Source organism: Hathewaya proteolytica DSM 3090 (assembly GCF_900142225.1).
In the GTDB taxonomy this organism is placed as follows: Bacteria; Bacillota; Clostridia; order Clostridiales; family Clostridiaceae; genus Hathewaya; species Hathewaya proteolytica.
This window is the reverse complement of the sequence record NZ_FRAD01000007.1, coordinates 115,343-161,114: the sequence shown is the minus strand read 5'-3', so window position 1 is coordinate 161,114 and position 45,772 is coordinate 115,343. Positions and strand designations below refer to the sequence as shown.

The following is a 45,772-nucleotide window of genomic DNA, read 5'->3' as shown; positions in this document are numbered from 1 at the left end:
GGAACGTTTTAAAATGATATGGTATCCTTTAAACCGTCCCAGTTGGTCGGGAGTTCGAATCTTCTCTGACGCACCATAAACTATTGAAATGACTAGCTTTTAAGAGATTAGAAGCTAGTCATTTTTATTGTTTTGCCCCTCTTTTTGCCCCTTATAGGGTTTAACACTACAGCCAATGTTATATCAACTTTACTTTTGTTACAGATAACATTTTCTCATTTTCTTCATAGCTAAGATAATCCTTAGTTTTTATTGTTACAACTATAGTACATTATAGGGCTACTTGTAGATATAGTGAAAAATACTTATAATAAATAATATTGCGATAAGAATGGTAAATTTAAAGGGGTGAATAAGGTATGGAAGCGAAACTTAGATTTAATGAGGATGAGAAGAATTATGATAGGTGGAGACCACATTATGTGACGGATTTGTTTAAGGACATAATAAGTTTCTCCAACATGGGCCCAAATTCCAATGCGCTTGAAATTGGAATAGGCACGGGGCAAGCAACGCAACCTTTTTTAGAAACAGGATGTCATGTAACAGCTATAGAACTTGGAGATAAATTGGCATCATATACTGAGAAAAAGTTTTTTCAGTATAAAAATTTTTCAATAGAAAATATGTCTTTTGAAAAATATAGTGGTAGTGAAAGCAGTGTGGATATAATATATAGTGCTACAGCTTTTCATTGGATCCCGGAGAAAATAGGGTATGAAAAAGTTTACAGACTTTTGAAGAAGGGCGGTACAGTAGCATTGTTTTGGAACCACCCATTTGTGGCTATGAAAGAAGAAAAGCTTTTTGATGCCATACAGTCAGTATATGATAAGTATAGACCATCATCTAGAAAACCAATATCAATTAATATAGAAGATTGTACAACTATACCTAAAGAACTAAAAAAATATGGATTTAAGGATATTAGCACAAAATTATATCATGGCATAAGAACTTTTGATGCAGAGAGTTATATATGCTTATTAAATACATACTCAGATCATAGAGCTATTAAGGAAGAAAAGAAAATACTTTTTGAAGGGGAACTGAAGGATACAATAAATAATTATGGTGGATACATAAATGTATATGACACTATAGATTTGTATCTTGCAAAAAAATAAATAAGTCTTGGGATAATGATATGATCCCTCTAAAGTAGACAATGTAAATACACAAAACTGCTTTGGAGGGATATTTTTAACGAATAAAACATATTAATAAACAAAACATATTGACAAATAAAGCATATTAAGCGATAATAATTATCATAAGTATTTTAAAAAAATTAATTTAGTAATAGTATTTACAAAAAATACTGTTGACAATTTCATTTTAGTAAACTATAATTTATGAGAATAGAAGTATTATTATGGTAGTTGTTGTAGTATTTTAACAATGAACCTACGTTTTATTTAGAAACGGATTAAAAACACGATAATGGCAAAACACATGAAAATGTGTGACGCAAAGCAATAGGGTCTAAACGCTAATACGCGCATGGCAGCCTGACACCGAAATTAATATTTACCGTATCTGGATATTATAAACTCAGATGCGGTTTTTTTATGGAAAAATGCGGAGTGTTATATTGGTGATATGTGTTTGCTACATTGTGATGTAATAAAGTTCGTGGATGGTGAAGTGATGGGCTTGTTTAAAAAAGATAGATTTCAAAATACAAAATTAAGAAAATTAAGCAAGATAGAACTTTTAGAAATTATGAAGAAACAAGAAGAAGAAAATGAAAAATTAAGGCAACAAATTCAGTTGTTGACAAATGAACTCCAAGAGCAAAAGATGAAGTTTTCTTCTGTTGGATCCTTGGCTGAAGCAGCTATAGGTATTAGTGGAATAATAGAGGCCGCTGAAAAGGCAGCAGATATATACGTTAATGGAGCAAAGAAAATGTATTATGAACAGCAAGAGGCATATGCTAGATATCAACAAAAGGTGTTGAATATAGATGATAAGAACAGGGAATAGAGATAGAAGTAGAGATAGAAGAAAAGACGCTAAAAATGATTTAAAGCAATATGGCTTTATGCCTTCTCTTGAAGAAATAAATATGGAATTGAAGAGAAGGACAGAAGCTTCGGATAGATATAAAATATACAAAAAGTTTCTGTCTAGCCTTATTGTAGTTGCTGCTTTTACTGTGTTAATCGCTACGTTGTGGTTGCCTGTTATGAAGGTTAATGGCACGAGTATGGAACCTCTTTTAATTGATGGAGATATCATTGTGGCGGTAAAGGATGTGAATTTAATTAAGCATGGAGATATTATTGCGTTTTATTATAATGATAAGGTACTGCTTAAACGTGTTTTGGGACTGCCTGGGGATACTGTGATGGTGGACAAATCAGGAAAGGTTTATGTGAACAATAAGTACATTGATGAGCCTTATATTTACGAAAAGTCACTGGGCATATGCAATGTAACCATGCCCGTGAAGGTACAAGAAAATAGTTTTTTTGTTTTAGGTGATAACAGAGCTGTTTCTATAGATAGTCGTTCCGCAGATGTTGGAAATATTCATTTTGAAAGAGTGGTCGGCAAAATAGTTTTAAGGGTATACCCTTTTCAGCGCATGGGATCTGTAACAAATTAGTTGAGAGTTATACTAAGTATGGTAAGGAGGTAGAGTGGAATGAGAAGTTCAAGAAATATGATTGCTCGTATGATGGCACAAAAAAATAGAGAAAAAAAGAATAGAAATCGCATTGTTGCAATATCAATAGTTATTGTATTTGCTATAATTTCACTCACCGTTACTCCTGCTATAACTTTAGTAGGCAATAGTGGTGAAAAATATCTGGATGATTTATCCTCTAAACCGGCGTTGCAAGCTATGGAAGGTCAAGTTGGTGAGGCTAATTATATAGAGCCATCTAGTTCTATTCAAGGGGTACAATCTTTTAATGGTCGCCCGTGGAATTATTCATCTGATCCTGGAAGTTCTAAAATTGAAGCTATGTTTACTGGTGTTGCTTCTGATGATGGAAAGGTATTGGCAGATAAGTCAGTTACGTATGGAAAGGATGATTATAATGCATTTAACAGTTATGAAAATGGAACTTTTGGTGTTTCCTTGTCAGCTTTAGCACAGCAGTACAATATTTTTAATGGTGAGAAGGTGGACATTCCAGCTGATGTTGTGTTTATCATGGATACATCTGGTAGTATGAAAGCTAATAAAGTTGGAGAAGTGACTCGTGCTGAAATTATGGTAAATTCAATAAATCCAGCCATTAGGCAAATCATGACTTTAAATCCCAACAATCGCATAGGAATTGTCAATTTTTCTGATGGGGCATCGAATTTTCTTGCTCTTGATAGGTACACAACGGGAGATGTAAATAATAAATACTTATGGTATACAGAATATGGAGAGATTGAAACTGTTGAAGGTGGGATTAAGGATTCAAAAGGACAAGTAATACAGAGATCCACTGTAAATCAAAGTGAACTTCGAAATTGGAGTGGAACGTATACACAGGCGGGTATTGCATATGCAAATAATATGCTTCAGCAAAATGCAAATACTACTTATACAGATAGCAATGGATACACAGTGAAACGCAAACCTGTAGTAATTTTATTGTCCGATGGAGAGCCTACATATTGTACAAGCAATTACAATGACGTTCTTAATGGACCTCATTATGGAAATGGGTATTCAGCTACTCCTTCCAATAATCAAGGTGTTCTAGGTTATTATACAATTCTGTCGGCCAATTATTATAAAGGTGAGATTGGGAGGCATTATGGAAGAGATTCGGGATTCTACACTATTGGTATGGGTATAAATGAAACAGGTGAGGGCAGTGCTACTTCAGGGTCTATAACTGGCGATGATTATAAGCGGACAGTGCTAGATCCAACGCCGGAAAACATTGTAAGTCTTATGAATAGTACAGCCTATTATAATGAATATACGGGCTTACAAATGTGTCATTTGCTTAATGACGAGTATGGATATTCAACTATTGTAGTAGATAATGCATATGTTGAGCCGTTAGGATGGACAAATAAAGATGTGCCCGTTATCTCAAATCCATACAAGGACACGGGTTATAATTATTCCGAAAGCTCTTATTTTGGAAACATGACAGAAGAACAATTAAATGAGGTGTTCAATAGCATTATTCAGGAAATTGTGGACAAGGTGGAATATGGCTTTGCCGTTATTCAGAATACATCAGTTAATATCACAGATCCCATAGGTCTTGGTATGGAGGTAAAGGGAGCACCTGTTTTAAGGTATAATGGTAAAAACTATGTTTACACATCCCAAGTTGAGGATAATTCTAGTGGTTCCTTAGTAAAAAAATATACTTATAAATATACTGCATCTGATGACAATACTAGTAGAACTACAAACTTAGAGCAAATTGATGTAAGGGTTACTACTGATTCTATTGGCAATCAAGTGGTATCAATGAGTGTACCTGATAATTGCATGCCAGTTTATGCTTTTGATAGATATAAAGGTGTTTATTGCGAAGATCTGCCAATACGACTTATTTACAAAGTGGGACTCACAAAACAAGCGATGTCCAATGCGAAAAATGGAGATTTGTTTTACACCAATCGATGGGATGGTCACACTGCAAAGGCAGAGCTATATCCTAGGATAAACAATCCATACTACCTGGATGGTGGTGGATACGTTAATAATTCAGTGAATAAAACGGAAAATGCCACAGAGACCATAGGAACAAGTAGTTCATCAATTAAAGAAAATAGTAAAATAGTAATTACACTTGGAAATAATGGAAGATTGGTTGCCGGTGAGGAAAAAGCTAATATAGCCATAGAAGTTATAAAGAGATGGCAAGATGTTAATGGTGTATATGTGTCAGATGTGTCGCTTATGCCAGGTGTCACAGTAACACTTTACAGAAAAACTGGAGTAGAGGGTGCTACGGCTCAATATGTAGAACAGTCAATTTTAAATAATTCAAATGGGTGGAAAACTATTTTTAATGAATTGCCTAGCAAAGATGAGCGTGGAGATCCATTTGTATATTACGTGGAAGAAAATCCTGTCGATGGATATACAACTATGGTAGGTAGTTCTGTTACTCTTGAAGATGGAACAATTACTGTAACAAATAGAGCTATTCCTGAAGAAGGAACTATTACTATAAGGAAAGTATGGCAAAATTATTTTGGAAATCCTATTCAAGATACAAGCTTGTTTCCACATATTAATGCAGAGTTATGGAGACATGTTAGTTATACAGATTTAGACCCTGTGTCACTTACAATTTCCTATGGAGGAGAAACAGAAGTTATAAAAGTTCCACCTGGCACAGATGTTACATTTTACGTTAGGGCATATTATTATGGCGATTGGGCAAATTTTTCACAAATATACAAAGACGGCAAGCCCACTGATGATGTGGAAACAGATACAAGTACAGATAGAGAACAAAGCAGCATACGTACTACTAGTTTACAAACTATTACTGTAAATAATGATATGACGGTCACATATTATTCCCTATCTCCTGATTATGGGAACAGTATATATGCAAATAGTCTAGAATTACTGAACTTAGAATATGTACAACCTGGAATTGGAGAAGTCACTGCAGCACCAGATGAATTGTATGAGAGTGTTGTTTTAAATCAGAATAACAACTGGCAGAAGTTTTGGAGTGATATACCCACTGAGGAAGTGAAGGACGCCAAGACCTATACTTACAAATACTATCTAAAGGAAATAAGTGTTGTGCCTGGATATGATACGACATATAGTGCCGAAAATAGTGTGGGAATAGAGGCAGGGACATTGGAGATCATAAATAAATCTAAAACTGCCATGGATGTACTTCCCAAAACAGGTGGAAAGGGTACAAGGAAATATTCAACCCTAGGCATATCATTAATTGTTTTTGCAACTTTCGTCTGTATTTATAGAAAAAAGAAGTGGTGGGGGTGATTTAAAATAAAAATTTTTTAAAATCCTTATATTAAAAATGCAATTAAAAAAAAATAAAGAATTTAAGGGGAGAAATAATCATGAAATCAATTAAGAAAATATTTGCGTTGCTTATGTCCGTTATTATGGTATTCAGCATGTTTTCTACGAGTATTTTGGCAGCAACGGATGGGAAAATAACAATTAGTAACACAAATTCAACAGTTTCTATGAATGGGCATAAGTATACAGCATACAAAATATTTGACGTAATTTACGACGCATCAAAGACAAACTATAGTTATTCTATAACTAATGAGTTTAAATCTTTCTTTAATAGTAAAGGGTACAATACAGATCAACAAGCTTACGATTATGTAGCTAACTTATCTGGTGATGAACAACTTCAAATTCTGGCAAAAGAATTATATGCAGCTAAAGGTGCAGCAGTTGGAAAGAGTGTAACAGCAACTTCTGCCAACCAAGCTATAATAGATGGTTTGGACCATGGATACTATCTTGTTTACGATGAAGGTAACAGTGGGGCTACTAGTGAGGGTGAAAAAACAGTTGCGGCAGCTATTTTGACTACGACTAATCCAGAAGTCACTGTAAATTTAAAAGCTGATGCTCCTACTATGGACAAAAAAATAACCGGTGTTTCCCATAGTGCATCTAATGAAGTTGGATCTTCCAATACAGAAGCTGTAGATGCTCAGATAGGTGAACATATACAATTTAAGCTTACTTCCAAGGTTCCAGATCTTACTGGATATTCATCTTACACATATACAATAAGTGATACTTTAAGCAAGGGTCTTACTTTTGATAATAATGTAAAAGTTATGATTGGTGCTAATGAGAGCACAACTCAATGCACTATCATTCCAAATGGACAAACTTTCACCGTGACAATTCCATATTCAATATTAAAAGCTAATAATAAAGGCGATGCAATTGTTGTAACTTATTCTGCTACACTAAATAAGGACGCTTTAGTATACCCAGATGGTACAAATACAAATACGGCCAGCTTAAAGTATAGCAATAATCCCAATGATGGTAGTAGTGTAGAAAACACTCCTTCAAAGGAAGTAAAGGTATACACTTTCCAGCTAGATATAACAAAGCAGAACAGTAGTGGCGGAGTGTTAGGAGGAGCGGAATTTACACTTAAAAATTCTGATGGAAGTTATATAGCTCTAGTAAAAGATGGGGTGTCTGGAAAATACATTGTAGATCCAAGCACTACGGGTACTGAAACAAATTCTCTAATAGTTTCCGATGGCAGTGGTAAGATTTTTGTAGTAGGGCTTAAAGCCGGCAATTATACTTTGACAGAAACTAGGGCACCAGAGGGATATAATCTTCTTAGTGAACCTATGGTTGTTACAATTGCAGCTACTTATAATGGAGAGCATACTGAACTTGTAAAGGTAGAAGGGAATACTCCAGTTGTAGTTAATAATACGGGATCACTACTTCCTACAACAGGTGGTATTGGTACCACAATTTTTGTTGTAGCTGGTATTGGTATTATGGCACTTGCAGTTGTTCTTATGATTATGAAAAAGAAAAAGCATGGAAAAGAATCATAGAAAAGAATTATAGAAAACAGTAGTTATCACGGAAGACATAGGGGGGATTAGATCCTCTCTATATCGGATGTGGTAGTAAGCTAGGATAGTACACAAGGAGGAAGCCTATGATAAAAAAACACATTTCAACAATAATATTGGTTTTTGTATTCCTCTTAGGTCTTGGTTTACTACTGTACCCGACGGTGAGTGATTTGTGGAATAAATATAGACAGTCCAAGGCTATTGCAGATTATGAAGATAAAGTTCACCATATAAGCAAAGAAGATTATTCAAAAATCCTTACTAAAGCACAGAGCTACAATCAAAGGGTTTCTTCTAATGAATTTCCTGCTACGGAAGAGGAGGTTATGGGTGGCAAGGAGTACAATGATATCCTTAACCTAAATGGAAGCGGCATGATGGGATATATTAAAATAGATAAGATTGATGTGCGATTGGCTATCTACCATGGGATTGGGGAACCGGTGCTACAGGCTGGAGTTGGTCACATGCCATGGACATCTCTGCCAGTAGGTGGTAACAGCACTCATGCTGTTTTGTCAGGACACAGGGGATTGCCATCAGCCAAACTGTTTTCAGATTTGGACAAGATGAAAATTGGAGACATATTTTATATTTATGTATTGGATCAGGTGCTTGCCTATGAAGTGGATCAGATTAAAACAGTGGAGCCTACAGATACAGAAGAGCTAAAAATTGTACAAGGTAAAGACTATATGACTTTGGTTACTTGCACACCCTATGGCATAAATACACATAGGCTTTTGATTCGAGGTACTAGAGTTCCCTATGAAAAAACCATAGCAGAAAAAACCAGTGCGGGAAGGGATGCTACCGTGATAGCTCCTGTTAATGTAGCTGCTGCTATTGCTATACCAATTATTATGGTTATTGTTCTAATATTTTTGATAAGAAAGAGGATGCATATTATGAGAGCTAGGAAAGGGGATGAAGACAATTTATGAAAAAAATAATTGGTGTTTTAGTATGTTGCTTTTTAATATTATTTTGTTTTTACCCATTCCATGCCTTTGCAACGGAGCTGGACTATGCTTCAAAGAAGATTGGCGACATATCAATTACAGTTAAGACTCCGGATACTAAAAAACCTGTTAGTGGTTTCAATGTATATATATACAAAATAGCTACAGTTGAAAATTCCCCTAATGGAATGAAGTACAAAATTACAGGAGATTTTAAAAATGCGGGATTAGATCCTGGCAGCGATAATGATCAGTGGCAAAGCATGGCCAAGGCTTTGACGGAGTATGCTGATATAAACAAGGTGGAACCCATAAAGCTTCTTACAAATGAGAGTGGAAAGGCTACACTGAAGTCTTGCAATTTGGGGGTGTATCTTGTAACCTTTGACAAGATAATGCCAAAGGAGTTACCTTATAGTGGAATCAACCCTTTTGTTTTATCTATTCCCTACACTAGTGAAGATGGTAGAACCCTTATATATAAAGTTGAAGCTTTTCCCAAAGTTGAGGTAACTATAGAGGAGCCTAACAACCCCTATGACCCCAATGATGACATTGATAAGGATAAAGATAAGGATGATTTTCCAACAGATGATAACCCTGATCCAGACCATACTCCAGACCCTAAATTACCTCAAACGGGTATTTTAAAGTGGCCCATTCCGGTTTTAGCTGTTTCCGGTGTTTTGATATTTTCCCTTGGATGGGCAGATGTGTTTTTAAGGAGAAAAAAATGAAGCATAATAAAAGAGGAATATGCCTTATGATTTTGGGCAGTATGCTTTTACTTGGTGCCATTGCGTTGTTTTTGTACAATGGTTGGCAGGATAAGCAAGCTGAGAAAATATCTAAAACCACTGTTAATATGTTAAACAATGAAATACGCAAAAATATAGATTCAACTGATAAAGTGGTGATTCCAAAAGCCATGGGCACCATTTCAGTTGGAAATAAAGCTTACATAGGTACTATTAGTATCCCAAGCTTAAATATAGAATTACCGGTGCTAGAAAAGTGGAGTTATGAAAATCTAAAATTGAGTCCCTGTGTATATAAGGGAAACATATATGATAATTCCATGATTGTTATTGCACATAATTATGAAAGCCATTTCGGAAATATAGGCAATTTAAACCCTGGAGATGCAGTATACTTTACGGATACAAAGGGCCACACACATAGTTTTGTCGTTGCGGACATTGTGAATATGGATGGCAAGGCAGTGGAGCAGATGGAAAAGGGAAGCTGGGATTTGACTTTATTTACTTGTACCTATGGAGGAAAGCAGCGAGTTACTGTTAGGTGTATTAGAGAATAAGATTCAATTAAAAAACTGCGTTATAGAAGGGATTATCTATATAACGCAGTTTATTTTGTTTATAAATTATTTATTACAAAGTATTTTCAATGCCAAATCGTCTTTTTCTGTAAATCATAAAATAGAAAAGTGTAACCATTATAATTCCTTTTACAACACTGCTCATGCTTATTACCCACCATACACCGTTAAGGCCTAACATGTCTGGCTTGGACAGTAACATTGAAAACGGAATACGGGCACCTGTCAAAACTATGGAAATAATTGATGGCAAAAGGGTTTTGCCAAGCCCATTGAAGGTACCGGCAGTGGTTATTTCTATACACATAAATAGCTGAGAAAGTCCTAAAATTCTAAGATAATCTACTCCCATAGGTATTATATCTTTTTCTTGAATAAATAAAGAGAATATTGGTTCGGCACCTAGTATTAAAAGGGATGATGCAAATAATCCAAGGACTAGGGCCACTGATATAGCCACTTTGTATCCCTTTTCAATTCTATCAGGTTTTTTTGCACCAAAATTTTGGGCTACAAATGTTCTTATGGCAGTTGCAAAGCCATCTGCAGTCATCCAAGAAATAGATTCAATCTGGGAGCCAATTTGCTGCACAGCAAGGGCTGAGTCTCCAAAACCAGTGATTATTCTACCAATTACCATGGCAAAGAATGAAAACAAGCCATTTTGAAGTGCAACAGGCCATCCAAGGCTACATATTTTTTTTATTATGGCACCGTTGAAGCGCTCTTTGAAGTTTACTTTAAAAAGTTCCATACCTGATTGTTTAATGTTATAAATAAAAAGGATGGTGACAACGATTTGAGCCAATACAGTAGCTATAGCAGCTCCAGCAACTCCAAGCTTGAATACAAATATGAAAACTGGGTCAAATACAATGTTGAATATTAAGCCCATGGTATTAATCTTAAAGGGTAAACTACTATTTCCTTGTGCTGTATATAATCCAGTAAGCATGGGATTGATAAAATTAAATATCAAACCAAGAGCTACAATTACCAAATATGTTTTAGACATTGAGACTACAGAGGCATCGTTGAGTTTAAAGAAGCCTATAAGCAAATTCTGACAGGAGATTAGAAATATGCTATACAACAATGCGAGAAGTAAGTTGAATTTTATGCCGTTTACAACATAATGTTTAGCTCCGTCCATGTCGTTGGCGCCGATGTGTTGAGCTATAGATACTTCAGAACCTATTTTGCTGATGATGACAAAGGACTGACCAAACCATGTAAAGAAGGAGGCTGTACCAATAGCTGTTACAGCGAGACTTCCTAGTCTTCCAATCCATATCATATCTGTGAAGTTATACGCCATTTGGATAAAGGATGTACCCATTATCGGCAATGCCAAGGAAACGAGAGATTTTAGAATGTTTCCAGAAGTAAGAGAACGTGTTTTCATTAAGAGGCCTCCTTTTTTAAGTTTTAAATAATATATTTTGTTTTAACAAGCTTGTACTTAATTGAATTGTACACGGCTCGTAATCAGATGAATATAATTATACATTATAATAATAGTTTAAGTAAGTGCTAGACAATTAAAGTTTTAATATATTTATTATTGTATGTTATAATAAACTAAAGAAAATCATCGATAAGGAGGACAAAATGTATGGGTATGAACATGATAGGAATGAGCTTTTTCTCGTCGGTTTGGAGAGGGACTATTGACTTTTTCATTGGGAGAGACTATCTTAACATAAAAAAGATGTTATATGCTGCTAGCATAATACTACTTTGCTTTTTGTTTAAAAGAATACTGATAAAATATGTTTTTAAACTTATAAGGGCTATATTTAACAAGATGTTTCCAAAGTCTTCTATAGATTTGTTTACAGCCTTTGAAAAACCCCTTAGCGTAATTATAATTTCAACGGGTTTCTATGCAGCTATTTGGCTATTTATCCATAGTATATTTTTAACAAAGGTATATAGAAGTATATTGATAATAGGTATTTTTAAGGGATTCTATAATCTAAGTGATGAAATTATCATGGTTCCCCAAAACATGAAGCAAAAGTTTGGGTTTGAGGTGGACAATATTTTATTCCCCTTTATAAGCAAGTGTGTAAAGGTTGTAATTGCAGCTTTTGCAATAACTATTTTTCTATCTGAATGGAATATAGATGTGCAAATGCTTATCACAGGTTTAGGGATTGGAGGACTTGCCCTTTCTTTAGCTGCCAAGGATGCGGCTTCCAATGTGATTGCTGGAGTTATTTTAATAATAGATAAACCTTTCAGCATAGGTGATTGGGTTGAAGTAGAAGGCACTGAGGGAACTGTGGAGGAGTTGTCTTTTAGAAGTACGAAGATAAGAACCTTTACTCAAGAATTAGTGGTGGTTCCAAATTCAACTGTGGCAAATTCCGCCATTGCAAATTACACAAAAAGAGGTAAGAGAAAGTCCAATTTCATTGTAGGCATAAATTATGAAACAAGCAGAGAAAAAATTGAACTTTGCGTGGAGAGAATTGAAAAAATGGTTAAAGGGCACGATAACGTGTTAGAAGAGGATGTTATTATTTCTTTGGATTCTTTAAATAAATCCTCCATAGATTTGAACATAACATATTTCACCGATATATTGAGTTTAAAACCGTTTTTAAAATTGAAAGAGGAGATTTACTTGAATATAATGGATATTTTGAAAGAGGAGAATGTAAACATACCTTATCCGACTACAACTATTAATATAAATAAATAATGTAATCCATTGAAAAAGAGGAAATGTTATGTTGATTGTAGATGTTTTTGAGATTGTTGGAACTATAGCTTTTGCAATATCAGGAGCTTTAGTAGGGATACAAAAAAAACTGGATTTATTTGGTGTGGCACTACTAGGCATAACCACTGCCGTTGGTGGAGGGATTTTTAGGGATCTTATCCTTGGAAACACGCCGCCCATTGCATTTACTAGCCCTACCAGTAGTATTATAAGTCTTATATCCTCCTTGCTAATATTTTTCTTTTATCCATTAAGCGTTAGAAAAATTGCAAGAGGTCAAAAAAATAAAAAAGTTAGAAAAGAGGACGGTCTTAAGTACTTAACTCAAGAACAAAAGTCAAAAATAATTGCAAAGCAAATGCAACTGAACAACCTTAAGCAATTGATTTTTATATGTGATGCTATAGGTTTGGCAACGTTCACCGCTGGAGGGGCACATCAGGCTTACTATTCCAATCCCAACAATGTGTTTTTAATAGTTTTTATGGGTTTAATAACAGGAGTTGGTGGAGGTATTGTCAGGGATGTGCTTGTACAACAAACCCCCCTTATATTAAGGCGTGAAATATATGCTGTTGCATCTATTTTAGGTGGAGTAGCCTTTTACCTTTGTATTAAGTTCTTTAATTATAATGTGGCTTTTGCCATATGTTTTCTTATAACTTTTACTATGAGAGTTATATCTATAAAATATAATCTTAATTTACCTAGATATTGATGTAAAAAGCTATGGCAAGAAACTCTCAAACAATGTGAGATTCAATGCCATAGCTTTTTCAGGTGTAAAATTAGTTTGCAATGTTGCCAATTGGTTTTAGCATAGAGGCCATTCCGTTGTCCTGAGCTTCCATTAAGATCTTGTTGTAAAGATCCTGTAGTGATTTTCTGTCTATTACAAGCTCTGGTTCGCAACACTCTTCACATCTTTTGTGGTTATCTAAAACAGAATCCAATAATAATAATACCTCTGTATCCGACAAGTTAATATTCATTTCCCTCACCCCTTTAAAATAATAAATATGTAATTTTATATGCATATATATTATTCTATACACAAAAAAAAAATCCTTCTATTATAGGAAAATTTTATTTAAAAAATTAACATTTCTTTAGAAAAGAATCTAATCTTTTTAAAATTAATATATTCATTTGTGAACTGTGGTATAATAAGTTAGTGAAAGTTATATAAATTGAAAATGGAGAAAGATATCATGGCAGTAAAAGTAATCACAGATAGTACTAGTTATATAAATGAAGATATAAGAAAAAAATTGGAGATAGAACGGATATGTTTGAATGTATCCTTTGAGGATGAAACTTTTAAAGAGACGGAGATATCCAACGAAGAGTTTTATAAGAAAATGGAACAAAAGGGCATACCAGCGTCATCTCAGCCAGCTACAGCTGAAATAGAAGATAAATTAAGGGCTATTGTAAGTGAAGGACATAGCGCTCTTTTTGTTGTGATTTCTTCAAAAATGAGTGGCACCTTCGACAGTGTTAGTGTAATTAAAAATAGGGTTTTGGAAGACTATCCTGAAGCGGAAATTGATGTTGTGGATTCTACATCAAACTGCATGCAGCTTGGCTTTGCTGCTATAGTTGCTGCAAGAGCTGCCAAGGAGGGAAAATCTCTTCAAGAAGTTAAACAGTGTGCAGAGGAAAACATAAATAGAAGCAGATTTTTGTTTATACCAGACAATTTAACATATCTTAAAAAAGGCGGAAGGATAGGGGGCGCCAGTGCCCTTATTGGAAACTTTCTAAAGCTGATACCCATACTAACCGTAGAAAATGGGATAACTACTGTAGTTACAAAGATCAGAACAAAGAAAAAAGCCATTGAAACCTTAATTGAAAGAGTGATAAGCGACATTTCACAGTTTGGATTAGGTGAAATTTCAGTACATCATATTGATTGTATAGACGAAGCTAAAGAGGTAGTTTCCATGCTTGAGGAAAAACTAAGGGAACTTAATCTAAAAGTAGACATTTCAATATGCGATATTGGTCCTGTTATTGGACTACATGTGGGTCCTGGAGCTATGGGAATTGTTTACTACACTAAGAGAAATCTTAGATAATAGATTTTGCATAAATTTATTGAAAGGGGATTTTTTATGAAGTTAGAAGTTAAGGATATTCGTAAAAGCTTTGGAGATACCGAGGTTCTCCATGGAATAACATTTTCTGCGGAAAGTGGTCGCGCTTTGGGCCTTTTAGGAAGGAATGGAGCGGGTAAAACCACTACTATACGTATATTGATGAAGGTGTTTAATTCAAATCAAGGTGAGGTTTTACTAGATGGGAAGCCATTGGATCCTATGAAATCTCAGATAGGATATCTTCCTGAGGAAAGGGGCCTTTATCCTGAGAAAAAGGTAATAGATCAATTAGTTTATTTGGGGATGTTAAGAGGCATATCTGAGAAGGAAGCTAAGGAAAATACAACAAAGTGGATGGAGAGATTGGGTATAACTGAGTACTTAAACAGAAAGCTTAGCACTCTTTCCAAGGGAAATCAGCAAAAGGTACAATTAGCTCAAACTTTAGTATGCAATCCGGATATAGTAATCTTGGACGAGCCCTTCAGTGGACTTGATCCTGTAAATTCTCAAATATTAAAGGATGTTGTAAATGAACTCATTGAAAACAATAAGATTGTAATTTTCTCAAGTCACCAGATGAGCTATGTAGAGGAATTTTGTAGTGATATAGTTGTCATCAATCATGGTAATGTTGTATTAGAGGGTGATTTGAAAGAGGTTAAAAAGACTTTTGGAGCTAATAGAATAATATTAAGTGCAGAAAATTATACCCTAGAGGAGCTTTACAATATATGCACTGAAAAAATGTCAGATATGGTTAGCGTTCACGATAGGAAAAAAGATTTTATTGTGTTCGAATTAAATGAGGGTTCTTCTAAAAACCAAGTTATTCATAGAATAATGGACCTTGGCATAGATATTGAAAAATTCGGCGATTATGAGCCTAGTCTTACAGACATATTTGTTAAGAAAGTAGGTGAAGAATAATGAAACAATTTTTTACTGTGTTAAAATTTGAACTTGGCAATTATTTAAAGAAAAAGTCCTTTTTGATAGGAACATTAGTTTTGGCACTCATTGCAGCTGTTGGTCTTAGTGTGCCTACAATAATAGATGTATTTAAGGGTGATAATGGCAAGAAAAATGATACTAAGGTAGAACAACAAGCAGATAAGGAGCAATATGGTATAATAGATGCTTCAAATATTCTTGGCGGAATTGAAGGCTTAAATGTAATATTCCCAGATAAAAATTGGAATAATTATAAGAGTTTAGACGAAATTAAAAAGGCTGTGGATGAAGAAAAAATAAAAGGTGCAGTGGAGATCGTAAGCGATAAGGAATTCACTTATTTCGTGAAAAATAAGGGGGTTTCAGAGGATAGTATGACAGAAGCTGTTTCTTCGGTGCTGAAAAAGGTCTACCAAAAGAATACTATTTCTAAAGCTGGAATGGATTACGATGTTATAGAAAAGATATATAATGAACCTATAGCTAGCAAAGTTCAGGTTTTAGGAAAAGACAGTAGCAATAATTATTTTTACGCATACATTTTGATCTTTGTATTGTATATGCTTATATTGGTGTATGGACAGACTATTGCTGTGGCAGTTACTGCGGAAAAGAGCAATAGAGCTATGGAAATTCTTGTTACAAGTACAAGTAGTACTAGTCTTATAAGCGGTAAGGTTATTGCAGGAGCCATATCATCGTTATTACAGGTGGGTGTTATTATGGCGTCTATGCTTATATCATATAACCTGAATTCTACAGCTTGGAATGGAAAGCTAGATTTTATATTTAAAATACCTGCAGATATCATCGTGGTTTTCGTCTTGTTTGGACTTACAGGTTATATTTTGTACTCCTTTGTATTTGCTGCTCTAGGAGCATTGGTATCAAAATCAGAGGAGGTTGGACAAAGTATTGGGCCATTAACTTTGGTGTTTGTAGTTGTGTTTTTTATAAGTATTATGGGACTTAATATGGGGCATAGTATGCTGATTAAAGTTTGTTCTTATATTCCACTGAGCTCTCCTATGTGTATAATCACAAGGGTAGCTATGGGCAATATGGGATGGATTGAGATAGGCATATCCTACATCTTACTTCTAGGAACTACCATACTTGTGAGCATTGGCGCTAGCAAGTTATACAGGATGGGTACTCTTAGATATGGTAATCCAATAAAACTTAAAAATGCCTTGAAGATGTTGAGGCATAAAGAAGAGTAATATGTGGCTCTTTTGGCAATGGCAGTGATAAAATCCTACCAGCGCCAGAAGAGCTATTTTTCTTGAAAAATTAATGCTGAAGAAGAGTGGTAACATTGCCCAGGTAATATATTTGAAGCCTATGTAGGGGTCTTGTCATGGCTACATAGAGAAGCTTTATATCTAATTCTATAGGCTTGTAAACATTTTCAGAAGCATTTAATATTACAACCATGTCAAACTCAAGCCCCTTGGCTAAGTAAGAAGGAATGAGCACTATACCTCCTTCATACTCTTCTTCCTTTCCGGAAATTATGGCTACATGACTTTTCAAATATTTTTTGGCTTCTTTACATTCATCTAAATTTTTGCAGATGATGGCAAGGGACTTAAAGCCTTGACTGTCTAAAGAAGCTATCTCTTCATCTATGCATTGGCAGATATCTTTAAGATCTTTTTTGCAAGCTATGGATACTTCACTGCCATGTCTTATAACTGGTTTTGCCTTGGGGAAATTATAATTATCTGAAATCATAGAAAGTTTGTCCATAACTACATTTGCCATATCCATAATTTCTACTGTGGTACGATAGCTCTGCTCAAGGGTGAGGAAGTTACAATTACAATTTCTAAAGAGTTTTTTTATAACAGAGTCCCAGTTTCTTATGCCTGCATAAGAGTATATACCTTGACAGAGATCTCCTAAAATAGTGAAGGAACCAGAGTTCATTATTGATTTTAGGGATAGGATTTGGAAAAGACTAAAATCTTGAGCCTCATCGATTATGATGTGTCGTATATCTAAGTCTTCCTTTAGTCCATAAATATTAATATACATATACACAAGGGGAGCCAAGTCTTCAAATTCTACTTTGTGTTTTTCTAGCAGCTGGAATGTGGATTCACGTACCTGATTTAGTATATCTTCTTTTATATTTTCTTTGTTGTATTTCTGAAGGTTGTTCTGAAAGTCTAGGTAGTATTCAAAACAAGTTTTATGCTGCACCTTGGAGAAATAATCTTTAACTAAAGTTTTTATTTTGTTTTTGGCCTTTTTTATGGCATTATCCCTTTCATCTATTATGGCTATTATGGTGTTCCGGCGCTGAGGACAGTCTTCCATGGCCCTTCTAACTTTGTTAAGTTCTATTTCGTAAGTGTTTTCTATATTTAAGATTATCTTCTCTTTTTCTTGGGAAAGCGTATTTATAAGGCTCTTTTTTAACTCTAGCACTCGCTTATAAAAGGGTTTTTTCCCGAAATCCATCATAAATCTTCTTTGCAATTCTTTGTGGGATAAGAGAACATAATTACCTATTTTGAAATCTTCCTCTGGTAGAAAGTTAATTTCTAACTCTTTTAAATATCGCATCACCATATTGGCATATATAAGAGAGGATTTAAACATAGATAATTTCTGCAATTTAGATGCAGAATCTTTATCATCGTTGTAGTGAAAATTGATTATTTTAGACAGTTTTTCATGGGGAGCTACAAGCTTGTATTTGTGGCCTATTATTTCAAAGACAAGGTCTTCGTAAGTTGTCTGTTGAACATTTTCTACTCCTAGCTCGGGTAGAACTTCGGATATATAGCTTAAAAAAAATCTATTAGGAGCTATAATCATAAAATTGTTTGCCTTTAAGGTCTTTTCATTGTTGTACATAAGATATGCTATTCTGTGCAGTGCAATGGTGGTCTTTCCGCCTCCAGCAGCTCCTTGGACTATTAGAGGTGTCCACATATCAGCCCTAATAACTTTGTTTTGCTCAGCCTGTATAGTGGTTACGATATCTTTAAGTCTATTATCTTTATTTGAGCCAAGTGCCGCCTGAAGAAAAGTATCGTTGGTGGTGATATCAATATCCATGATGTTTTTTAATTGCCCATTTTCAATGAAATACTGTCTTTTTAAACTTAACTCTCCGCTGATAATCCCATCAACGCATTCATAGGCGGCAGAACCCAGTCTTTGCTCATAGTAAAGAGAGGCTATGGGAGCACGCCAATCCACTATGACGAATTCATCTTTGCTTTCATCATACAGTGACATTTTGCCAAGATAGCACATCTGGCATTGGTCGCTGTCCTTTTCCGTAAAATCAAAGCGAGCAAAATAAGGCTTATCAATGCTAAGCCCTATCTGTTTCAGTTTTGTATTTATATTTCCCTGTATGGTGGAATAGATGGTGAGCTCACTGAATTGCTCAGCATTGTCCGAGTTGTAGTGGGACACACCATAATCCACAACTGAATCTACCGTTGTCTTTCTACTTAAAATTTGTTCTTTGTAGTTGTTTAAATAGTTTACAGTGAGAAAGAGTCGGTTCACTTCATATTCAAAGCTTGTATTGTTTGTACTATTCATAATATAAGATTACCATTCCTTCATCAGTATTGTTTACACCATGGCGATTATTTCCATGAAATTTCGATTGTATCTCCTTCTGATAGTTTTGTTAAATATGAGGCCGTTTTGCCATTGTGGATAAGGGAAAGGTTTCCCTTTGCGCTACTTCTATCAAAATCTATGAAGTCAAAAATGTCGGTGAATACGTAAGATGATTTTCCAGTAAGAGTTACAGATTTTTTATTTACTGAGACATTAATGTTATAATTCTTTTCACTGGAAAGATTTTTGTTTGAAATAGAAGCTGCTACTTGCTTGCTGGGTGATGGCTTTGTTATTATGTTGTCCCCAGGTTTTATACAGTAGTTTAGAGAAAGCTTTTCTGAGGAAATATAGAAGTTTTTATTTTTAAATATACTGTTGTGATGTTTTATAAAGGCATCTAACGTAGGATCAAATATTATTTCAACATCGTCATTTTTTCGAATAATGGCGTCCGCTTCTGCTTTCATGGAGTTTATAGTTATCTCTGGTTCCAAGGTGAAAGTCACTCCGTCTACTGTAAAATTTATGATGTCATAAGAGGCAGGTATGTATTCGTATATCCTTGGACATGCATTCTCACCATTTTTTGCATATGAAATTTCTATGTTATCCCCATTTTCCACGGAGGATTCTAAGGAAGCTTCTTTCCCGTTCAAATATACTTTTGCCTCTGTAGGGCTGCCACCTAAGGCTTTGCATGGTGAACCATTAAGTGAAAAGACAAGGTCTCTTCCTGTTTTGCCGATGAGAAGTTTTGGGTTCACTGAAGCTTGAACAAGGACATCTGAGATTTTAGTAGTGCTTAGGTTAAATAGAGTCAGGTGGGTATTGTTCAAGTTTACTTCTATGTAATTTTCTTGGGAGCGACTGGCTGCTATAAGTCCGATGCCTAGTACTGTTATTCCAGTGCTGCCAAGGGTGTAGTCGGACACAACACATTCTTTCACAGCTTCTCTTCCTTTTATGCCTATCCTCTGTTCAGGCAGCTCTAGTTTTTTTGCCAGCTTTTGCATCAATAGAGGAGTGTGTGCGCCACCGCCTACGATGAACACTGCAGATGGGCTTTTATCGCTATTTAGTTTTAATATTTCCTCAGATATTTCACGGCTTATCTGCTCTACTATAGGTTCAATTAGAGATAGGACTTCCTTGGAATCTATGGTGTATTCAAAGCCTAGGACATCGGTGTAGGTAACGGTATCATTTTTTATAAGATCTTTTTTCAGTTTGTCTGCCGTGTTAAAATCTATAAGATAGTTTTCAGCTATGGTTTCTGTTACTTCATCTCCAGCTAAGGGCACCATTCCGTAACCTACCACCGTATTTTTATTGCTTATGGCGATATCGGAAGTACCAGCACCCACGTCCACCAGTGCAATGTTTAGCAGTCTTAGATTAGAGGGTATAACAGCTTCCATGGCAGCTATAGGTTCAAGCGTCAGGGTAGATACCTTCAGGTTTACCATCTTCATTACAGAATAAAGGCTGTCAACAACTGAACTAGGGAGAAAGGTGGCTATAATTTCTACTCCAGCATTTTTCCCTTTGTGGGATAAAAGATTGTTAATAGCATAACCGTTTAGATAGTAACTCTTCACTGTATAACCAACGCAATAGAGTTTTGTGTCGTTGTTGGGTTTAACACCTTTCTTTGCGGAAGTTTTATTTATCTCTTCCTCTGCCTTTTGCACAGCACTTAGCTCTAAGGCGTTTATTATGTGAGTGTCTATTTCAGAATCTTCGGCTATATCCTCTGTAGAAGTTATGCAAATGGTCTTTAAAAATCGCCCTGCAGCTGCAATGGCAACATTAGTAAGCTTTTCGCCAATTTGAGATTCCAAGTTAGCTTTTATGGAGGATACAGTGCTTGCCACTGAACCTATGTCGTGGATCTGTCCATCCACCATGGCTCTTTCCTCATGCTCTATATAATGCTCTGCAATAACGTGTAGTTTACCGCTTATATTTTTCAAAATGGATCCTTTTATTGAACGTGTACCAATGTCTAAAGAGAAAATCAGATTATTTAAATTATCCATGGCTACCTCTCTTAATAAAATATAATATTATAAATATTATAGTATATACCAATATATCATTCAATGAGTTTGTGCTTTGTACTGCAAGTAAAGACGAATCTTTCAAATTTGTTAGATTAATGTAACCTAATACTATGGATATATAACAGTATATTAAGTATAATAATAAAAGAGGTATTTTAATTTAAAAATTAGAATTAAAAATTTACTGTATATTAGCCGTACATTAACGGAGGAGCGATATGAAGTTAGAGGGTTTGACTAGAGATGAAGTTGAAAGCAGAATAAGAGATGGAAAAGTAAACATAGTTCCAAAATCACCTTCAAGAACTATACCGGAAATAATCAGGGCAAATGTATTTACCATATTTAATGCTTTAAACTTAGGGCTTTCAATTGTGGTTATATGTGCAGGGTCTGTTATAAATTCCACTTTTGGATTGCTTATAATAGTAAATGCGCTTATTGGTATAGTGCAGGAATTAAATGCAAAAAAAATAATAGATAAACTTAGCGTACTGAATAGAAGCAAGATAGCGGTTATAAGAGATGGGGAGAAGGTTAAGCTAGGCAGTGAGGAAATTGTAGAAGATGATGTTATCTATATATGTGCAGGGCAGCAGATTCCTGCAGATGCAGAGGTCATGGAAAACAACGAGATAGAGGTGGATGAATCACTTTTAACAGGGGAATCCGAACCCATAGTGAAGCGAGAGGGAGAGTATTTAATGGGCGGAAGCTTTGTAGTATCTGGAGGAGCATACGTCAAGGTAGTTAAGGTTGGAAGTGACACCTATGCAGCTAAGCTTTCTAGAGAGGCTAAAAAATATAAAAAGATAAATTCTACTATACAAAAGGATATAAATAAAATTTTTAAAGTGATAACTTGGATAGTTATACCATCTAGTATACTGCTGGTATCCACTCAATTAATATTTACAAATAGGAATTGGAGGGAGGCTGTACTTGGGGCTGTATCAGGTGTTGTAGGAATGGTTCCTGAGGGTCTCGTACTTCTTACTAGTGCAACTTTCATTGTAGCTGTAGTTAGGCTTGCCAAGTGGAAAGCTCTTATACAAGAGTTGCCTGCCACAGAAGTGCTGGCCATGGTGGATACTATTTGTTTGGACAAAACGGGAACTATAACAGAGGGAATCCTTGAGGTTCAAAACGTTGAGGTAATTGATGGGTGTGTACAGCCTCATCATGTTATGTGTATTCTAAACAAGATAATTGGAGAAATGAAATCCTATAACCAGACGGACAACGCCATAGCAAATAAGTGTTCAGAATGTTATAATGCTAATGATGATGCAATTAAAAATTTGAAGTGTACGAGTTCCATTCCTTTTTCTTCAAAGAGAAAATGGAGTGCAATAACTTTGGAAAATGATGAAACATATATTATGGGGGCACCAGAAATTATACTGTCTGAGGGGTATGAGCAGATCCAAGAGGTTGTTGAAGAAGAGGCATCGCTTGGAAACAGGGTTCTCCTCTTAGCAAAAATGCAGGGAAGAATAATAGATCATAAAATAGTGAACCCTGTGAACGCAGTGGCTCTTGTCATTCTAAGGGATGTTATAAAAAAGGAGGCACCTGAAATAATAAGTTATTTTTATAAAGAGGGTGTGGATTTAAAAATAATTTCAGGAGACAATCCTATAACTGTTGCATCTATTGCAAAAAAAGTTGGAATTAAAGATGCGGATAATTATGTTGATGCCACAGAGTTACCAGATGATATTGAAGAATTGTCAAAGCTTGTAGAAGATATAAAAGTTTTTGGGCGAGTGACTCCACACAAGAAAAGGGACATTATAAAGGCATTGCAGAACAATAAGCACATAGTGGCCATGACTGGTGACGGAATAAATGATGTTTTAGCACTTAAGGAATCGGACTGTGGTATTGCCATGGCAAACGGAGCCCAGGCCGCAAAAGCTGTATCTCAAATTGTACTTATGAACTCAAATTTTAGTGCCCTTCCAGAAATTGTTTTAGAGGGTAGGCGTTGCATAAATAACTTAAAAAGAGTGGCTGAACTATTCTTGACTAAAACCATGTATTCCATTATATTGTCCATAGTATTTGCCCTTATATGCAAACCGTTTCCTTTGATACCTATTCAGCTAAGCCTTATTGGTACCACTACCATAGGTATACCAGCTTTCTTCTTAGCTATGGGGCCAAATAAAGAAAAACTGGAAAAGGGTTTTTTAAGGAAGGTTTTAAAAGAGGCAATTCCCAATGGTATAGTAATTGCCATTGCCACAATATTTGTGTATGTGGTGGGTATGGTTTCAGGCCTTAACGTGATGGAGTGTAGGACGCTTTCAGTCACTATGCTAGGTGTCATAAGCCTACTTATTCTTTTAAAAGTAGCCTCACCAGTGACTCCATGGAAAATTGCTTTAGTAGCTTCCATGATCATGTTGTATGTTTTGAGCTTTATAACCTCAGCGGGCAGGTATATTTTTAGGCTAAAGTGTCTATCATATAAATACTTACTACTTGTTATTGTAGTAACTTTGCTTTGCTTACCATTAATAAAGGCCATGCGAAATTTGTTTAATAGATTTGTATTTGTTGAAAAAAAATAACATATAAGGGTCAGTGTTAGTTCACTGACCCAATTTAAAATTGAAGGCGGAGTGATAGAAGCATGAGAAAAGTTAAGAGAACAGGGTTAGTCAGCATTATTTTATCGTCCCTTTTTGTTATGAGCACTTTTTTTGTGGGGTGCAACAATGATGATAAAGGAAAAGAGATAGGGGATAATACTTTAATAGCAGTAAAGAAAAGTGATAAAGAAGATAGCAAAAAGGATGTTTATATATCTTATGATGGCAAGGGTTTCAGAAAAGTCATAGAGGCTATAAACCTTGAGGATGGAACAGGAGCAATACAGTATTTTCCGCAATCGGGAGTTATGCTATACCAAGACAACAGCAATAGTGTTTACATGGTAGAAAAAGATTCACAGAAGATGAAGGTGGCTTCAAATCCAGTACAGACTATTATTAACAACAAAAAACACGTTATTTCTATGGATAAGGAAGGCAATTTATACTACAAGGCTTACAATAAGCAGAGTGAAAAAATAGCTGACAACGTTACCACAGCTAGGATTGCAGATGAGAGCTCTAAAATTTTGTATACAACAAAGGATAACAATTTGTATCTGCATGATGAAAACAAGCAAAAGGTAAAAGTTGCTGAGGGTGTAAAGAAGTTTAGCTTTACTGATAGTCAGGATACTATTTTTATAACAAAGGAAGACAATAACATATACACTTGTAAGTTAGGAGCAGATGGAAAACAAGAGCTAATTGGAGAGACGGAAAAATATATGTTCCTTACTATGGATAAAAACAACAATGTGTACTATTTTAAGGATATTGAGAAAGTTGGAGAAGTTTATTTTGCGGATTATTATTTAAAAAAGCCAGGCTCAAAGGAAGTAAAAATCATCGAGAAGGCTAATAGTTCTCAGTACGATTTTCAAGTTATAAACAATATTATATACTACAAAGATAAAAATGATTCATTACACAGTATAGGCAAAGATGGCAAGGATATAAAAGAGTTGGGCAAAAATGTAAAGAATTACACTGTGGATGACCAAAACAATGTAGCTTATCTTGACAAGGACGACATCTTAAACACAATAAAGGAAGATAAAACCATTGAAAAAATGGATGCTAAAGATAAATTGTATACCATGGTGGAAGGGCAATTGTACTTAGTGGGTGCAGATAAAACTCTTACAGTGGGTAAAACTGTCATAAGCAACAATGTGGAAGAAATTCAGATAAGTGGTAACAATCTTAGTTATTACACAACAGATAAAAAATTGTATATATGGGATGCGAAAAATAGCAAATCAAATAAAGTAATAGATGATATAACGGTATACGATGAAGTTTTCTACGGTGGGAACCTATTGTATACTAAAGAACAATAAAAGAGGAGAGTTGTGTATGGGCTTTTTTAGTAGCTTAATTGGAAATGTATCTGAGGTTGAAATTGAAGGTGTGGTAAAAAATTTTGAGCAACTTATTGCTGAGGGTGAAGTAGTAGAAGCGGCATACAAGCTTGTTAGAGATATGATAATATTCACCAATAAGAGAATAATATTTATCGATAAACAGGGTATAACAGCAAAAAAAATAGAGTATTTATCTGTTCCGTACAAAAGTATAAATACTTATTCTGTAGAAACAGTAGGGCATTTTGATTTGGAGGCAGAGTTAGTTCTCCATATTAAAGGTATGGAATCTCCTATTATAAAGCAATTCACTTCTAGTGCAAATATTTATGATGTTCAGTCCATTATAACAAAGCACATAGAGTAGGAGTAATAAGGCACAGTCAATGGTTTTCGACTGTGCCTACTGTTTTATTTTATACTGTTTATTTTATTGTTTTTTAGCTGGGATCAGGGTTCCTATAAGTCCACCTGCTATAGTTGGTATAATCCACCCAAGTCCTAAGGATACAAGAGGTATTTTTTTGTATACTGATGATACAACTCCTAATGTTAAGTTAAAATCATTGCATACTTGAAGTACTCCGAATAAAAGGGCAAATACTATAGCTGATACGAAAATTGGCCTTTTTAGGTGAATTAGTTTGTCCACAAAAACTAAGGCTATTAGAGTTATTGTTATAGGATAGATTATCAATAGTGCAGGTAAGGATACTTTTAAAATAGTTGAAAGCCCTAAATTTGAAAGTATAAAGCTAAATGCACACAATAAAAGAAGAACTATGTTATAGCCCGATTTTTCATCCTTGAAAAATTTGGAGAAGTACTCTGCAAAGGATGAGCTAAGGCCTACTGAGGTTGTAAGACACGCCATTGTAACTACGAAGCCTAATAGTATAAGACCTGGTTTTCCGAACAAGTTAAGCATTGCAGCTACAAGAAGGTCGCCACCATCTTTGAAGGTTCCGTTAAGAGAGCCACAAGTTGCACCAAGGTACCCAAGACCAAAGTAAACTAGGCCAAGGCAGATGGAAGCTATTATACCGCTTTTAATTGTTATTCTTACAACATCTTTGGATTCTGTTACACCTAGTTGTTTTATTGAAGATATTACTACAAGGGCGATTACTAATGCACCAACAGCGTCTAATGTCTGATATCCTTCAATAAATCCCTTAAAGAAAGGTGAAGTAGCATATTGACCAACAGGGTTTGCAAAGGTTCCAATTGGGTTAACAATTGCTCTTATTATTATAACTACTATAAGAATCAACATAACTGGAGTGATTATTTTACCTATAAAATCTAATAGTTTTCCAGGGTTTGCAGCTAAGAGGTAAGTAGCAATAAAGAAAATTGCGATAAATCCTACAGAAAAGTACAATGAAAGTGGAGAGTCCCCAACTAGTGGTATTATGCTAAGGGAGGCCGAAACTGCACCTATTCTTGGAATAGCACATAGAGGCCCAAGCATCATATATACTAAGATTGAGAAAATAGTAGCAAATTTAGGTGATACTCTTGCTGCTATGTTTTCAAAATTTTCACCTGAAATAGCCACGGCAATTGTACAAATAAGGGAGAGCCCTACATCGGCTATTATAAATCCGATGACAGAAACCCATACATTTTCACCTGATTGCATACCAAGGAATGGTGGAAATATTACATTTCCAGCACCAAAAAAAATAGCAAATAACATAAAGCCGATAGATAGTGTTTCTTTGAATTTGATGTTTGTTTTCATATAAATACTCCTTGATAATAAAATATATACAAATTTTGCGTGGTTAAATATTAATAAATTGTTAATAGGTTAACAAATGGAATGCCGTTAAATCGTTGAAATCATGGCATTATAACCACATATATTATAATACCACAACAACACATGATATTAAAAGATTTTTAAAAAATTTTAATGCAAAATATTGAGCCATATTATTTAATCTGGAATTAAAAAAAACATGAAACATGAAAATATGTTAGAATATAAGTATATTAAATTCAGAGGTGCTTTTATGGAACAGAATTATATTATGAATATTATAGACAATTTGAACCTTACTGACAACATAAAATTAGAGGATATACCTGAAATAGATTTGTACATGGATCAGGTAATACAGCTGTTTGAAAGGAAGTACGGATGCAGTCTTAGAAACGATGAGGAAAAGGTACTTACTAAAACTATGATAAATAACTATGCAAAGGACGATCTTTTTATGCCTGTTAGAAATAAAAGGTACTCTAAAGACAATCTCATATTGATTAGTATGATTTATCAGATGAAGGGTGCTTTGAGTATAAAAGATATAAAGGCTTCCTTAGAGACCATGGTGAGAAAGAGCATGGAAGGTCATACGGCGGACCTTAGAAATTTCTATGCTTGTTATTTAGATTTATTGAATTCTAAGATTAATGATTTTAAAAATAATGTAGATAAGGATATAGAGCATATAAACACCATATGCAAAGAGTTAAAGTTTAATGACGAATACGAAGAAAAGTTATTTATGATCTTAAATCTGGTGACTATGAGCAATGCCTATAGGAGATTGGCTGAGAAGATCATTGATGATCTATAATTAATTCTTTAGGAGGATCATTATATGTCAATAAAAACCTACGGAAATATCAAAGAGCTGTGCAGTGACTTTATACTGTTGATGGGGGAGCAGTGTTACGATGGAGATTATGTTGAATACGTAGATAAGGCTTTTGAAGATGATAAAATCATAGAAGTAGAGGCGGAGGTTCTTCCCTATACGGGTTATAGAGAAAACATCTGTTATTTTAAGATAGACAAGAAAACTAAAAATCTTATGGGATTCCGATGCAGTTGTATGGATGAAGGAAGGTATAAAGGTGTATGTGAGCATTTGGTTGCTGCGTATTTAAAGTATATAAATGAATACGATGATTTGATAAACAAAGATATTGAAGATTTGATAAATGCGTATAAACAACCACTTACTTTGAGTAGGAAAGTCCAGAGAAAAGATTACAAACTATATATTTCATTGACCAATGCTGTCAATGAAAGAACCCCCAACTATTTGGAATTAAAAGTTTCAGAGGAAAGGGAAAAACCATATGTTATAAAGTCCATATCGGAATTTTTGAAGAGCTATTATTTTAAGTCCAGTCTAGAGATGGGAAAAAAGCTGATTATAGACTTTAATAATGCTCATTTTTCAGATGAGGATACTAAAATTATAGAAACTCTTATGCAAATTTTCGAGTCACAAGAAATTTTAAATATGGGTTATGGAAACATAATGGGAAAAAACTTAATAACGGGGAAAAAGGCATTTTTGGCAGATGCCTATTTTAAAAGAATTGTGGATATAATAAAAGACCATACTTTTAGTATGAAAACTCCCATGGGAGAGTGCGAAAATTGCCGTTACACTGAAGAGATGGAATTTGATTTTCGTGTTGAAGCCAATGGTGAAAACATTATTTTATCTCATAGCGACAACAGGTTCCCATACCCTTTAACTTCTGATTTAATGTACGTATATTACAAAGAGTGTGTATATAAAATGTCTAGAGAAGTGGCAGAAGCGTATATACCTCTTTACACAGCCATGCTAAATAAAAGGGATTGTAAGTTAAGCATAGATAAGCACAATAAACAGGACTTTGCGTCATACATAATCCCCAAGATAAGCCGCATAGGTGATGTGAAGATATCTGAAGAATTGGAAGAAGAGTTTTATAGAGAAAGTTTAAGTGTAAATATATATCTAGATAAGGACCAGGATAAGGTTATTTTGTCCTTAAAGTTTTGCTATGGAGAAGTGGCAATCAATCCTTTAAATGAGGAGGCTCATAAAAAAGAGGAAGAGTCTAGTAGTAAGGGAATTCTAGTTAGGGATATAGGTGGAGAGACTGAGGCTTTAGATCTTATCCTAAAGTATAAATTTAAGGAGAAGAACAAGGATTTTATTTTAGAGAACGAAGAAGATATTGTGAACTTCATTGTAGAAGGTCTAGAAATATTGAACGAAAAATACAATATATTTTATTCTGATAGCTTTAAAGGCTTCAAAATTCACAGAAGCGATAGTTTTAGGTGCAGCATTAAGTCCACTGGCGAGAATATGCTGGAGTTTAGTTTTAAACTTAAGGGAATGAACCAAGAGGAGCTTATAAATATATTTACATCCATACACAACAAGAAAAATTACTGCAAGTTGAAAAATGGGGATATAGTATTATTAAAAGATAAGCTTTTGAAAAATGTGGCAGATATAGTAAACTATTTAGATCTTAGCAAAGATGAATACACTGAGGATATTATAAAGCTACCGACTTACGATGCTTTTTATATAGAACAAAAGCTCAATGACAAGGATATATATGTAAGCAAAAATAAAGGCTTTATAGACTTGATCTCAAACATTGAAAAGGGGAGAGAAAAGGAATTTGAGCTACCAAAAGAACAAGAGCAGGTATTGAGACCGTATCAGGAAGTTGGTTTTAAGTGGTTCAAAAGCTTGTCACAGTGTGGCTTTGGTGGAATACTAGCAGATGAAATGGGCTTAGGTAAAACCCTGCAGACAATAGCATTTCTCAATTCAGAGAGAGATAAGGGTACGGCGCTGATTGTATGTCCTACATCCCTTGTTTTTAATTGGGAAGAGGAAATTAAAAAATTCTCACCAAATATGAAAGCTCTAGTTATAATAGGAAACAAGAGTCAAAGAAAAGAAATGTTAAGCTTTTACAAGGAATACCATGTGATAATAACATCTTATCCACTTATAAGGAGAGATACATCTTTATATGATAATATGGAGTTTTCCTATTGTATTATAGATGAGGCACAACAAATAAAAAACCCTTCTTCTCAAAGTGCCATAGCCATAAAAGAAATAAAAGCAAAGAACAGGTTTGCCCTTACAGGAACCCCTATGGAAAACAATCTTTCAGAATTGTGGTCCGTGTTTGATTTTGTCATGCCGGGATACTTATTAAATCACAATAAGTTTTTCTCAAAATATGAATCTCCCATTTTAAAGGATGACAATGACGAGGCTATGAAAGAATTGAGTATGAAGATAAGTCCATTTATTCTTAGAAGAATGAAAAAAGATGTGATAAAGGAGCTTCCACCAAAAATATACAACAATATGTTGGTAGAGCTTAATGATGCTCAAAAAAAGATATACGCTTCTTATGCAACCTGTCTTAGAAAAGAAATACAAGAAATAATGAAAAGTATGGATAGGCCAAATAAAATAAAAATATTAAGTGGTCTAACTCGATTAAGGCAGATATGCTGCGATCCCTCTGTGTTTGTAAAGGATTATAACAGTGGTAGTGGAAAGCTTGAGGTGCTGTATGATGTTATAAACAGCAGTATTGAAGAGGGACATAAAATTCTCATATTTTCTCAGTTTACTTCTGTACTTAAAAACGTTTATTCTAAATTAAAAAAACAAAATATATCGTCGCTATATCTTGATGGAAGTGTTAAATCAGAGGACAGGTTAAATCTTGTTAGGCAATTCAATGGAGGAAATTACAACATATTCCTTATTTCTCTTAAAGCAGGGGGAACGGGTCTCAATTTAACAGAAGCTGATGTTGTAATCCATGTGGATCCTTGGTGGAATCCAGCTGTAGAAGAACAGGCTACAGACAGATGCCATAGGATTGGGCAAAAAAATACTGTTCAGGTTATAAAATTAATTGCCAAGGGCACTATTGAAGAAAAGATTGTGAAACTCCAGGAGAAAAAGAAGCTTCTAGCAGAGGCTGCTTTATCTTCACATGACTTATCCCACAGCAATTTCAACAAAATGGATCTAAAAGAGTTGGCAGATATTTTATCACTTTGATTTATAAATATAAATATAAAAATAAAAATAGATGCACCCGTGGTCATAAAACTTTATGTTCATGGGTGCATTTAATATATTATTAAGTTAAAGTACAGAATTGGAATTCTCAAACCAAGGAAGAGATATTGTTACGGTGGTTCCTTCATATTCAATGCTTGAAATAGTCAGTGTTCCATTGTGGAGTTTTACTATCTCATCACATATGGCAAGACCTATACCGCTGCCTGATTTTGAAGAAGCTCCTTTGTAGAATTTTTCCTTTACCTTTTTTATATCTGTAGGTGATATACCCACGCCTTGGTCCTTTATTTTTATAACTACGTAGTTGTTAAAGGTGATTACGTATATAAATATTTTGTGGTATGGTGAAGAAAATTTTATGGAATTGTGTATTATATTTATAAATACTTGTTTTAATCTATTGCTGTCACCTAGAATTACAATATCTTGTTCGCAGTTCACTATTAGTTCCAGCTTGCTCTTATCTAGCTGGGATTTAAAATAGTGTTTTATTTCATGCAATATAGGGTACAATTTTAATTTTGTCAGGTTTAACTGAATTCTTCTACCTTCTAATCTTGAGTAGTCTAGAAGATCTTCAACAAGAGAGTTTAATCTATTTGTTTCAGCGGAGATTATTTCTAGTCCCTCTTTTTTGTCCTCTTCGCTTAAGGCAGTATCTGTGAGGAAGAGTTCTGTCCAACCCTTGATAGCTGTGAGCGGAGTTCTCAATTCGTGAGAAATAGAGGATATGAATTCGTTTTTTAGCTTATTGCCTTCTAGTATTTTGTCCGCCATGTGATTCAGGTTTGAACCTAGTTTGCTCAGCTCATCGTTGCCATCAATATCAATTCTTTCCGTAAAATCTCCATTGGACATATTCTTTGAAATCTCTGTGAGCTTATTTAACGGTTTCATGATGGTTTTTGCCAAGTAAGAGTTAATTAAAAGTGTGAATACAAATATTATTATTAACGTAAAGACAACTATAAGAATAATTACATATAAGTTCTTAAACAGCTTATCTAAACAGGTGGTGTACCTAAGGTATCCCCAAGTATTTCCATCACGAATGATGGGAGCAGTCATGGATAGCAGTCTTCTATTGTTATTGTCCATGTATTCATTGGGCATATAGCTTCCCCTAAGGGCATCTACAACGTCTCTATAGGTATCATCCTTGTAAGCAAAGGTGAAATCCTTTGTCAGCAGTACATTGTTGTAAAAGTTTATACCGTTGGAATCTAGAACCAACTCCCCAGTATGGTTTAATAGCTGAAAATAGAATACTGAGTTTTGTTCCTTTTCTAATATATAGCACAGCTTTTCATTGTATGGTACATCGGGCATGTGATTGCTATAGAGAGTACATGCAAAATTAAGTTTCGTTCTAAGTTCTAGCTTTGCCGTGCTTATATAATAAGTGTAGAAAAATATTATAAACAAAACTCCCATGGTAAGGATAACAAACAAAGATGTTAGAATGCTTTGGGCGTATATTTTATTTTTAAGATTGCTCATTGTTATCACACCACATATAACCATATCCCCAACAAGTAGTAAGATATTTTGGGTTAGAAGAATCATCTTCAATTTTTTGTCGAAGCCTTCTTATGTTCACATCTACTATCTTAATATCTCCAATATAGTTAATTCCCCACACATCATTTAAAATAAAATCTCTAGATAGAGTCTTGTTTGCATTTTTGATTAAACAGCACATAATTGAAAATTCCGTTGGTGTAACAGGAATGAGAATATTGTCTTTATAAAGACAGCTATTGCTCATATCCAATTTAAAAGGACCGGAAGTAATACAATTCTCAATGGAGTGCGATGATATATTTAACCGCCTAAGCAGTGATTCTATTCTAGCAGCAAGCTCTGAAGGACTGAAAGGTTTTACGATATAGTCATCAGCGCCATTTTTAAATGCTTGAATTTTGTCACCTTCTTGGCCCTTGGCTGTAAGCATTATTATTCCTAGGTTAGGAAATTTATTTCTGAAGGTTTTGCATATCTGCAAACCACTTATGTCAGGTAACATGATATCCAACAAAGCTATGTTAAAGGTACCATTTATGGTATTTAGGGCATCCTTGCCGCAGTCAACAGCCGTTATATCGTAGTTCAAATGTTTTAATTTTATTTTTATAAAGCTTCTTATGGAAGGTTCATCTTCTAAAATTAATATTTTAACAGTCATAATAGCTCCTCTCTTTCTTTGTGAGTAGTAGTGAGTTTTTTACTTAAAATGAGGCTTTACTCCATGGAAAGCCTACATCAAATACAAAAAAATCGTTTTTCATATCTGTATCGGATAAACCCTTTGCCTTAAAGAAATCATTCACATAGGTAATGGCAAAAATCTTATTGCCATAATCTGACATGAAAACACTGTAATTGCTATTTGGTGGGTACGTGTATCCATCAGGCAACTTTTCGTAAACGGTAATAGAAAAAATCCATTTTGATTCTGTTCCACCATGAGATATATAAAAGTCATTGGTATTTGATTGTTCCTTCACATTGGACAAAATACTTAATGTGGAGTCGCTGAAATACTTGCCAGGCAAAAATAATGTGTAGTTATCTAAGATATCGTAATAGGATATTTTGGACATATTTCCGCTGCTCTCTATTTTACCTTTTTTAGCTTCAGTTAAATCAGATAGTTTATACCAATAATCAATATTGTTTTTGTGTAAATCCTCTTTCTTGTTTCCAATCATTTGTGGCATTCTGAATTCGTAGATGCCATCGTTGTCTACATCTATAATAAAATCATTTAGGTTGATAGATGTATCGCTTTTTCCTAGAAGATTTAAATAATGTTTTATAGGGTATACAAATCTATTAGCTTCGGATGCATTGTTGGAAATAGAAGGAGTTATTTTTGATAGCTGCCCTTTGTTTATTGTATATACATCAGAATATATAAATTCCGAATTATAGTTGTACGTGCAAAAGACGCCTAGGTTATCATGGTCATATTTTCCTACTTTAATTATAGCATCTTTAACTTTCACGTCAAAATCCGTGGAATCCACTCTCTCCATGCTATTGTTTTTCCATTGATACATACACAATGTTTTATTGTGGCTCTTTACATCATCTTCTATTAATATAATATAAGGTTTAGTTGTTGAAGAATCCTTAGAGAACATTTTGAAATCAGAGCAGGATTTAGAAAATAATTTTACCGTGGTTTTGCCTATAAACTTATATATATTTAGGGTTTTAGTGTCGTTGTCCACCGAGGATGTAGTTATCAATATTTCTTTGTTTTCGTCATTGTCCATATCGGCATAGCTGAGAGAATAAATATTTTTGCATTGAAATGTTTCATTGCATATAATTTTAAGGGATTCGTTAACCTTTGCTAATATAAGAAACCCGTATATAGCGTCTTCGTTGGCTTTTTTGTAGATTATAAGTATTTCCTCGGATGCGTCCCCATTAAGGTTTGTTTTTATAATAGAGCGCTTTTCTTCCCCTGTTACTGGCGATGTGATTACATAATTATACTTATTTAACAATGACTTTATCTCCTGAGAACTCTCACCCTCTATATAAGTGTCTGGGGAATACATAAGTGATGAGGGGGATTGCAACATGGCACATCCAGATAAATTAAGAGAAATAGATATAAGTAGCATCACGGATAATGCTTTTTTCATCATAATACTAAGATTGCTCAAATCATAGACCTCCAATTTTGGAATACTTAACGTTAATATCATTATATATTAAAATCATTGTCTTTTGTATGGTTTTTCACAACTGAGGTTATAGATAAATGAAAATATTGACACCATACTGGCGGTATGTTAGCATTATAACATACTGATAGTATGTTAGGATGTGATAATGTTGTCAAAAGTTAAGGATTCAAAAGTGACAGTGGAGAGAATTATAGAAGTTGCCTCTAGATTATTTATGCAGAGGGGTTATGAGAATACTACCATTGATGATATTGTAGAAGAATTAGGTGATTTAAGTAAAGGAGCTATATACCATCATTTTAAATCCAAAGAAGAAATTATTCTTGCCGTGTCTAGAAAGGTTAACCAAGAATTGCTTCATAGATTTCACAAAACTATAAGCGGTCAAAAGTTTACAGGTATGGAAAAGGCTAAGCAGTTTTTAATGTTTATATTGAATGAGTTTAAAAACCATGGTAATTGCGAATGTTCCTCTAATTTGTTAAATAACCCCAAAGTTTTAGCTTTACATTTACAAAGCTCTATTTTTGAAATAGCACCTAATATAATACAGCCCTTTATGGAAGAAGGTGTTAAGGATGGATCTATAAAGACTGATTACCCGAAACAGTTATCAGAGGTTATAGCATTGATGACTGGTATTTGGATGAATCCATTTATTTTTAGGAGCACAAAAGAAGAAATTAATGATAAGTATATGTTCTTTAAAAAGATGATGGCAGGTTATGGTATGGATTTTTTTGACGAGGAATTTCTGAATCATATATACAAGCTATTAGACAATAATAAAATATAAAGCATTATTTTAGGAGGGGAAAGATGATAAAATCAAGCGTAAAAAAGCCATTTACCGTTTTCGTTGCTACAATCTTGATAATAATTCTAGGGTTCATCTCTTTTCAGAGTATGACCACAGATTTATTGCCAAAAATTGACTTGCCTTATGTGGTAGTTATAACAGCTTATCCAGGAGCTAGTCCTGAGAAAGTAGAGGCAGCCGTTACAAAACCATTGGAGTCTGCTCTGGCAACCACTGCTGGAATAGAAAAAATAAGTAGTACATCAAATGAAAACTCTAGCAACATTGTGCTTCAGTTTACTCAAGGCATCAATATGGATAGTGTCATGCTTGATTTGAGCTCTAAGTTAGATCTTGTAAAGGGAAAGTTGGACGATGAAGTAGCCACGCCTATGATAGTAAAAGTGAATCCAAATATGATACCAATAATGGTGGCAAGTGTTGATGTGGATGGGCTCAATGAAAAGGACGTATCAAAGCTTGTGAAAAAGGACATAATACCTTCCTTTGAGAGAATAAGCGGTGTGGCATCTGTAGATTCCATGGGATTGCTTGACGAGGAGGTAAGAATTACTCTTCATGGAGATAAGATAGATAAATTAAATGATAGAGTTCTAAAATCTATAAATTCTAAATTAGCTGAAACAAAGAATAAATTGGATGAAGGAAAGAAGAAACTACAAGAGGGTCGGGCTTTATTAGAAAAGCAATCTTTGAGCAAAAATGAAGAGTTGATTAATGGTACAATAAATTTGGACAAGGGAAAGGAACAGATTAAGGAAGCTATAAAAAACATTCCTCAGCTTCAAAAGGAATTGGAAAGTCAAAGGAAGGATTTGCAGTCCAAAAAAGATGCATTAATGTGGGCTTTAGAGGAGCAAAGCAAAAATAATATTCCTTTAACAGAAGAACAAAAGCTCTCTTTGACGCAATTGGATGATGGTATAAGAACAGTAGATGAGGCCCTTGCCAACATGAACGGCGAAAAAACTGTCTTAGAAGAAAAGTTACAGGGACTAATCCAAACTCAGAAGAATTTAGAGATGGGTAGATCTACTCTAAATAGTGAACTTTCCAAAGCTAGGATGGAACTGATTACAAAAGAATCGGAGTTAGATAAAGCACTGAAAGAATTTGAAAAATCTCGGGATGAGGCTTATAAAAAGGCCAATATTGGCAGTGCTATAACAAAAGAAAGTTTAAGCAAGATTTTAATGGCACAGAATTTTTCCATGCCAGCAGGTTCCATAGAGGAAGATAATATCCAATACACTGTTAAAGTAGGGGACAAGTTTAATAATATGGAGGAACTTAAAGATCTTGTTTTAATGCATATAGATGTGGACAATGTGGGGGATATAAAAATCCAAGACATTGGAAGTATAGATATCCATGATAACAGTGAGGATAACTACGTTAAAGTCAATAAGAATAATGCAGTTTTGTTGTCATTTCAAAAGCAAAGCAATTATTCAACTTCTCAGGTTTCCAAAAGCATAAATGAAAACATGGAAAAGCTGATGAAAAATAACAGTAAACTCCACATAATTCCCTTGCAGGATCAAGGTATATATATAGATGTAGTAATAAATTCAGTAATCGATAATTTGGTTATGGGTGGAGTGTTGGCCATAATAGTGCTATTATTATTCCTTAAGAGCATGAAGCCAACTATAATTATTGCTTTGAGTATTCCTATCAGCCTTATGTTTGCCTTAGTAATGATGTATTTCAGTGGTGTAACTTTGAACTTGATATCCTTATCAGGTCTTGCACTGGGAGTTGGAATGTTGGTGGACAATAGTATTGTTGTCATTGAAAATATTTATAGACTTAGGAGTAGTGGTGTAAGTGCTGCTAAGGCAGCTGTCCAAGGAACCACACAGGTGGCAGGGGCAATATTGTCTTCAACACTTACCACCATTTCGGTGTTTCTTCCTATAATATTTACAAAAGGTCTATCAAGACAGCTATTTACGGACATGGGGTTGACAATTGCCTACTCTCTTATTGCTAGTCTTATCGTGGCTGTCACCCTTGTACCGACCATGGCATCAATAACCCTTAAAAATGTTACAGAAAAGAAGGGTAGAATATTTGAAAAGTTTGTTCAAGGATATGAAAAGATTTTAAGAAAATCCTTAAAACATAAAATAATAACTCTCACTACAGTGTTTGTGTTGTTCGCTTCCAGCACTGTTTTATGTGTAGCAAAGGGTGCCGTACTTATGCCTGAAATGGACAGCAATCAGATTTCTATATCATTAAAGGTACCTAAGGGAACGGATGATAAAACCGCTAGAGCTACAGCAGAAAAGATTGTGGATAAAATCAGTGTGGTAGAGGATATAGAGACCATAGGCGTTATGGAGCAAAATGGTTCTGGAATGATGATGATGGGTGGGGGAGACTCAAAATCAATTTCCTTTTACGTCATTTTAAAAGAAGATAAAAAGCTCTCAAGTCAAGAAGTTGGGAGTATAATTACAAACATGACAAAGGACATACCTGGCAAAATTAAAGTATCCACTTCAAATATGGATATGTCGGCTTTAGGCGATACAGGTTTGACTGTAAATATAAAGGGACCTGACTTCCAAGTCTTAAAAAACATATCCGGTGATATAAGTGACATCATGGGAAAAATTCAGGGGGCATACGATATAAGCGATGGTTTGGACGAGGGGGCAAAGGAAACGCATATAATAGTGGATAAAAATAAAGCCATTGCCCACAATCTTACTGTGGCACAGGTGTATCAAGAAATAGCCACATTGCTTAAAGAAGAACAAAAATCCACAACTTTAAATATAGGCACCAATGAATATCCTATTGTTTTAGTAAATGCACAGGTGGAGGGTTTGTCAAGAGAGAAATTAAAACAGCATATCATTGTTGTAAATAAAAATGGTGTTGAAGAAAAAGTAAAACTCTCTGATATTGCATCTATAGAAGAAAATAGCAGTCTTGTATCTATAAAGAGAAATGAACAGATGCGAACCATGTCTGTAAAGGCAATGGTTAAAGAAGGCTATAATGTGGGAAACGTAAGTAAAGATCTAGAAAAAAAGATAAGCTCCTATAATGTGCCAGAGGGGTATTCTGTGTCCTTGGGCGGCGAAAAAGAATCCATGGACTCAGCTTTTGGGGATTTAATTAAGATGATAGCTCTAGCCATAGTGTTTATATACATGATTATGGTAGCACAGTTTCAATCATTGCTGTCACCGTTTATAGTTTTGTTTACTATACCATTAGCGTTTACAGGTGGCTTCTTAGCCTTAATAATAACTGGAGTGAAGCTAAGCATGATTTCAATACTAGGATTCCTTATTCTTTCGGGAATAGTTGTAAACAATGGTATTGTATTTGTGGACTATGTAAATCAATTAAGATTAGAGGGCATGGAGAAAGGTGCAGCTATCATAGAGACGGGAAGAACAAGGATTAAACCTATCCTCATGACAGCCTTAACCACTATCCTTGGCTTGTTTACCATGGCTTTGGGAATTGGAATGGGTTCGGAAATGGTTCAGCCTATGGCTATTGTAACAATAGGGGGGCTGCTTTATGCCACACTACTTACTTTGCTTGTAGTACCTGTGATATACGACCTTCTAAATCGCAAGGAGCTAAAAAAGTTAGACATAGATTAACTTATCTAATATTCACGACGGGGGGAGTCAAAATGATATGTGTAAACATACCCGATTATAAAGAATTTAAGTTCAAAAATGTAGTATTTGATTACAATGGCACATTGGCCGTGGACGGTAAATTGGACAAAGACACGAGGGAAAATCTAATGAAATTAAGCCAAATGGCGGATGTATATGTGCTTACGGCGGACACCTATGGCAGTGTGGAAAAAGAATGTAAGGGTCTTTCCGTAACGGTAAAAACATTTCCCAATGATGGCGCTTCAAGCCATAAAAAAGATGTGATAAAAGATCTAGAGGGACAAAGTATTTGTGTCGGCAATGGCTTTAACGATATAGAAATGTTTGATGCATCAGACTTGTCCATTGCTATAGTAGGGGATGAAGGATGTAGTGGAAAGTTGCTCACTCACAGCGATATAGTTGTTCACGGTAGAAAAGATTTATTTCAACTGTTCTTTAGTACAAATAGAATAAAAGCCACCTTGCGAGGATAATATGAAAATTCCCAGCATTTTCACTTTAACGGTGATAATGCTGGGAATTGTTATTGTGTAGTGTTTAGTAATCCTTTGTTATATCAAGGGCTTCATATTCTGTTAATTTAGTTTTCACTATTTTAGATAGAGCCAATATAGCTATAAGGTTAGGGAATACCATGATACCATTGAACAAGTCTGCAAGTTGCCACACAAATTCAACCTTTAAACCACAGCCTATAACTATGCATATCATAACTAAAACTTGGTATACTGGCATTGCTTTTTTTCCAAACAAGAATTTAATATTAGTAGCACCGAAGAAATACCAACCTATTATTGTTGAAAATGCAAAGAAGAATAGGGAAATGGCGATGAATTTTTCACCAAAAGCTCCCATGCCCGTTGTAAATGCGTGCTGTGTAAGTGCTATTCCTGTCATCTTACCAGTCAAGGTAGGTTCAGTAGTCAAAATTACAAGAGCTGTTAAAGTAAGTATTATAAATGTATCTATAAAAACTCCCATTATTGCAACAAGGCCTTGATCGCAAGGGTGTTTTACATCTGCTACAGCATGGGCATGAGGTGTAGAACCCATACCAGCTTCGTTAGAGAACAATCCTCTAGAAACACCATATCGTATAGCATTTTTTACAGTGACACCAATAACACCACCAGCCACGGCAGAAGGTTTAAATGCTCCCACAAAAATAGCTTTAAATGCAGGCAATATATTAGTAGCGTTTGTAACTAGTATAAATAAACTTCCGATTATATAGAATAATGCCATGATTGGAACGACTTTTTCTGCGAAGGAGGCTATTCTAGACATACCGCCTACAAATATTAACAAGGCAAGCACTGCAAGAATTGCACCTACAATATATGGATTTACATTAAATGCTTTATTAAAAGCGGCACCTATGGAGTTAGCCTGAACTAGGTTACCTACAAATCCAAGTGCAATAATTATACTAACTGAGAAGAAACCAGCTAGGAATTTGTTGTTTAGACCTTTGCTGATGTAATATGCAGGTCCACCTATGGGTTCTCCGTCTTTTTCAGTTTTATATACTTGAGCTAGTGTTGCTTCAGCAAATATAGTACTCATACCAAAAAATGCACTTACCCACATCCAAAAAATTGCACCTGGTCCACCGGATACAATAGCAGTAGCAGCACCGGCAAGGTTTCCAGTTCCTACTTGAGCGGAAATAGCTGTGGCTAAAGCCTGGAAGGATGTCATCCCGTCTTCTGATTTCTTGCCAAAACTAATGCCTCCAAATGTTTTTTTGAAAGACTCACCGAATTTTCTTACTTGGATAAATTTCAGTTTAAAGGTGAAATAAATACCTGTACCGCAAAGAAGAAAAACAAGAATATAGTCCCAAAGATATCCGTTGATGTTCTTCACTAGATTGGTTAATGTTTCCATAAAAAAGCCTCCTTTAATAAAATTGTTGTAAAATTGCATGTTAATACTATTGATGATTTTGATAAATAAATAACTACCTATTTAAAAGTATTATACGGTAATATTATGGAAACTTCAATATGAAAATTAAAAAAAAATTAACAAATTTAATTAAAATGAGACACAAATAAAAATAAGTTTACATTAAATATTTAATAAAACTTGAGAAAACATTATAATAATCATAAAAAGTTTATAATGACAAAAATAAACAAGAAAACATATATAAAACTCAATAGACGTCTTTCTTTAGAAGCAGAGTGGGATATTATAACCTTGGTAACCTGCAGTTATGAAGAAAAAGATAGTAGATTAATTGTAAATGCAGTTAAAATGGACTAGATTTTAGAGTATAATATAATATGGAAAATAAAATACAAAAATAATAGGGAGAATTATTATGAGTGATAAAGTATTGGCAGTTGTAAATGGGACAAATATTACAGAGGCAGATTTGAATTTCATGATGGAAACTTTAAATCCACAGGTAGCAAGACAATTTAATTCAAAAGAAGGAAAGTCAAAACTACTTCAGGAACTTATAAATCAAGAATTATTTTATTGTAATGCTATGGATGAAAAGGTGTATGAAGAGGAAGAATTTAAAGCTGAGTTGGAGAAAATAAAAAGAACGGCGTTGAAACAGTATGCTCTTAGAAAAATGTTAGCTAGTGTTTCTGTTACTATGGAAGAAGCACAAAAGTTCTATGAAGAGCATAAGGAAGCATACAAGGTATCAGAGTCTGTAAGAGCAAGTCATATTCTTATAGCTGAAGAGGATGAAGCTCTTGGAAAGGAAATCATTGAGAGAATAAATAAGGGTGAAGCTTTTGAAGATTTGGCAAAGGAATACTCAAATTGTCCATCTAGTGAAAAAGGTGGAGATCTTGGACAGTTTACAAGAGGACAGATGGTGCCAGAGTTTGACCAGGCAGTCTTTGCTATGAAAGTAGGCGATGTGAGTGGCCTTGTAAAGACCCAGTTTGGACACCATATCATAAAGGTGACAGATAAAAAGGAAGCAGGCATAATGAGTTTTGAAGAAGTTAAAAATCAGGTTATAAATACAGTGCTTTCCATGAAACAACAGGAAACATATTTAAGTAAAAGCCAAGCTCTTGCAGATAAATATCAAGTGGAAATAGTAAACGATTAATTTGTCAATAATTATAGTTATCTTGAATAATTGGAGAAGAGAGTATATAATTTTTTTATACACATTATTTTGCAGAGGTTTTGCCAATGCATATTATTAATTTTATAAAAAATTATATGGAGGAAAAGACATGCTAAAGAGAATAACAGTAAATCTGGAAGCTATAGAAATGATGAATTTCTTCTGGGAGGCGGCAAGTCATAAGGAAAATGTTTCAGAGCAATTTTTTGCTGAGGTCGGTGCTATGCCAGCAATGACTTGCATATACGATGATGAATTCACATCAGAATCAGTAAGAAGAACGTTAAGTGCTATCAAAAATAGAGAGCCATTTTCAGGAACTCAGAAGGAAAAGAGATATTGGAACTATAATATGTGGATTATGGAGGACCTAGAGTATAAAAACTCTATGATTCAACCAGTAAAAAAATTAAATTTCAACCACATAGTAGAAAAACTTCAAGGGTTACCAGGAGCGGATAAGTACGAAGAACTTCAGGTTATTTTCTCACCTATGAATATGGACGAGTATCTTATAAAAGAAAATAAGCTTCTTATAAACTTTTTCATGGTAAGACCGGCAGATATTGAGGGTGGAAATGTAACTCTTCTTGGAAGAAATATGGATGAGTATGTAGAAGAAAAACTTAAGGAACTTTTAAGTAAATAATTCATAAAAAAGCGTTGCAAGATGATTTGAAAGTCATTTTGCAGCGCTTTTTGAACTTTATATTATTGTGACGTTAGATATACTAGCTTTAGGCGGTATTAAAATTTAATATTTTTGTTATCTAATGTGTTCTTTTCTTCTGACACTTCATTATTACTTAAAGTTTCAGGAATAGATGTGGCAATATCAGAAAAATCTTCTTTTGTAAGTTTTGTACCACAGAATGGACAAAAAGAAATGTTGTCTTTAAGTCTGGTATTGCAGTTTGAACATATTACTATGTTTTTCAGTTCTAAAATTTTCTCTTTCATCATGGATATGGACAATTGTCTATCCTTGATTTCGTTGCACAGATTAAGTATCTCGGGATCTGCACATAAAATTCTGTCTAGCTTACTGTATATCTGCTTTCCAATAGCAGTATATAATTTTTCAATTTCTTCATTTTCTTCTGATATACAGGAGTTCAGTTTTGAAATCTCAATAATTCCTCCCGATTTTTTTGCTACGGTACTGGCACCATCTTTAGTAGCTTTTACAACGCTTTCGGCAGCTCCAACGGCCGTATTGGATATTTTACTTACTGTATCAATAAATGTATCTTTATTAAAAATTGACATATTATATTCCTCCAATAAAAAGTTATCAATATAATATATGCTAATATGAGCATATATTATAACAGAAAAAAATATGGTATAATTTACGGAGAGAATATTAGGTTTACCGTGTTTAGTGTAAGGTAAAGGATGCTTAAATTTTAGAAGGGTAGTGGTTTGAAATGGAAAAAAGTATTGGCTTTTTTGATTCAGGTCTTGGTGGACTAAGTGTATTGAGAGAAGCTCTGAAACTTATGCCCAATGAAAACTATATATATTTTGGCGACTCAAAAAATGCGCCCTATGGTTCTAAAACCATAGATGAAATTAGAGAGTTGACGTTCTCTAGTGTGGAGTATCTACTAGGCAAAAATGTTAAGGCTGTGGTAATTGCTTGTAATACAGCTACTAGTGTTGCCATAGAGGAACTTAGAAGAAAATATAGTGACATACCTATTGTGGGTATAGAACCTGCGGTAAAACCAGCGGTTACTATGAATCCGGATGGTAAAATCATAATTATGGCTACTCCTGTGACACTGCAGCAGAGAAAATTTAAATCATTATACGAGCAATATAAATCCGATAGCGAAATAGTGCCTATGCCATGTGCGGAACTTGTTTCTTTCGTTGAAAAAGGGGAAACTTGCGGCTTTGAAATAGAAGAGTACCTGAGAGGAAAGTTTAATCATTACGAAATATCCCATATAGGGGCTGTAGTATTGGGATGCACTCATTTCCCTTTTGTAGAAGAGAGCATAAGGAAAGTAGTGGGGGATAATATTCCTATCATTCATGGAGGATATGGTACAGCGAAAAGGCTGAGGTATCTTCTAGAGGAGAAACATATAATAAATAAAAGTGAACATGAAGGAAAAGTAGAGATATACAATTCTTTAAATAATCCATTTATCTTAGAAATCGCTAGAAAACTTCTTTACGGTTTATAGCGATAAATTTAAGATGAAAACCTTTAACATATTTCGAGCCTTGTGAATACATTACATTATACAACTAATAGAAATAAGGTGATTAAGATATGAAGGTTTTTTTATTTTTAAAGGATAAAGCTACAACAAAAGAGGGGGAAGGTAGGACTCATTACGAGAATAGTGGATCTGAAGATGAGCATAGTGAAGTAAAGACATATAAAATTCCTTCTATGAAAAATGTAGAAATCTGTAATCCTAGTCACAGTTCCTATATATACATTATCCATGATCTTAAGGTATCAAACTGCAAATCCCAGCAGGTAGAAAGTGCATCGTTATATTGCAATAATGCCATGAAGCTTAAGGACATGTATTTTGATAAGGTGAGTAAGGATAAGGATAAATTGGAACTGTTAAAGGACGAGTTTGTCATTATCCTACCAGGAGGCAAGCTTGGAGTAGAATTCAATGAGGAGCTTAAGGATATAAATGGTGAAATAAAGATAGAGAAAAAAAGACTATAAAATAAAACAAAGAGACTGTGAAATACAAGTTTAATAAAACCGCTAGTGTGGTATAATATAAATTAAGCTGGGGTGTGCTAATGTACATTCCAGCTTAACATATACAAACATAGTTAGGAGAAGATTATAATATGGAAAATCCAATAGTAACGATTAAAATGGAAAACGATAAAGTAATTAAAGTAGAGCTATATCCTGAAATAGCTCCAAACACTGTAAAAAATTTTATAAGCCTTGTAAAAAAAGGATTCTACAATGGATTAATATTTCACAGAGTGATTCCTGGATTTATGATTCAAGGAGGGTGTCCGGAAAAATCTGGTGCAGGTGGACCAGGATACTCAATTAAGGGAGAATTCAGTTCTAACGGCTTTACAAATGACTTGAAACATGAGGAAGGGGTTATATCTATGGCAAGATCTATGGACTTTAACTCAGCGGGAAGCCAGTTCTTTATAATGGTGGCAAAGGCTCCTCATCTTGATGGACAGTATGCTGCTTTTGGTAAGGTAACTGAGGGTATTGAGGTGGCAAAGGAAATTGTAAGTGTTGATAGAAACAGAATGGATAGACCAAATGTTGAGCAAGTTATGAAAGAAGTTACTGTAGATACATTTGGAAAAGAATA

At 34.6% G+C, this 45,772-nt stretch carries 37 protein-coding genes and 1 riboswitch (1 of these 38 only partly in view); of the genes, 27 read left to right on the top strand and 10 right to left on the bottom strand.

Annotation, left to right across the window (positions count from 1 at the left end):
- The first annotated feature begins 359 nt into the window (after positions 1-359).
- The 8 genes from BUA73_RS05225 to BUA73_RS05190 all read left to right on the top strand — a co-directional run bounded on the left by BUA73_RS05225 (position 360) and on the right by BUA73_RS05190 (position 9,834).
- Positions 360-1,127, top strand: a complete 768-nt coding sequence (locus tag BUA73_RS05225; protein WP_072903098.1) for a class I SAM-dependent methyltransferase — start codon at positions 360-362, stop codon at positions 1,125-1,127.
- Between the two features lie 308 nt (positions 1,128-1,435).
- Positions 1,436-1,522: riboswitch (cyclic di-GMP riboswitch) on the top strand.
- Positions 1,523-1,608: 86 nt separating this feature from the next.
- Positions 1,609-1,989 carry a hypothetical protein gene (locus BUA73_RS05220; RefSeq protein ID WP_072903097.1) on the top strand — a complete coding sequence of 127 codons (381 nt, stop codon included), beginning with the start codon at positions 1,609-1,611 and terminating at the stop codon, positions 1,987-1,989.
- Positions 1,970-2,614: a signal peptidase I gene (lepB, locus tag BUA73_RS05215; RefSeq protein ID WP_084672079.1), complete on the top strand. Its 645-nt coding sequence runs from the start codon at positions 1,970-1,972 to the stop codon at positions 2,612-2,614. The genes BUA73_RS05220 and lepB overlap by 20 nt, the downstream gene beginning before the upstream one ends.
- A gap of 39 nt (positions 2,615-2,653) precedes the next feature.
- On the top strand, positions 2,654-5,953 hold the full coding sequence (locus BUA73_RS05210; protein ID WP_072903096.1) for a Cna B-type domain-containing protein: 3,300 nt from the start codon (positions 2,654-2,656) through the stop codon (positions 5,951-5,953).
- Positions 5,954-6,033: 80 nt separating this feature from the next.
- Positions 6,034-7,530 (top strand): SpaH/EbpB family LPXTG-anchored major pilin, encoded by a 1,497-nt coding sequence (locus tag BUA73_RS05205; RefSeq protein WP_072903095.1) that lies wholly within the window; start codon positions 6,034-6,036, stop codon positions 7,528-7,530.
- Between the two features lie 107 nt (positions 7,531-7,637).
- Positions 7,638-8,498: a class C sortase gene (locus tag BUA73_RS05200; RefSeq protein ID WP_178139227.1), complete on the top strand. Its 861-nt coding sequence runs from the start codon at positions 7,638-7,640 to the stop codon at positions 8,496-8,498.
- Complete coding sequence (locus BUA73_RS05195) at positions 8,495-9,253, top strand: hypothetical protein (protein WP_072903094.1); 759 nt, start codon at positions 8,495-8,497, stop codon at positions 9,251-9,253. Before BUA73_RS05200 ends, BUA73_RS05195 begins: the two co-directional genes overlap by 4 nt.
- The gene (locus BUA73_RS05190; RefSeq protein ID WP_072903093.1) at positions 9,250-9,834 is read left to right on the top strand and encodes a sortase; all 585 of its coding nucleotides are present in this window, start codon (positions 9,250-9,252) and stop codon (positions 9,832-9,834) included. Before BUA73_RS05195 ends, BUA73_RS05190 begins: the two co-directional genes overlap by 4 nt.
- A gap of 73 nt (positions 9,835-9,907) precedes the next feature.
- On the opposite strand, the gene BUA73_RS05185 is transcribed toward BUA73_RS05190, so the two are convergent.
- Complete coding sequence (locus tag BUA73_RS05185) at positions 9,908-11,296, bottom strand: MATE family efflux transporter (protein WP_278319406.1); 1,389 nt, start codon at positions 11,294-11,296, stop codon at positions 9,908-9,910.
- A 174-nt stretch (positions 11,297-11,470) separates the two neighbouring features.
- Between BUA73_RS05185 and BUA73_RS05180 the strand changes: the two genes are divergently transcribed.
- Both BUA73_RS05180 and BUA73_RS05175 read left to right on the top strand, forming a co-directional pair.
- Positions 11,471-12,565, top strand: a complete 1,095-nt coding sequence (locus tag BUA73_RS05180; RefSeq protein ID WP_072903091.1) for a mechanosensitive ion channel family protein — start codon at positions 11,471-11,473, stop codon at positions 12,563-12,565.
- 28 nt (positions 12,566-12,593) lie between these two features.
- Positions 12,594-13,304: a trimeric intracellular cation channel family protein gene (locus BUA73_RS05175; protein ID WP_072903090.1), complete on the top strand. Its 711-nt coding sequence runs from the start codon at positions 12,594-12,596 to the stop codon at positions 13,302-13,304.
- A gap of 70 nt (positions 13,305-13,374) precedes the next feature.
- Here the strand turns inward: BUA73_RS05175 and BUA73_RS05170 are convergent, their stop codons facing one another.
- The gene (locus BUA73_RS05170; RefSeq protein ID WP_072903089.1) at positions 13,375-13,578 is read right to left on the bottom strand and encodes a hypothetical protein; all 204 of its coding nucleotides are present in this window, start codon (positions 13,576-13,578) and stop codon (positions 13,375-13,377) included.
- A 219-nt stretch (positions 13,579-13,797) separates the two neighbouring features.
- Between BUA73_RS05170 and BUA73_RS05165 the strand changes: the two genes are divergently transcribed.
- The 3 genes from BUA73_RS05165 to BUA73_RS05155 are packed head-to-tail and all read left to right on the top strand — an operon-like array spanning position 13,798 to position 16,868.
- A complete protein-coding gene (locus BUA73_RS05165; protein ID WP_072903088.1) occupies positions 13,798-14,670 on the top strand; it encodes a DegV family protein in 873 nt (290 codons plus the stop codon).
- Between the two features lie 36 nt (positions 14,671-14,706).
- Complete coding sequence (locus BUA73_RS05160; protein ID WP_072903087.1) at positions 14,707-15,621, top strand: ABC transporter ATP-binding protein; 915 nt, start codon at positions 14,707-14,709, stop codon at positions 15,619-15,621.
- The gene (locus tag BUA73_RS05155) at positions 15,621-16,868 is read left to right on the top strand and encodes an ABC transporter permease (RefSeq protein WP_072903086.1); all 1,248 of its coding nucleotides are present in this window, start codon (positions 15,621-15,623) and stop codon (positions 16,866-16,868) included. Before BUA73_RS05160 ends, BUA73_RS05155 begins: the two co-directional genes overlap by 1 nt.
- Positions 16,869-16,938: 70 nt before the next feature.
- Here BUA73_RS05155 and helD read toward each other — a convergent pair whose 3' ends face one another.
- Together helD and BUA73_RS05145 are read right to left on the bottom strand one after the other, a co-directional pair.
- Positions 16,939-19,215, bottom strand: coding sequence for an RNA polymerase recycling motor HelD (helD, locus tag BUA73_RS05150; protein ID WP_072903085.1), 2,277 nt, complete (start codon positions 19,213-19,215; stop codon positions 16,939-16,941).
- A 47-nt stretch (positions 19,216-19,262) separates the two neighbouring features.
- On the bottom strand, positions 19,263-21,281 hold the full coding sequence (locus tag BUA73_RS05145) for a cell division protein FtsA (protein WP_072903084.1): 2,019 nt from the start codon (positions 21,279-21,281) through the stop codon (positions 19,263-19,265).
- Positions 21,282-21,523: 242 nt separating this feature from the next.
- On the opposite strand from BUA73_RS05145, the gene BUA73_RS05140 reads away from it, so the two are divergent.
- The 3 genes from BUA73_RS05140 to BUA73_RS05130 all read left to right on the top strand — a co-directional run bounded on the left by BUA73_RS05140 (position 21,524) and on the right by BUA73_RS05130 (position 25,639).
- Positions 21,524-23,884, top strand: coding sequence for an HAD-IC family P-type ATPase (locus BUA73_RS05140; RefSeq protein WP_072903083.1), 2,361 nt, complete (start codon positions 21,524-21,526; stop codon positions 23,882-23,884).
- A gap of 62 nt (positions 23,885-23,946) precedes the next feature.
- A complete protein-coding gene (locus BUA73_RS05135; protein WP_072903082.1) occupies positions 23,947-25,248 on the top strand; it encodes a hypothetical protein in 1,302 nt (433 codons plus the stop codon).
- Between the two features lie 16 nt (positions 25,249-25,264).
- On the top strand, positions 25,265-25,639 hold the full coding sequence (locus BUA73_RS05130; RefSeq protein ID WP_072903081.1) for a PH domain-containing protein: 375 nt from the start codon (positions 25,265-25,267) through the stop codon (positions 25,637-25,639).
- Between the two features lie 63 nt (positions 25,640-25,702).
- Here the strand turns inward: BUA73_RS05130 and brnQ are convergent, their stop codons facing one another.
- Entirely contained in the window at positions 25,703-27,019 is a 1,317-nt protein-coding gene (gene brnQ / locus BUA73_RS05125; protein WP_072903080.1) for a branched-chain amino acid transport system II carrier protein, read from the bottom strand.
- Between the two features lie 274 nt (positions 27,020-27,293).
- Between brnQ and BUA73_RS05120 the strand changes: the two genes are divergently transcribed.
- Together BUA73_RS05120 and BUA73_RS05115 are read left to right on the top strand one after the other, a co-directional pair.
- Positions 27,294-27,860 (top strand): DUF1836 domain-containing protein, encoded by a 567-nt coding sequence (locus BUA73_RS05120; RefSeq protein WP_072903105.1) that lies wholly within the window; start codon positions 27,294-27,296, stop codon positions 27,858-27,860.
- Between the two features lie 24 nt (positions 27,861-27,884).
- On the top strand, positions 27,885-31,124 hold the full coding sequence (locus BUA73_RS05115) for a DEAD/DEAH box helicase (RefSeq protein ID WP_072903079.1): 3,240 nt from the start codon (positions 27,885-27,887) through the stop codon (positions 31,122-31,124).
- A gap of 87 nt (positions 31,125-31,211) precedes the next feature.
- Here BUA73_RS05115 and BUA73_RS05110 read toward each other — a convergent pair whose 3' ends face one another.
- The 3 genes from BUA73_RS05110 to BUA73_RS05100 are packed head-to-tail and all read right to left on the bottom strand — an operon-like array spanning position 31,212 to position 34,828.
- Positions 31,212-32,648 (bottom strand): sensor histidine kinase, encoded by a 1,437-nt coding sequence (locus BUA73_RS05110; protein WP_072903078.1) that lies wholly within the window; start codon positions 32,646-32,648, stop codon positions 31,212-31,214.
- Positions 32,635-33,333, bottom strand: coding sequence for a response regulator transcription factor (locus tag BUA73_RS05105; protein ID WP_072903077.1), 699 nt, complete (start codon positions 33,331-33,333; stop codon positions 32,635-32,637). The genes BUA73_RS05110 and BUA73_RS05105 overlap by 14 nt, the downstream gene beginning before the upstream one ends.
- Before the next feature lie 43 nt (positions 33,334-33,376).
- On the bottom strand, positions 33,377-34,828 hold the full coding sequence (locus BUA73_RS05100) for a hypothetical protein (RefSeq protein ID WP_072903076.1): 1,452 nt from the start codon (positions 34,826-34,828) through the stop codon (positions 33,377-33,379).
- Between the two features lie 169 nt (positions 34,829-34,997).
- Here BUA73_RS05100 and BUA73_RS05095 point away from each other — a divergent pair, with 169 nt between their 5' ends.
- From BUA73_RS05095 to BUA73_RS05085, 3 genes are read left to right on the top strand one after another with little or no spacing between them, the layout of a single operon-like run.
- Entirely contained in the window at positions 34,998-35,648 is a 651-nt protein-coding gene (locus BUA73_RS05095) for a TetR/AcrR family transcriptional regulator (RefSeq protein ID WP_084672075.1), read from the top strand.
- A 23-nt stretch (positions 35,649-35,671) separates the two neighbouring features.
- Positions 35,672-39,307, top strand: a complete 3,636-nt coding sequence (locus BUA73_RS05090) for an efflux RND transporter permease subunit (protein WP_072903075.1) — start codon at positions 35,672-35,674, stop codon at positions 39,305-39,307.
- 32 nt (positions 39,308-39,339) lie between these two features.
- On the top strand, positions 39,340-39,807 hold the full coding sequence (locus BUA73_RS05085) for an HAD family hydrolase (protein ID WP_072903074.1): 468 nt from the start codon (positions 39,340-39,342) through the stop codon (positions 39,805-39,807).
- 64 nt (positions 39,808-39,871) lie between these two features.
- On the opposite strand, the gene BUA73_RS05080 is transcribed toward BUA73_RS05085, so the two are convergent.
- Entirely contained in the window at positions 39,872-41,224 is a 1,353-nt protein-coding gene (locus tag BUA73_RS05080) for an alanine/glycine:cation symporter family protein (RefSeq protein WP_072903073.1), read from the bottom strand.
- Positions 41,225-41,461: 237 nt separating this feature from the next.
- Between BUA73_RS05080 and BUA73_RS14050 the strand changes: the two genes are divergently transcribed.
- The 3 genes from BUA73_RS14050 (at position 41,462) to BUA73_RS05070 (ending at position 43,089) form a co-directional block, all read left to right on the top strand.
- On the top strand, positions 41,462-41,605 hold the full coding sequence (locus tag BUA73_RS14050; protein ID WP_178139226.1) for a hypothetical protein: 144 nt from the start codon (positions 41,462-41,464) through the stop codon (positions 41,603-41,605).
- A gap of 58 nt (positions 41,606-41,663) precedes the next feature.
- Complete coding sequence (locus BUA73_RS05075) at positions 41,664-42,419, top strand: peptidylprolyl isomerase (RefSeq protein WP_072903072.1); 756 nt, start codon at positions 41,664-41,666, stop codon at positions 42,417-42,419.
- Positions 42,420-42,549: 130 nt separating this feature from the next.
- The gene (locus BUA73_RS05070; RefSeq protein ID WP_072903071.1) at positions 42,550-43,089 is read left to right on the top strand and encodes a TDE2712 family protein; all 540 of its coding nucleotides are present in this window, start codon (positions 42,550-42,552) and stop codon (positions 43,087-43,089) included.
- A 98-nt stretch (positions 43,090-43,187) separates the two neighbouring features.
- On the opposite strand, the gene BUA73_RS05065 is transcribed toward BUA73_RS05070, so the two are convergent.
- On the bottom strand, positions 43,188-43,709 hold the full coding sequence (locus tag BUA73_RS05065) for a zinc ribbon domain-containing protein (protein WP_072903070.1): 522 nt from the start codon (positions 43,707-43,709) through the stop codon (positions 43,188-43,190).
- 161 nt (positions 43,710-43,870) lie between these two features.
- Here BUA73_RS05065 and murI point away from each other — a divergent pair, with 161 nt between their 5' ends.
- The 3 genes from murI to BUA73_RS05050 all read left to right on the top strand — a co-directional run.
- Positions 43,871-44,638 carry a glutamate racemase gene (murI, locus tag BUA73_RS05060; protein WP_072903069.1) on the top strand — a complete coding sequence of 256 codons (768 nt, stop codon included), beginning with the start codon at positions 43,871-43,873 and terminating at the stop codon, positions 44,636-44,638.
- Between the two features lie 89 nt (positions 44,639-44,727).
- On the top strand, positions 44,728-45,144 hold the full coding sequence (locus tag BUA73_RS05055; RefSeq protein ID WP_072903068.1) for a hypothetical protein: 417 nt from the start codon (positions 44,728-44,730) through the stop codon (positions 45,142-45,144).
- 131 nt (positions 45,145-45,275) lie between these two features.
- Positions 45,276-45,772, top strand: the 5' portion of a protein-coding gene (locus BUA73_RS05050; RefSeq protein WP_072903067.1) for a peptidylprolyl isomerase. 25 nt of this gene lie beyond the right edge of the window; only the first 497 of its 522 coding nucleotides appear in the window; its start codon is at positions 45,276-45,278; its stop codon lies beyond the right edge, outside the window.

Coding starts and splice junctions, on each gene's coding strand:
- BUA73_RS05055 (WP_072903068.1), top strand. CDS start 44,728: ATGAAGGTTTTTTTATTTTTAAAGGATAAAGCTACAACAAAAGAGGGG.
- BUA73_RS05135 (WP_072903082.1), top strand. CDS start 23,947: ATGAGAAAAGTTAAGAGAACAGGGTTAGTCAGCATTATTTTATCGTCC.
- BUA73_RS05075 (WP_072903072.1), top strand. CDS start 41,664: ATGAGTGATAAAGTATTGGCAGTTGTAAATGGGACAAATATTACAGAG.
- lepB (WP_084672079.1), top strand. CDS start 1,970: ATGATAAGAACAGGGAATAGAGATAGAAGTAGAGATAGAAGAAAAGAC.
- BUA73_RS05110 (WP_072903078.1), bottom strand. CDS start 32,648: ATGAGCAATCTTAAAAATAAAATATACGCCCAAAGCATTCTAACATCT.
- BUA73_RS05155 (WP_072903086.1), top strand. CDS start 15,621: ATGAAACAATTTTTTACTGTGTTAAAATTTGAACTTGGCAATTATTTA.
- BUA73_RS05210 (WP_072903096.1), top strand. CDS start 2,654: ATGAGAAGTTCAAGAAATATGATTGCTCGTATGATGGCACAAAAAAAT.
- BUA73_RS05205 (WP_072903095.1), top strand. CDS start 6,034: ATGAAATCAATTAAGAAAATATTTGCGTTGCTTATGTCCGTTATTATG.
- BUA73_RS05140 (WP_072903083.1), top strand. CDS start 21,524: ATGAAGTTAGAGGGTTTGACTAGAGATGAAGTTGAAAGCAGAATAAGA.
- BUA73_RS05195 (WP_072903094.1), top strand. CDS start 8,495: ATGAAAAAAATAATTGGTGTTTTAGTATGTTGCTTTTTAATATTATTT.
- BUA73_RS05180 (WP_072903091.1), top strand. CDS start 11,471: ATGGGTATGAACATGATAGGAATGAGCTTTTTCTCGTCGGTTTGGAGA.
- BUA73_RS05105 (WP_072903077.1), bottom strand. CDS start 33,333: ATGACTGTTAAAATATTAATTTTAGAAGATGAACCTTCCATAAGAAGC.
- BUA73_RS05120 (WP_072903105.1), top strand. CDS start 27,294: ATGGAACAGAATTATATTATGAATATTATAGACAATTTGAACCTTACT.
- BUA73_RS05065 (WP_072903070.1), bottom strand. CDS start 43,709: ATGTCAATTTTTAATAAAGATACATTTATTGATACAGTAAGTAAAATA.
- BUA73_RS05090 (WP_072903075.1), top strand. CDS start 35,672: ATGATAAAATCAAGCGTAAAAAAGCCATTTACCGTTTTCGTTGCTACA.
- BUA73_RS05200 (WP_178139227.1), top strand. CDS start 7,638: ATGATAAAAAAACACATTTCAACAATAATATTGGTTTTTGTATTCCTC.
- BUA73_RS14050 (WP_178139226.1), top strand. CDS start 41,462: ATGACAAAAATAAACAAGAAAACATATATAAAACTCAATAGACGTCTT.
- BUA73_RS05190 (WP_072903093.1), top strand. CDS start 9,250: ATGAAGCATAATAAAAGAGGAATATGCCTTATGATTTTGGGCAGTATG.
- BUA73_RS05225 (WP_072903098.1), top strand. CDS start 360: ATGGAAGCGAAACTTAGATTTAATGAGGATGAGAAGAATTATGATAGG.
- brnQ (WP_072903080.1), bottom strand. CDS start 27,019: ATGAAAACAAACATCAAATTCAAAGAAACACTATCTATCGGCTTTATG.
- BUA73_RS05130 (WP_072903081.1), top strand. CDS start 25,265: ATGGGCTTTTTTAGTAGCTTAATTGGAAATGTATCTGAGGTTGAAATT.
- BUA73_RS05165 (WP_072903088.1), top strand. CDS start 13,798: ATGGCAGTAAAAGTAATCACAGATAGTACTAGTTATATAAATGAAGAT.
- BUA73_RS05170 (WP_072903089.1), bottom strand. CDS start 13,578: ATGAATATTAACTTGTCGGATACAGAGGTATTATTATTATTGGATTCT.
- BUA73_RS05115 (WP_072903079.1), top strand. CDS start 27,885: ATGTCAATAAAAACCTACGGAAATATCAAAGAGCTGTGCAGTGACTTT.
- BUA73_RS05080 (WP_072903073.1), bottom strand. CDS start 41,224: ATGGAAACATTAACCAATCTAGTGAAGAACATCAACGGATATCTTTGG.
- BUA73_RS05085 (WP_072903074.1), top strand. CDS start 39,340: ATGATATGTGTAAACATACCCGATTATAAAGAATTTAAGTTCAAAAAT.
- BUA73_RS05175 (WP_072903090.1), top strand. CDS start 12,594: ATGTTGATTGTAGATGTTTTTGAGATTGTTGGAACTATAGCTTTTGCA.
- BUA73_RS05095 (WP_084672075.1), top strand. CDS start 34,998: ATGTTGTCAAAAGTTAAGGATTCAAAAGTGACAGTGGAGAGAATTATA.
- murI (WP_072903069.1), top strand. CDS start 43,871: ATGGAAAAAAGTATTGGCTTTTTTGATTCAGGTCTTGGTGGACTAAGT.
- helD (WP_072903085.1), bottom strand. CDS start 19,215: ATGAATAGTACAAACAATACAAGCTTTGAATATGAAGTGAACCGACTC.
- BUA73_RS05145 (WP_072903084.1), bottom strand. CDS start 21,281: ATGGATAATTTAAATAATCTGATTTTCTCTTTAGACATTGGTACACGT.
- BUA73_RS05160 (WP_072903087.1), top strand. CDS start 14,707: ATGAAGTTAGAAGTTAAGGATATTCGTAAAAGCTTTGGAGATACCGAG.
- BUA73_RS05070 (WP_072903071.1), top strand. CDS start 42,550: ATGCTAAAGAGAATAACAGTAAATCTGGAAGCTATAGAAATGATGAAT.